Source organism: Bordetella genomosp. 12, assembly GCF_002261355.1.
Lineage (GTDB): Bacteria > Pseudomonadota > Gammaproteobacteria > Burkholderiales > Burkholderiaceae_B > Bordetella.
On the sequence record NZ_NEVU01000002.1, the window covers coordinates 453690 to 511360 of the forward strand.

The following is a 57671-nucleotide window of genomic DNA, read 5'->3' on the forward strand; positions in this document are numbered from 1 at the left end:
TGACCGGCCTGCTGGGCAATATCGGCTTTAAGAGCGAAGAGGGCGGCAGCTATCTGGGAGCACGCGATATCCGCTTTCATATTCACCCCGGCTCAAAACTGGCCAAGAAGGCCGGGCGCTGGATCGTGGCCGCCGAGCTGGTCGAAACGACCCGACTCTATGCGCGCTGCGTGGCCCGCATCGAGCCGGTCTGGATCGAGCGGGTGGCCGCGCACTTACTGCGGCGCAATTTTTCCGACCCGCGCTGGGAGAAGAAAGCCGGGCAGGTCGTGGCCAACGAGCGCGCCACCCTCTATGGGCTGGCGATCTATAGCGGACGCCGGGTGCAGTATGGCCGCATCAATCCCGGGCATGCGCGCGAGCTCTTTATCCGCCAGGCGCTGGTGCCGGGCGATATCGATACCCGGCTGGCCTTCGTCGCCCACAATCGCAAGCTCATCGCCGGCATCGAGAAGCTGGAGCACCAATCCCGGCGCCCCGACATTCTGGTCGACGACGAGCTGATCTACGCCTTCTATGACCGGCAGATTCCGGCGGGCATGTCGCAGACCGCCACGCTGGAGAAATGGGTTCAGGGGCTGGACAAGGAAGCCGCCGCCAAACTGCTGCTCACGCGCGACGAGTTGATGCGGCACGAAGCCGCGGGCGTGACCACCGACGTCTTCCCCAAGAAGGTGGAGTGGCAGGGGGTGAGCATGCCCCTGGACTACCATTTCGAGCCGGGCTCGCCGCGCGACGGCGTCACGCTTGCGGTGCCGCTGTTCGCCCTGAACCAGATCGATGCGCAACGCTGCGAGTGGCTGGTGCCTGGCATGCTCAAGGAAAAAGTGCATCTGCTGTTGAAGTCCTTGCCGCAAAAGCAGCGCCGCCATTGCGTGCCGCTGCCGGATTACGCCGCCGGCTTTTATGACCGCTGGTTCGAGCGCGCGGCCGATCCCGGCATGGGGCTGGTCGAGGCCGTGAGCGAAGATATGTGGAAACAGGTACAGGTGCGTCCGCTGGCCAGCGACTTCAAGCTCGAGACGCTGCCGGCGCACCTTTTCATGAATTTCAAAGTGGTCGACGAGCACGGCCGCATGCTGGCGGCCGGCCGTAATCTGGCTCAGCTCAAGGCAGAACTGGGCAAGCAGGCCCAGGCCACCTTCCAGCAACTGGCCGCGCGCGACAGCGATGTGGCCCAGGCGCTGGCCCATGAAAACCTCACCGGTTGGACCTTCGGGCCCTTGCCCGAGATCATGGAGATCCGCCGCGGGGGTCAGTCGGTGGTGGGCTACCCGGCCCTGGTGGACCGCGGCGCGCATTGTGACCTCGATGTCTTCGATGATCCCGAAGAGGCACGCCGCCATCACCGGGCCGGTTTGTTGCGGCTGTTTCGCATCGGGCTGCGTGAGCAGGTCAAGTTCCTGGAAAAGAACCTGACCGATCTCACCAAGATGAGCATGTTCTACATGACGCTGGGCACGCAGGATGAGCTGCGCGACCAGATCATCGATTGCGCGCTCGCGCAGGCCTGCCTGGGCGAGCCCTGGCCGGTCGATGCGCAGCAGTTCGAGGCGCGGCGGCAGGATGGCAAAGGACGCCTGGGCCTGCTGGCCCAGGAGGTCGCCCGGCTGGCGATGGCCATCCTCACCGAGTATGCCGCCGTGCAGCGCAAGCTGGCGCAGGCCAAGCCGCATGCGGCCGCCTACGCCGATCTGATGCAGCAGATCGGCGCCTTGATGCCCAAGTGGTTCGTGCGCGACATCCCTTACGCCCAACTGGCGCACTATCCGCGCTATCTGAAAGCCGCTGTCGCGCGGATCGATAAGCTGCGCGCCGATCCGGCCCGCGACGCGCGTCTGATCACGGAGATGGCGCCGCTGCTGACCCAATACCAGCGCGCCCGCGCCGCGCTCAAGGGCGCGCCGGACCCGAGGCTGGACGAGTTCCGATGGTTGCTGGAGGAGTTGCGGGTGGCGCTGTTCGCTCAGGAACTGCGCACGCCAATGCCGGTGTCGGTCAAGCGGCTGATGAAAACCTGGGAAAGCCTGCGGCGCTGAGGGCGCGCTGCCCCAAGCCTGGCAGGCAGGCTTGGGGCACGGCGTTTACCAGGCCAGAAAGGCCAGTACGACCAGAACGATCAAGCCCCACTTGGTGAGCTTATAGACGGTTTTGTTCCAGGCCTTGAACTGCTTGCGCTTCTGGTCGAGTTTCCAGTGCGCGTGGGTGAGCTTGTTGATGGCGCCCGTCTGGTCGCCGGCATCATTGGGTGAACTGGCCGCCGACATGACCTTGCGGCCAAACCAGCGGTTGAAGGCTTCCGCCCAGCCCCATTTCAGCGGGCGTTCGACGTCGCAGAACAGAATGATGCGGTTGGTCTCGCTCTTGTTGTGCGCTTCGTGGACGTAGGTTTCGTCGAAGACCACGCTTTCGCCATCACGCCAACTATAGGAGTCGCCGTCGACCACGATATAGCAGCGGTCGTCATTGGGCGTGGTCAGGCCGAGGTGGTAGCGCAAGGAGCCGGCGAACGGATCGCGGTGGGCGTTGAGCTTGCCGCCGGGCGGCAGCTCGGCGAACATGGCCGCCTTCACCTTGGGCAGCGTCTTGAGCAGTGCCACGGTGTTGGGGCAGAGTTCTTCGGCCGAAGGGTGACGCGCGTCATACCATTTCAGGTAGAAGCGTTTCCAGCCGTACTTGAAGAAAGAGTTAAAGCCGATGTCGTCATGGTTCTCGGCGGCGCGGATGCGCCGCAGCTCGGCCATTTTGAGGGCTTCGTCGCGGATGATCTGCCAGTTTTCGTCCAAGACCCGCAGTTCCGGAATCTCACGGCTGGTGAGATAGGGGGTAGTGGGCACGCGCGAGCACAGCACCATGAAGGCGTTGATCGGCGCCAGGATGACGGAGTGATCCAGAAACTGGCGCGACAGCGACAGGCGCACACGCCCACGGAAATGTGCGAAGAGGATGGAGGCCAGCCAGAGGCCAGGGATCAGCCATTTCATTTTGGGGACGGATAACCTAGCGGAGTGATGAACGGGATTGTCCCATATCCCGCCGGCCGGGTGTTTTGACAAATCTCCATTCCGCGCAAGCGCTCGCCCGCTTGGGTGTCGCGCGTGGCTGCCCGGGTACAATCCGGGCATGTCCGAAGCCGCAATAAACCCGCCCCCTTTTGTACATCTGCGCGTTCACTCCGAGTTTTCGGTCGTGGACGGGATCGTGCGCATTTCCGACCTGATCAAGCGTGTGGCCAAAATGGGCCAGCCCGCGGTCGCCCTGACCGATCTGTCGAACATTTTCGGCCTGATCAAGTTCTACAAAAGCGCCCGTGGCGCCGGCATCAAACCGATTGCCGGTTGCGACGTCTGGCTGAGCAACGACGAGGATCGTGACAAGCCGTTCCGCGCGCTGTTGCTGGTGCGGAATCACCAGGGCTACCTCAATCTGTGCGAACTGCTGTCGCAGTCGTTTCTGCTGAATCAGTACAAAGGCCGGGCCGAGCTGCGGCGTGAATGGTTGCAGGGGCAGGACGGCTTGATCGTGCTGTCGGGCGGCCGGGCCGGCGATATCGGCCAGGCGCTGGATGCGGGCAACACCGCTGGCGCCCTGAACCTCGCGCGGCAGTGGGCCGCGATGTTTCCCGACGCCTTCTATATCGAGCTGCAACGCGCCGGGATGGACGGCGACGAAGCCTATACCCAGGCCGCGATGCGGCTGGCCGCCGAGGCCGGCCTGCCGGTAGTGGCCACGCACCCGGTGCAGTTTCTGGATCGTGAGGAGTTCCAGGCCCATGAGGCGCGCGTGTGTATCTCCCAGGGCGAAATCCTGGCCGATCCGCGCCGGGTCAAGCGCTTCACCCCCCAGCAATACCTGCAAAGCTCGCAGGAGATGCAGGCGCGTTTTGCCGATGTGCCTTCGGCGCTGGCCAACACGGTGGAGATCGCCAAGCGCTGCAATCTGTCGCTGGTGCTGGGCAAGCCGCGGCTGCCCATCTTCCCGACGCCCGAAGGCGTGACGCTGGACGACTATCTGGTGCAGTTGTCCGAAGAGGGGCTGGAAAAGCGCTTGACCTTCCTGTTTCCTGAGCAGGCCGAACGCGACCGTCAGCGCGCCACCTATTACGAGCGGCTGCGCTGGGAATGCAAGACCATCATTCAGATGGGCTTTCCCGGTTACTTCCTGATCGTGCAGGACTTCATCAACTGGGGCAAAAACAATGGTGTGCCGGTCGGGCCGGGCCGGGGCTCGGGGGCCGGGTCGCTGGTGGCCTATGCGCTCGGGATCACGGATCTGGATCCCATCCGCTATGACTTGCTGTTCGAGCGCTTCCTGAATCCGGAGCGGGTATCCATGCCCGACTTCGATATCGACTTCTGCCAGGACAACCGCGAACGCGTCATCGAGTACGTCAAGACCAAGTATGGCCGCGCCGCCGTCAGCCAGATCGCCACTTTCGGCACGCTGGGCGCCAAGGCGGTGGTGCGCGACGCCGGCCGGGTGCTGGACATGCCCTATATGTTCTGCGATGGCCTGTCCAAGCTCATCCCGTTCAATCCCGCCGATCCCTGGTCGTTGGACCGCACGCTCAAGGACGAGCCTGCTTTCAAAGAGCGCTATGAGCAGGAAGAGGAAGTCCGCGCGCTGGTGGATCTGGCACGGCCGCTCGAAGGCCTGACGCGCAATATCGGCATGCACGCCGGCGGTGTGCTCATCGCCCCGGGCAAACTCACCGATTTCTGCCCGCTGTATTGCCAGCCTGGCCAGGAAAACAGTGCGGTGTCGCAGTTCGACAAGGATGACGTCGAAGCCGCGGGCCTGGTGAAATTCGACTTTCTGGGTCTGCGCAACCTGACCATCCTGGATTGGGCGGTGCGCTATGTGCGTCAGTTCAACGCCGAGAAGCGCGATTTCGACATCATGGCCCTGGCGCTGGATGACCCGGCGGCCTACAAAGTGCTGTGCGACGCCAACACCACCGCGGTGTTCCAGCTTGAATCGCGCGGCATGAAAGAGCTGCTCAAGAAGCTGCGGCCCAATACCTTCGAAGACATCATCGCCATGCTGGCCTTGTACCGGCCCGGCCCGCTCGAGTCCGGCATGGTGGACGACTTCGTCAATCGCAAGCACGGCCGCGCGGCGGTGGATTATTTCCACCCCGATCTGGAAGGCACGCTCAAGAGCACCTACGGCGTCATCGTCTACCAAGAACAGGTGATGCTGATTTCGCAGATCATCGGCGGCTACTCGCTGGGCGGCGCCGATCTGTTGCGCCGTGCCATGGGCAAGAAAAAGCCCGAGGAAATGGCCAAGCACCGCGAGCTTTTCCAGCAGGGCGCCCAAGAAAAAGGCCATGATCCGGACCTGGCGGTCAAGCTGTTTGACCTGATGGAGAAGTTCGCCGGCTACGGCTTTAACAAGTCGCACTCGGCCGCTTACGCCCTGATTGCCTACCAGACGGCCTGGCTCAAGGCCTACCATCCCGCCGAGTTTCTGGCCGCCACCTTGTCCTCCGATATGGATGACACCGACAAGGTGCAGATTTTCTGCCGCGATGCGCAGGACAACGGGGTGGAGGTCTTGCCTCCGGATGTCAACGCCTCCGGCTATCGTTTCGCGCCCGTCGAGGACGAGCACACCGCTCACGGCAAGCCGCCGCGCACGATGCGCTACGGCCTGGGGGCGGTCAAGGGCACGGGGCAGGGCGCGGTCGAAGAGATCCTGCGTGCCCGCCAGGAAGGCGGCCCGTTTGCCAATCTGTTCGATTTTTGCCGCCGGGTCAGCAAGCACGCCGTCAATCGCCGCACCATCGAAGCCCTGATCCGCGCGGGCGCCTTCGACACGATCGAGCCCAACCGTGCCGCCATGCTGGCCTCGGTGGGCACGGCGATGGAGGCTGCCGAACAGGCCACGCGCAGCGCCAATCAGGCCTCGCTGTTCGGCGATGACAGCGGTGATGTCGTCGCGGGCGAATTGGCCAAGGTCGCTGCCTGGAATCTGCACACGCGCCTGACCGAGGAAAAAGCCGCGCTGGGTTACTACTTCAGCGGCCATCTGTTTGACGCCTGGCGCGACGAAGTGCGCCGTATCGTGCCGATGCCGCTGGCGCGGATCGAGCCGCAGCGTGACCTGCAGTGGATGTGCGGCGTGCTGGCCGGCGTGCGCGTCATGATGACACGGCGCGGCAAAATGGTGTTCGCCGTGCTCGATGACGGCACCGCCCAGGTCGAGATCTCGGTCTTCAACGAACTGTTCGAAAAGCATCGCAACCGTCTGAAGGAAGACCAACTGCTCATCGTGCAGGGCAAGGTCAGCAATGACGAGTATTCGGGCGGCATGCGCATCGTGGCCGAGAACCTGTTCGATCTGCAACTGGCCCGCGAAGCGCGCGCCCGCGCCTTGCGCATCACCCTCAACGGCCAGGCTGACGCTGCCCGCTTGCGGCAATTGCTCAACCCGTTCCGGGCCGAGCCCGAAAATGGCATTCCGGGCGTGCCTGTCGACGTCATCTACCGCAAAGACAATTTCCTGTGCACCGTGCGGCTGGGCGAGCAGTGGCGCGTTCGCATGGCCGACACCTTGCTGGAGAATCTCGCGCTGTGGGCCAAGCCCGAAGGCGTGGAGGTCAGTTACTGATGCAGCCGCTGCGTATCATTCATTCCGAGGCCGCGACCAGTTTCGGCGGCCAGGAAGGCCGGATCTTCAAGGAAATGCAGGCCATGCGTGCCCGCGGCCACCAGATGGAGGCCATCGTTCAGCCGGATGCGCAACTGGGCGAGCGGCTGCGCGACGCGGGATTCACCGTGCATACGCTCTACATGGACGGCCCGGTGAATTACGTCAAAGGCGTCCTGGCCATCCGCGCCTTGCTCAAGCGGGGGCGTTATGACGTGCTCAACACCCACAGCCGGCGCGACACCGTGATCGCCGCGGCGGCCGCCCGCCTGGCGGGCACGCCGCTCATCGTGCGCACCCGCCATTTGTCCAATAAGGTGGGCTCGCTCTGGAGCTACACCGGCCTGCCGCATCGCGTCACCACCGTCAGCGACCACGTGCGCGACGGCTTGATTGCGCGCGGCGTTCCGGCCGAACACATCGCCACCCTGTACTCGCCCATCGTCCTGCCGCCTGCGGTCGAGCACTCGACGCTGCGCGGCGAACTGGGCCTGGCGCAAGACGATGTGGTCGTCGGCTGCGTGGCGGTGATGCGCGCCAGCAAAGGCCATAAAGACCTGATCGATGCCATGGTGCCCTTGCTGGCAGACCGGCCGCGCCTGCATCTGGTTTTCATCGGCGGGGGCTCGCCGGTGTTTGAGCAGACGCAAGCCTATATCGCCGAACTCGGGCTGCAATCGCGCGTGCATCTGATGGGCACGCGGCGTGATGTCCCGAATCTGCTGGCCGGCTGCGACATCTTTGCCTTGGCCACGCAGCAGGAGGCCTCGGGCACGGTCTACGTCGAAGCCGAGGCCAGCGGGCTGCCTGTTGTAGGCACGAACGTGGGCGGCGTGTCCGAAATGATGCGTGACGGCCAGACCGGCATTCTCGTGCCGCCCAAGGACGGGCCGGCCCTGACCGAAGCCCTGCGCCAACTGATCGATGATCCCGGCCTGCGCCAGCGCATGGGGCAGGCGGGGTGGCGCATGGTGCGCGAAGAGGGGGTGTTCTCGCCCGAGCGCCTGGCGGCCAATACCGAGGCGGTCTATCGCAAGTGGCTGACGGAACGCAGACAATGAAAAACGCGCCCAATGTCCCGGTGCTGATGTATCACCACATCACGCCGGCCGGTGGCATGATCGCTGCCACGCCGCAGGTGTTCGAGGCGCAGATCGCGGCACTGGCCCGCGCCGGCTACCAGTCCTTGTCGGCCGATCAGTTCGCCGCCTATCTGGCCGGCGCGCCGGTGCCCGAAAAATCCGTGCTGATCACCTTCGACGACGGCTACCTGAACAACTGGGTGCATGCGCACCCCATACTCGCGCGGCACGGGATGCGTGCGGTGATTTTTCTCATCACCGGCCTGATCGGCGACGGCCCGGCGCGGCCTTGTGCCGGCCAGGGCTTGCCGCTGCCGGCCGATGTGGATCACGATGCCTCCAAGCGCCTGATTGCCGAGGGCCGGGCCGACGCGGTGATGCTGCGCTGGAGCGAGGTCGATGCGATGCGGCAGGCCGGCACGTTCGAGTTCCACTCGCACACGCACACGCATACGCGCTGGGACAAGGTCTGCGGCACGGACATCCAGGCCAAGCGGCAGCATATTGCGCAAGAGCTGGCCGATTCGCGCGCCACGCTGATCGAGCGGCTGGGCGGCGTGAGCGACCACCTGTGTTGGCCGCAGGGTTATTTCGATGCCGATTATGTGCAGGCCGCGCATGCCGCGGGTTTCCGGCATCTCTACACCACCGATCCGCTGGGCCAGAACCGGCCGGGCACGGATCCGGCTCACATCTATCGATTCGCCGTGCGTAACCGCGCCGGCAATTGGCTCACGCGGCGGATCTGGCAGTCGCGCGATCCGTTGATCGGTCCGCTCTATCATGCCTGGAAGGGCTTCAAGAAGCGCCTCAGGAGGCGGGCATGACCCTGTCTGTCATCATCATCACCAAGAACGAAGCGGCCAATATCCTGGGCTGCCTGGAGTCCGTGGCTTTCGCGGACGAGTTCATTGTCGTGGACTCGGGCAGCACGGACAACACCGTGGCCTTGGCGCGCGACTTTGGCGCGCGGGTGGAAGTCACGCCGGATTGGCCGGGCTTCGGCCCGCAGAAAAACCGCGCGCTGGACCTGGCAACCGGCGATTGGGTGTTGTCCATCGACGCCGACGAGCGCGTCACGCCCGAACTGGCGCAAGCCATTCTCGACGCCATGCAACAAGCGGACTCGCAGGCCTGGGAGATGCCGCGGCTGTCGTGGTTCTGCGGCCGCTTCATCCGCCATAGCGGCTGGTGGCCCGACTACGTGCTGCGGCTCTGGAAGCGCGGCACGGCCCGCTTCACCGACGCGGCCGTGCACGAACGTGTGGTGCCCGGCGACGGGCGCAGCGCGCGGCTGGGGCCGCATCTGCTGCATTACCCGTACCCGGATTTCGATGCCCTGATCACCAAGATCAATCGCTATTCCTCCGACGCGGCCGCGATGATGCACGCCAAGGGACGCCGGGCCAATGTCTTTACCGCCCTGGGCCACGGCTTCTGGACCTTTGTGCGCATTTATCTCATCCGGCGCGGGTTTCTCGACGGCCGCCATGGCCTGGTGCTAGCGGTGAGCGCGGCGGCAGGCAGTTTTTTCCGTTATGCCAAGCTGATGCTCAAGTCAGAACCCGAGCCGCCGAAGTGAAGATCCTCTACACCAATTTCCATCCCCGCAACGGCGGCGGACACGTCACCTATATCGTCAATCTGGCGCGCGGGCTGGCCGCCGATCACGACATCGTGGTCGCGACGCCGCCGACCAGCCGGCTATACCGCTATGCCCAGAGCATAGGGCGGGTGCGCGTGGCACCCATGGACTTCACCACCCGGTTGTCCTCGTGGTTCGCCGGCCGGCACCGCCTCAAGCGCCTGATTGCCCAGGAAAAATTCGACGTCATTCATTGCAATGGCAGTGCCGACCACAAGCTGGTGATGCTGGCCACCCTGGGTATGCGCCGCCGGCCGCGCATCATTTTCACCAAACACAACGACCATCCGCTGTCCAGCATGGGCAACGCCGTGCGCGCGCGGTGGGCCACCGACCATGTGATCGCCGTCAGCGACTATGTCCGCGCGCTGGTGCAGGCCTCGCCCTATGGGCGCCTGCCCATCAGCACCATTCGCCACGGCGTGGATACGAATTTCTACGCGCCGCCGGCGCCGGGCAGCCAGGATAAGCTGCGCGCCTTGTTCTTTGGCGCCGACTGGCAGGGCAAGTTGTTGTTGGGCAGCGCCGGAGGCACCGACTTCGACAAAGGTTGGCTGGATCTGGTTGACGCGGCCGGCAGCCTGCCGCCGGAGCTACGCGCGCGGGTGCGCATTCTGGTGGCGGGTGATCCGCCCAATGAGGCCAAGCTGGCGCGGGTCAGGGCGGCCGGCATGCAGGACCAGATGGTGTTTCCGGGCTTGCTCGACGACGTCCGGGCCGCACTGGCTTCCTGCCACGTGGGCTTCGTGCTCTCCTACCGTGAGGCGCTGTCCTTTGCCTGCCGCGAAATGATGGCCATCGGCCGGCCCGTGCTGGCCAGCGACGCGGGCGGTTTGCCCGAGAACATCACGCCGGGGCGGGATGGCTGGATCGTGCCGGCCCGGGACGTCACGGCCATCGCGGCGGCATTGCGCGGCATGTTGGCCGATCCCGAAACCCTGCGCCGCATGGGGCTGGCCGCGCGCGAAAAGGCGGTCCGCGAGTTCAACTTGCAGGATTTCGCACGCGCGACTCTGGATGTCTATATTCAGACGCTGGCTGCGCGTTGATGTTTTTCCGCTTCGGTACCCCCCAAGCCGCCCTATAATTCCGGCCATGAAACCCATACCCATCCTCATGTACCACCAGATCGGCATACCCGCGCCTCGCGGCACGCCGTATCGCGGCCTGACGGTGCATCCGGCGAGCTTTCGGCGGCAGATGACGTGGATGAGCCGCTTGGGCTACCGTGGCCTGTCCATGCGTGATCTCATGCCCTATCTGCGCGGGCAGGCAAGCGGCAAGGTCTTTGGGGTGACTTTCGACGATGGCTATCGCAATGTGCTGGAGAACGCCGCGCCCGTGCTCGAGGCGCTCGGTTTCACCGGCACCAACTATTTCGTGGCGCATCAGCTCGACGGCAGCAATGTGTGGGATGCGGCCAAGGGCATCCCGTATTCGGGCCTGATGAGCGCCGACGAGATGCGCCAATGGCATGCCGCGGGCAATGAGGTAGGTTCGCACACGCTGGACCACGTGCATCTGCCGCAGTTGCCCGCCGAGGAGGCGCGCCGCCAGATCCGCCAGTCCAAGGAAGAGCTCGAGCAGATCCTGGGCGCGCCGGTGACTGCCTTTTGCTATCCCTATGGCGATCATGGCCCTGAGCACATGGCCATGGCGCGTGAGGCCGGCTATGAGAATGCCACGCTGACGGTGCGAGGTCTGGCCCGTAGTTCCGATGATCTCTTCGGTCTGCCGCGCGTGACCGTCTCGCGCTCGACGCACCTGCTGCGTTTCCTGCAAAAAACCCTGACCCCTTATGAAGACCGCCGCCGGCGCTGAGCGGCGCCTGCGCATCGCGTTGCTGGTGGACCGCTTCGGCAAAGGCTTTGGCGGCGCCGAAGCCTATGGCGTCGAACTCATGCGCGTCTTGTCAGAGCGTCATGACGTTACCGTGGTGGCCCGCGATTACGACAGCGACCTGCAACTGGCTTATCTGCCGGTGCGCGCCAGCCCGCGGCTGCCCAGTTGGGTGCGGGTGCTGTATTTCGCCTGGCGTGCCTGGCGGCTGACGCGCGGCGGCCGTTTCGACATCGTTCACTCCCACATGAATGGCTGGGCCGGTCAGGTGCAGGTCATGCACGTCACACCGGTACGTTACAACCGTACGCATGGCGTGCCGCGGCTGCGGCGCCTGGCTGCCTGGTTCAGTCCGCGTCTGGCGGCCTATCTCTGGCTGGAGCGAGCCCGTGTGGCGCAGGTCCCGGGCCGGCGCGTGGTGGCCGTCTCGCAGCTCATCGTCGATCAACTGCACGAGGCCTATGGGCCGCGTTTGCCGGTCTGCACCATCATGCCCGGCGTGCATGCGGCCGCACCGGCCGACGCGGCGCGGCGCGCGGCGACCCGCCTGGCGCTGGGCCTGGCGCCGCAGCACACCGTCTGTCTGCTGGTGGCGCGCAACCCCATGCGCAAGGGTCTGCCAGCCCTGTTGCGAGCCTTGCCCGCATTGCCGCCGGATTACCGTCTGCTGGTTGTCGGCGCCGACGAGGCTGCCTGGGGCGCCGTTCAGGCCAGCGGCCTGGCCGCGCGGGTGAGCCTGGTGGCGCCCACGCCGCAGGTCAATCGCTATTACGAGGCCGCCGACATCTATGTGCATCCCACCCTGAACGACAGTTTTGGCATGGCCCCGCTGGAGGCCATGGCGCACGGTCTGCCGGTGGTGATCAGCCCGCCGGCGTATTGCGGTTTTGCGCGTTACCTCGAAGACGGCGTGAACGCGCTCATCCTGGACGATCCGCATGATGGACCCGGGCTGGCGCGCGCCATCGCGCGGCTGGGTGAGGATGAGGCCCTGCGCGCGCGTCTGGTACGCAGCGGTCAGGCGCTTGCTCAGCAACAGAGCTGGCAAGCCGTGGCGGCGCGCTATGAAGCGCTCTACGCCGGGATATTGGCCGGGCAGCCGGCCGAGACCAGCCTCTAGCCCGGCGCGGTCAGGCGTTCAACCTGGGTCAGCCAGTGCAGCGCCTCGTGCCGCGTGTCGCCGCACATGTCGCGGGCAGGCGCCAACGATCCGCAGACCCGGGGACGCTCGGGGTGACCGAAGATCCGGCAGCGCATGGCTTCATCGAGCTGAATACAGGGCACGCCTGCCGGCTTGCCGTCGGGCATGCCCGGAATGGGGCTGGAGATCGAGGGCGCGATGCAACAGGCGGCACAGCCCGCACGGCATTCCATAACAGCAGCCTAGACCCAGCCGCGCAGCCAATACACCAGCAGGCCCGCATACTCCTTGATGATGGAGCGGCTGGCGTCGAGCGCGCGCGTATCCGGGATCCAGGGCGTGATGCCGCTGTCGGGGGGCAACACGATCTGCGGCGGCGCGGGGGCGGCGATGACTTCGACGCCTTGCTTGGAAAAGGCGGCCATGGCGCGGGGCATGTGCAGTGCCGAGGTCACCAGCAAGACCTTGTCGATGTGGTTGGCGCGCAGCGTGTCCTCGGTGAGGGCGGCGTTTTCGTAGGTATTGCGGCTGGCGTTCTCCAGCACCAGCGCCGATTCGGGAACGCCGCGCTGGCGCATGCGATGGGCCATGCCTTGCGCCTCGCTCACGCTGCCTTCGAGCGCGCCACCGGACAGCACCACCTTGGGCGCGCGGCCGGCCAGATAAAGATCGGTCGCGACGTCCACGCGCACTACCGCGGTTTCTTTTTCGTAGGGCAGAAACCAATTCGCGCGGCCGTTGGCGGTGTTGCCGCCCAGCACGACGATGGCGTCGGCGGTGGGGGCAGTCTGTGCCGCCAGATGGGGATAGCGTGTTTCCAGCGCACCGCCCAGCCAGAGCGAGGTGACAGGCAAAGACCAGGCAAATACCCAGATCAGCCCGGCCGCGATCAGCGTGGAGCCCGTCTTGCGCCAGCGGAACAGACAGAGCACCAGGCCCAGCACCACCAGGGTGAGGCAGAGATTCAGCGGAATGATGAGATTGGTCAGGTAACTATTGATCGTCATATCCAAACATTTGCTACGCGAGACGGCCGTGCCAGAGATCCAGCGCGGCGGCCTCGACTTCGGCCAGGGAGGGCCAGGCATCCTCGGCGCCCAGGCAGACCGCGCGCGCCGACCATGGGCCGGTCCGTTCGCGGCGGGTAACGCCAAACAGGGCCAGCTCGCGGGCACCGGCGGCCGCAGCGATGTGCGACACGCCCGAATCATTGCATATCACCAGGCGGGCGCGGGTCGTCAGGCAGGCAAAGGCGCCCAGCCCCAGCGGCGGCAACAGCATTGCCGTGGGCGCATTGCGCCGGGCCGCCTCGACTTCCGACGCAGGTGGGCACATTACCACGGTATGCCCCTGGGCCTGCAAGGCGCGGGTCAGACCGTCGAAGTGCGGCCAGACCTTGACCTTGCCGCGGTGCAGGCCCGTGGCCGTGGGGGCGATCAGCACGAAAGGCCGCGGGTTCAGGCCGGCGTCGGCCAGCGCGGCCTCGCATTCATTGCGATGCCGCTCGGTCAGCGGCAGGTCCAGCGCCGGGCCGGGCTCCGCAGGTCCCATGGGGAGGTTCCAGGCCTTGAGCGCGGCCCGCGTAAGGTAATACCAGGATTGAACCGCATGTAAGGCTTCGGTGGGCTTGTCCACGGGCCAACGGAGTAACAGACTGCGTCCGTCATCGCGGTAGCCGGCGCTGGGCACCCCAGCCAGACGGAACACGGCCGCGCTGGACAGGGAGTCGGGCAGCAGCAGGCCGGCTGCCGGGTCGCGCCGGTGGCGGGCCACCGTGGCGCGGTCCTTGCGCCATTTGCCCGTCATGGGCAGGAAATCCGCCTTGGGCAGCCCGTCGAGCAGGTCGCGCGCCCAGGGTCGGGCGCAGATGACCAGGGGCAGGCCGCTCTGCTGCAGCAAGCGCAGGCTGGGCAGGCTCATGCAGACATCGCCGACCCAGTTGGGCACGCGGACATAGAGGGTGGAGGGTGCGGGCATGGAAAACCGATCACCCAAATGGGTGGATATCATTCAAGAGAGCCGGTGGCGGCAGGTACAATCCCGGCATGATTGTATTAAAGCGAGTGCTTCCTTGACTTCTGGCGTACGTGACGCAACCGCCGGCAACGAACCGGTCAAAGCCGTGCTGTGGCAGCGCATCTACAGCCGGGTGGGCTCCTACTGGAAGGGGCTGCTGCTGGCCGTCCTGTTGATGGCCGGGGCGGCGGCAACGCAGCCGACGTTAGCCGTCATCATGAAGCCCCTGATCGATGGCGGCTTTGCCGGCGACAAACCACAATATATCTGGTCCGTGCCGCTGGCGGTGGTGGGCCTGATTTTTGTCCGCGGCGTTTGTAACTTTTTCAGCGACTACCTGCTGGCCTGGGTGGCCAACAATGTGTTGCTCGGCATCCGGCGCGAGATGTTCGACCGCCTGCTCGGGCTGCCCGACGCGGATTTCAAGCGCGGCGACACCGGCCGGCTGCTCAACCGCTTCACCATCGACGCCGGCAACGTGACAGGCTACGCCACGGATGTCATCACCGTGCTGGTGCGCGAGACCCTGGTGGTGATCTCGCTGGTCTGCGTGCTGCTGTATATGTCGTGGCTGCTGACGGTGATCATCCTGGTGGTGATGCCGATCTCGGTGTGGATCGCGCGCACCTTTGCCCGCCGTCTGCGCCGCATCAACCGCGAAACCGTCAACATGAATGCCGAGCTCACCCGGGTGGTCAGCGAAGGCATCGATGGGCAGCGCGTCATCAAGCTCTTCGACGGCTATGACGCCGAGCGTGGCCGCTTTGCCTACGTCAATGCGCGCTTGCGCCGTTTCGCCATGCGTACCGCCGTGGCCGATGCGGCCCTGACCCCCTTGACGCAGGTCTGCATCGCCGTCTCCGTGGGCGCCGTGATCGCGGTCGCGCTGGGGCAGGCCAACGCCGGCGCCCTGACCGCGGGCGCCTTCGCTGCCTTCATGAGCGCGCTGGCGCAGATTTTCGATCCCATCAAGCGCCTGACCAACCTCGCCAGCAAGATGCAGAAAATGCTGGTCTCGGCCGAAAGCGTATTCACGCTGGTCGATCAGATCCCCGAGGTCGATGACGGTCCGCGGCAATTGCCCGAACCGGTGCGCGGCAAGATCGAGTTCCGGCAGGTGGGGCACCGCTTTCCCGATGCCGACCGCGATACGCTGGCCGATGTGTCCTTCACGGTCGAGCCCGGCCAGACGGTCGCCCTGGTGGGGCGTTCCGGCAGTGGCAAGACGACCCTGGTCAACATGCTGCCCCGTTTCGTGCTGCCGACCGACGGCGGCATCCTGATCGATGATGTGCCCATCAACGAAGTCCAGTTGCGCAGCCTGCGGTCGCACCTGTCGCTGGTCAGCCAGGACGTGGTGCTGTTTGATGACACCATCGCGGCCAACGTGGGTTATGGCGCGCTGGGCCAGGCCGATGATCAGCGCGTGCGCGACGCGCTGGAGGCGGCCAACCTGAAAGCGTTCGTCGATGGTCTGCCCAAGGGCATGCACACGCAGGTTGGCGAGAATGCCGCGCGGCTCTCGGGCGGCCAGCGGCAACGCCTGGCCATCGCGCGTGCGCTCATCAAGAATGCTCCCATTCTCATCCTCGATGAAGCCACTTCGGCGCTGGACAATGAGTCCGAACGCCAGGTTCAGAGCTCACTGGAGCGCCTGATGCGCGGCCGTACCACGCTGGTGATCGCGCACCGTCTGTCCACCGTGCAGAACGCCGACCGCATCATCGTTCTCGATGCCGGACGTATCGTCGAGCAAGGGCCTCACACCGAACTCTTGGCCGCAGGCGGCTTGTACGCCACGCTCTACAACATGCAGTTTCGCGACGACTGAGCGCGATTGCTTACCGTCCTTCATGCCTGGTTGCATCAAGGACGGATAGACTGTTGTGGCAAAGAGAGTCCGCCGGCCTGCCGGCAAAACCGCCCGAAAGGGCGGTTTTTTTTGTCTTGCGCCGATGATCTGGTCTGACTCTTGCCAGGGGAGCCCGCGTTGCGGCACCGCGTCCGCACAATACGCGGTCTATCGGGAGGCATGAGTTCATGGCGGGTGTGCGCAGAGGCGTACGCGCAGGGTGTTGGGCGCTGGTCCTTTTGCTGGTCTTTCTGGCGGGGGCGGCCGCCGGTGTCTGGCTTGAACATCAGCTTGCGGTCGACGCCTGCCTGGATGGCGGCGGTCGCTGGCGGGCTGCGGGCTACTGCGAACGCCCCGCGCCGCCGGGCGGCAATGGCTGACGCGTTTGAGCCCCTGACGCGTTTCAGCCCGTATGCGCCGCCACCCGGTTGCGGCCCTGCTTTTTGGCCTCGTAGAGGGCCTGATCGGCATGGGCCAGCACCACTTGCGTGTCGATGCCATGGGCGGGCCACAGCGCCACGCCAATGGATACCGTGATATGGCCCACGCCGCCCGGCATTGCCGTGGCCTGCACGGCGCCGCGCAGGCGTTGCGCCAAGGCCAGCGCGTTCGGCAGGTCGGCCCCCGGCATCAGGACCAGGAACTCCTCGCCGCCGACGCGAAACGCGCTGTCTTCCTGCCTGATCGTGGCGCGCGTCACGCTGGCCAATGTCTTGAGCACGTCGTCTCCCGCGGCGTGGCCGTAGGTATCGTTGACGCGCTTGAAGTGATCCAGGTCCAGCGCCAGTGCGGCGAAAGGTTGCGCGCTTGCCTGCAGGCGGTCCATCTCTCGCGCCAGGCCGCGCCGGTTCAACAGCCCTGTCATCGGGTCGGCCAGGGTTTCGGCGTCCAATGACGACAGCCGTTGACGGTACTCGGCCAAGGTGACATCCACGGCTTCGCCCAATTGCTGTGCCTCGAAATACCAGTTGCGGGCCATATTGCCGGCCATCTGGGGCTTGGCCAGATCCGTTCGGCGCAGGGTGTTGGCCAGTTTGCCCAGGGGATGGGCGATCCAATAGGCCAGGGCGCATACCGCGATGATGGACATCAGTGCGATGGGCAGCGAGTACAAGGCGGCGCGGGCCAGCAAGGCGCGTTGCGGTTTGGTGAGGATCGCCTGCGGGCTTTGCACCACCACGCCCCATCCAGCCGTGGTGACCGGCGCGTAGCCCGCCAGATAGGGTTCTGCGCGGCTGTTGAGAATGGGCTGGGCACCCTGTTCCTTGCGTAACAGCGCTTGGACGGCGGCATTGTCACGTTCGCTGCTGCCCACTCGGGCGGGATCCCGATGCGCAATGACGACGCCAGCACCATCGACCACATAGGCGTAAAAGCCATCCGGGCGCGCATGATTGCCGACCAGGCGGCTGAGCAGGTTGTCATGGCGTACCGACGTCGACACGCCGACCAGGCCCAGATAGCTATCATCCGGGCCTAGGATGGGTTCGGTGAAAGCCACGGCCATTTTGTTCGATGCCGCCCGATAGGCGGCCGACACATTGTTCCGGCTGTGCCGGTCGCCGATTTCCAGGTCGGCCAGCGTGCCCGGATTCGAGTGCGCGTCAGGTGTGAGCGAGGCATAGGCCAAGACCTTGTCTTCGCTGTCGGCGATGGCGGCGACGGATTCCCCGTCGGATTGCTCGGCCAGCCTGAGCGCTTCGGCCTGCATGGCCTGCGGCTGGTCCATCAGCGCCGGCAGCCGTCGGGCGCTGGCCTCCAGTTGGCGCTGCACCGAGGCAACGTAGATATCAATGCCTTCGGCAAACTTGGCCGCATAAGCCTGATTGGCGGACAAGGCCTGCGCGACCAGATGTTCGCGTTGCACGGCGTAGGCCGAGCCCAGCGCCGCCACGAACGCCACGGTACCGCTCAACATCGCCAAAGCGACGATGAGATACAGCAATCGGATCTTCGATCGTCTCATTCATTTCCCCCTCCTGCCGGCCGTTGCTCGACCGGGTTGCCTATTAAGACCGTCCAGAGGGGGAAACATTCGCAGGCGAGCGCCGGATAGCGCCCCTGGATTTGATAAATATCAAATCAGGATGATGTCGTACTGCTCTTGAGAGTAGGCGCCTTCGACTTCCAGCGATATGGGCTTGCCGACGAAATCGCCCAGCATGGCCAGATGCTGGCTTTCCTCTTCCAGAAACAGGTCCACGACCCCTTGCGACGCCAGCACGCGGAACTCCTTGGGGTTGAACTGCCGGGCCTCGCGCAGAATTTCGCGCAGGATCTCATAGCAGACCGTGCGCGGCGTGCGGACATTGCCGCGTGCCTGGCACATCGGGCAGGGTTCGCAGAGTTGATGCGCCAGCGAATCGCGGGTGCGCTTGCGGGTCATCTCCACCAGCCCCAGCTGTGTAAAGCCATTGACCGTCATGCGGGTGCGGTCGCGCGACAGGGCTTTCTTCAGCTCGGCCAGAACGGTATCGCGGTGTTCGCTGTCCTCCATGTCGATGAAGTCGAGGATGACGATGCCGCCCAGATTCCGCAGCCGCAACTGCCGGGCGATGGCCTGGGCGGCTTCGAGATTGGTCTTAAAGATGGTGTCGTCGAAATTGCGTCCGCCGACAAAGCCGCCGGTATTGACGTCCACCGTCGTGAGCGCCTCGGTCTGGTCGACGATGAGGTAGCCGCCGGATTTCAGATCCACGCGGCGCGACAGCGCGCGCGCGATTTCCTCGTCCACGCTGGCGGTATCGAACAAGGGCCGCTCGCCGCTGTAATGACGGATGCGGGGAAGCACGGAGGGGGTGTAGACCTTGCCCCACTCCTGCAGGGCGGCCGTGGTGCTGCGCGAATCTACCTGGATGACGCCGGTGTGCGGGCCGACCATGTCGCGCAAGACCCGTTGCGCCAGCGTCAAATCCTGATGCAGGACGGTGGGGGCGGGCTGGCTGCGGGCCGCCGCCTGTACGCTGGCCCACAGCTTGCGCAAATACTCCAGATCGGCGCTGAGTTCCTCGTCGGTGGCACCTTCGGCCTGGGTGCGCACGATGAAGCCGCCTTTTTCCTCGGCCGGCACCAGGGCCTGGACGCGCTCGCGCAATTGCGTGCGTTCGGACTCCGAGTCGATCTTCTGGGAGATGCCGATATGCGGGTCATGGGGAAGATAGACCAGCATGCGGCCCGCGATGCTGATCTGGGTGGATAGCCGCGCGCCCTTGGTGCCCAAGGGATCCTTGATGACTTGCACCATCAAGGTCTGCCCTTCGAACAGCAGCTTCTCGATCGGTGTCGGGATCTGACCCTGGCTGCGCTCCTGGCGATTCTCTCTGAGATCCGCAATATGGATGAAGGCAGCGCGTTCCAGGCCGATATCAATGAAGGCGCTTTGCATACCTGGCAGGACGCGGACCACCCGGCCCAGGTAGATATTGCCGACGTGGCCACGTTGAATACTGCGTTCGACGTGCAATTCCTGCACCGCGCCCTGGGCAACGATGGCAACACGGGTCTCGAAAGGCGTGACGTTGATCAGAATATCTTCAGTCATTGTTGTCCGTGTCTTTATATAGGGATGCGCTAGGGTATCGTAAGTCTCGCGGGCGCAGGCATTTGGGCGGCAAGGGCGGGCAGACCGGGGGCGCCGGGCGCCCCTGCGGGCGGTGCCCGCGCCAGAAAAAACCCTTTTTTCCAGAAAAAGGTGTCAAAGCCGTGACACGCGATTTTTTTCTGTGCTATAGTTCGCCCCCTCGCAGCACAGACAGCAATGCAAACGCAACGCAGCCGGTGTAGCGAGGCCGAAGCGAGATGGTTTTTCGGGTTCCAAAGCGATTGCCGCATGAGCGGGGCGCAGGAAGCGAAAGCGGTCTCTGGCACGGGGAGGGTGGTTTAGGCGTAGCGCCGGCCGGGATTCCAGTGTTGCACGACGGTGTAGAAATAAAGCAGCTTCGGTTGCATGATCTGCAAAAGTTGTGTTATAGTTTCGGGCTTGGCAGTTAGCGAAACGTCAGGGTTAACCCTGATCTGCGGTGGCAAGAGCAAGACGCCTGACGCAGGATGCTTCGCTAGTTGCTAAGCACGGGTTGCCGAGAGGTGATCCGAGGGACGCGAGTCTCTGAAGAAGTGGTGAGTTGGCAAGGCAGGCGTGAGCAGAAGAAATTTTGCGAGCGGCGCGAAAAAAAGCGAAGCCGAGTTGACAAACTTAAAAAACTTCTTCATAATCTCGTTTCTCTGCTGCTGACAACGACGCAGCGACGACAGCAAGGCAAGACGCTGTAAGTTGCGCGAAGTTAAGTGGGTAGCGAGTTTAGTAAGTGCAGTTGGCAGTACCGCTCTTTAACAATTAAACAACCGATAAGTGTGGGCACTTGGTGTGAGTGCGCAACGACTGGGTTTCGGCCTGGTCGGGAAGCGAAACTATCAAGTGCTCATATATGAAGTAAGGTTTAGTTTTTCGAAACTATCACCTCACTTCCTTTGAGCAAGCGAAAGTCGTCATTGGGTAAAACTGATGGCGCAACACAGAGATTAAACTGAAGAGTTTGATCCTGGCTCAGATTGAACGCTGGCGGGATGCTTTACACATGCAAGTCGGACGGCAGCACGGACTTCGGTCTGGTGGCGAGTGGCGAACGGGTGAGTAATGTATCGGAACGTGCCCAGTAGCGGGGGATAACTACGCGAAAGCGTAGCTAATACCGCATACGCCCTACGGGGGAAAGCGGGGGACCTTCGGGCCTCGCACTATTGGAGCGGCCGATATCGGATTAGCTAGTTGGTGGGGTAACGGCTCACCAAGGCGACGATCCGTAGCTGGTTTGAGAGGACGACCAGCCACACTGGGACTGAGACACGGCCCAGACTCCTACGGGAGGCAGCAGTGGGGAATTTTGGACAATGGGGGAAACCCTGATCCAGCCATCCCGCGTGTGCGATGAAGGCCTTCGGGTTGTAAAGCACTTTTGGCAGGAAAGAAACGGCGCAGGCTAATAACTTGCGCAACTGACGGTACCTGCAGAATAAGCACCGGCTAACTACGTGCCAGCAGCCGCGGTAATACGTAGGGTGCAAGCGTTAATCGGAATTACTGGGCGTAAAGCGTGCGCAGGCGGTTCGGAAAGAAAGATGTGAAATCCCAGAGCTTAACTTTGGAACTGCATTTTTAACTACCGAGCTAGAGTGTGTCAGAGGGAGGTGGAATTCCGCGTGTAGCAGTGAAATGCGTAGATATGCGGAGGAACACCGATGGCGAAGGCAGCCTCCTGGGATAACACTGACGCTCATGCACGAAAGCGTGGGGAGCAAACAGGATTAGATACCCTGGTAGTCCACGCCCTAAACGATGTCAACTAGCTGTTGGGGCCTTCGGGCCTTGGTAGCGCAGCTAACGCGTGAAGTTGACCGCCTGGGGAGTACGGTCGCAAGATTAAAACTCAAAGGAATTGACGGGGACCCGCACAAGCGGTGGATGATGTGGATTAATTCGATGCAACGCGAAAAACCTTACCTACCCTTGACATGTCTGGAATCCCGAAGAGATTTGGGAGTGCTCGCAAGAGAACCGGAACACAGGTGCTGCATGGCTGTCGTCAGCTCGTGTCGTGAGATGTTGGGTTAAGTCCCGCAACGAGCGCAACCCTTGTCATTAGTTGCTACGAAAGGGCACTCTAATGAGACTGCCGGTGACAAACCGGAGGAAGGTGGGGATGACGTCAAGTCCTCATGGCCCTTATGGGTAGGGCTTCACACGTCATACAATGGTCGGGACAGAGGGTCGCCAACCCGCGAGGGGGAGCCAATCCCAGAAACCCGATCGTAGTCCGGATCGCAGTCTGCAACTCGACTGCGTGAAGTCGGAATCGCTAGTAATCGCGGATCAGCATGTCGCGGTGAATACGTTCCCGGGTCTTGTACACACCGCCCGTCACACCATGGGAGTGGGTTTTACCAGAAGTAGTTAGCCTAACCGTAAGGGGGGCGATTACCACGGTAGGATTCATGACTGGGGTGAAGTCGTAACAAGGTAGCCGTATCGGAAGGTGCGGCTGGATCACCTCCTTTAAGAGCTAAGTGCTCGCGTCAAGTGTCCACGCTTATCGGTTGTTAGAATATAGCTGCTGGAAGGATCGAACAGATCCGGGAAGATTTTGAAGGTCTAGGGTCTGTAGCTCAGTCGGTTAGAGCACCGTCTTGATAAGGCGGGGGTCGTTGGTTCGAATCCAACCAGACCCACCACGCATTACATGGGGGTGTAGCTCAGCTGGGAGAGCGCCTGCTTTGCAAGCAGGATGTCATCGGTTCGATCCCGTTCACCTCCACCACTGATTTGTGGTGATGCAGCCTGAGGGTAACGATTAGTACTGCGTGCAGTGTTAATCGTTAGGTTTAGGCCTGACAGCTATATTTGTTCTTTAACAATTTGGAAGAAGCACAACGTAAAGTGTTTATCGAGTAGTCAGGGGCAACTCTGATGAAGATAGATACGGGTTGTGATTGCATGATTTATGTTCCAAGTCTCAAGCTGATTGGTTTTTAACTGATCAGAGCTTTTGAACTTAAGAACGGCACAAACGCGAAATGTTCAGCGTCCTATAAGACTCAAGTGTTATAGGATCAAGCGACTAAGTGCATATGGTGGATGCCTTGGCGATCACAGGCGATGAAGGACGTGGTAGCCTGCGAAAAGCTACGGGGAGCTGGCAAACAAGCTTTGATCCGTAGATGTCCGAATGGGGAAACCCACTGCGTAAGCAGTATCCCTGACTGAATACATAGGTCAGTGGAAGCGAACCGGGTGAACTGAAACATCTCAGTAGCTCGAGGAAAAGAAATCAACCGAGATTCCGAAAGTAGTGGCGAGCGAAATCGGAACAGCCTTTACGATTTAGCTATTTGTATAGTCGAACAGTCTGGAAAGTCTGACCGTAGCAGGTGATAGTCCTGTAGACGAAATGCAGATAGTGGAACTAAGCGTAAGAGAAGTAGGGCGGGACACGTGAAATCCTGTTTGAAGATGGGGGGACCATCCTCCAAGGCTAAATACTCGTGATCGACCGATAGTGAACCAGTACCGTGAGGGAAAGGCGAAAAGAACCCCGGAAGGGGAGTGAAATAGATCCTGAAACCGTATGCATACAAACAGTCGGAGCCTCCTTGTGGGGTGACGGCGTACCTTTTGTATAATGGGTCAGCGACTTACATTCAGTGGCAAGCTTAACCGAATAGGGAAGGCGTAGCGAAAGCGAGTCCGAATAGGGCGTTCAGTCGCTGGGTGTAGACCCGAAACCAGATGATCTACCCATGGCCAGGTTGAAGGCACGGTAACACGTGCTGGAGGACCGAACCCACTAGTGTTGAAAAACTAGGGGATGAGCTGTGGATAGGGGTGAAAGGCTAAACAAATCTGGAAATAGCTGGTTCTCTCCGAAAACTATTTAGGTAGTGCCTCAAGTATTACTGCGGGGGGTAGAGCACTGTTATGGCTAGGGGGTCATGGCGACTTACCAAACCATGGCAAACTCCGAATACCCGCAAGTACAGCTTGGGAGACAGAGCACCGGGTGCTAACGTCCGGACTCAAGAGGGAAACAACCCAGACCGCCAGCTAAGGTCCCAAATTATCGCTAAGTGGGAAACGAAGTGGGAAGGCATAGACAGTCAGGAGGTTGGCTTAGAAGCAGCCACCCTTTAAAGAAAGCGTAATAGCTCACTGATCGAGTCGTCCTGCGCGGAAGATGTAACGGGGCTAAGCGATAAACCGAAGCTGCGGGTGTGTACTTTGTACACGCGGTAGGAGAGCGTTCTGTAAGCCTGCGAAGGTGGCTTGTGAAGGCTGCTGGAGGTATCAGAAGTGCGAATGCTGACATGAGTAGCGATAAAGGGGGTGAAAAGCCCCCTCGCCGTAAGTCCAAGGTTTCCTGCGCAACGTTCATCGGCGCAGGGTGAGTCGGCCCCTAAGGCGAGGCAGAGATGCGTAGCTGATGGGAAGCTGGTTAATATTCCAGCACCGTCGTACAGTGCGATGGGGGGACGGATCGCGGAAGATCATCAGGGTGTTGGATGTCCCTGTTGCTGCATTGAAGATGGCGCTTAGGCAAATCCGGGCGCGAGAATCAAGGGTGTGGCTCGAGCGAGCATGTCTCGCGAAGTGATTGGAAGTGGTTCCAAGAAAAGCCTCTAAGCTTCAGCTGTACGAGACCGTACCGCAAACCGACACAGGTGGACGGGATGAATATTCCAAGGCGCTTGAGAGAACTCGGGAGAAGGAACTCGGCAAATTGATACCGTAACTTCGGGAGAAGGTATGCCCCGGTAGTGTGAAGCGCCTGCGCGCTGAGCATGATGGGGTCGCAGAGAATCGGTGGCTGCGACTGTTTATTAAAAACACAGCACTCTGCAAAGACGAAAGTCGACGTATAGGGTGTGACGCCTGCCCGGTGCCGGAAGGTTAAGTGATGGGGTGCAAGCTCTTGATCGAAGCCCCGGTAAACGGCGGCCGTAACTATAACGGTCCTAAGGTAGCGAAATTCCTTGTCGGGTAAGTTCCGACCTGCACGAATGGCGTAACGATGGCCACACTGTCTCCTCCCGAGACTCAGCGAAGTTGAAGTGTTTGTGATGATGCAATCTACCCGCGGCTAGACGGAAAGACCCCATGAACCTTTACTGTAGCTTTGCATTGGACTGTGAACCGGCCTGTGTAGGATAGGTGGGAGGCGCAGAACTCGAGTCGCTAGATTCGAGGGAGCCGACCTTGAAATACCACCCTGGTTTGTTTGCGGTTCTAACCTTGGTCCGTTATCCGGATCGGGGACAGTGCATGGTGGGCAGTTTGACTGGGGCGGTCTCCTCCCAAAGTGTAACGGAGGAGCTCGAAGGTACGCTAGGTACGGTCGGAAATCGTGCTGATAGTGCAATGGCATAAGCGTGCTTGACTGTGAGACTGACAAGTCGAACAGGTGCGAAAGCAGGACATAGTGATCCGGTGGTTCTGAATGGAAGGGCCATCGCTCAACGGATAAAAGGTACTCTGGGGATAACAGGCTGATACCGCCCAAGAGTTCATATCGACGGCGGTGTTTGGCACCTCGATGTCGGCTCATCTCATCCTGGGGCTGTAGCCGGTCCCAAGGGTATGGCTGTTCGCCATTTAAAGAGGTACGTGAGCTGGGTTTAAAACGTCGTGAGACAGTTTGGTCCCTATCTGCCGTGGGCGTTGGATACTTGACGGAGCCTGCTCCTAGTACGAGAGGACCGGAGTGGACGTACCTCTGGTGTACCGGTTGTCATGCCAATGGCATTGCCGGGTAGCTAAGTACGGAAGAGATAACCGCTGAAGGCATCTAAGCGGGAAACTCGTCTGAAGATTAGGTATCCCGGGGACTAGATCCCCCTAAAGGGTCGTTCAAGACCAGGACGTTGATAGGTCGGGTGTGGAAGCGCAGTAATGCGTTAAGCTAACCGATACTAATTGCCCGTGCGGCTTGATCCTATAACTCTTTAGTCTTACATATACGATTGCTGGCCATATCGCGCCAGTGCCGTCTGAACATACATCAACGCAACTCAGTTGCTGCTTCTTCCAAATTCAAGCCGTTGACAATGCGTCAACCGCTTAGCCGGTTACGCCTGACGACCATAGCAAGGTGGCCCCACTCCTTCCCATCCCGAACAGGACAGTGAAACGCCTTCGCGCCGATGATAGTGGACGTACGTCTGTGAAAGTAGGTCATCGTCAGGCTTTTATTCCTCAAAACCCCGTAAGCTATCCGCTTACGGGGTTTTGTTTTGCGCGTTTTGTTTGTGCGGCGCGCGCAACGTGCGTGACCGCCTCTGGCCCTCGTGCTGCCGACCGCGCCTTGCCGCGCAGCCGCTCCACGCGCTTACCGTGCCCGCGTCTCTCGTGGCACGTGCTCCCCGAAACGCGTAAACCCCTCACTGCTCACTGTTTACGGGGTTTTGTGCTTGTGGGGTTTTGTTTTTGCGGGGCGCATCATGCGTGACCGCTCCTGGCCCTCGCGCTGCTGATCGCGCCTTGCCGCGCAGCCGCTCCCACCGCTTACCGCAGCTGTGTCTCTCGCAGTGTGCGCTCCAGAAACGCCGTAACCCCCCCTGCACCGCTCACTGTTTACGGGGTTTTGTGCTTGCGGGTTTTGTTTTTTCGGGGCGCATCATGCGTGACCGTCCCTGGCCCTCTTGCGCCCGACCATGGCGTGCTGCGCAGCCGCGCCAAGCGCTTACAGCGCCCGAGTCTCTAGCGGCGTGCGCTCCAGAAAACGCTCAAACGAGGTGACGAACGCCTGTTCGGCGCCGCTTAGCTTGCGCTCCTTGTGCCAGGCCAGGAAAACGTCGATTTCGGCGATATTGGTTTCAGGGGGCAGGCGCTTGAGGTCGCCGGCCAGGACGTCCTGGCTGATCAGGTGTTCGGGCAGGCAGCTCAAGCCCATGCCGGCGATCACCATCCGACGGATCTCTTCGACGTACGGCGAGGTGCCGACAATGCGGCCGGTAAAGCCCGCCTGATCGCGAAAGATCGTCAGCGGCGATAGGGTGTTGCCGAGGTGGTCGCTGGCAAAACAGACGAAGCTCTGTTCCCGCAATTCGTCCAACTGCACATTCCGGCGTGAGAAGAGGGGATGGTTGCGCCCGCACACCAGTACGTAGCGATGGCGCAGAAACAGCCGGCGCTCCAGGCTTTCGATCTCTTTGCGGCACAGGCACAGGCCCAGCGCGGGCTGACGCTTGGCCAGGGCATCGAGGATGGCGGCACTCTGCATCACGTCGACGTGGAATTCGACCTTGGGGTAGCGGCGGTGAAACTGGCACAGAAAATCGTCGTAGGCCGTGCTCTGGATCTTGCTCATGAGCAGTAGCCGCAGCGGCCCGGCGACTTCATCCTGCTCCTGCGCGGCGGCGTCGTCGATGCGCGCCACCATGCCGTACATCTCACGCGCCAATTGATAGATTTCTTCGCCCAGGCCAGTGAGACGGAATTCGCCGTTGCGGCGGTAGAGCAGCAAGCCGCCGACGGCTTGCTCCAGGCGTTTGAGTGCCTGGCTGACCGCTGGCTGGCTCAGATGCAGCGCTGTCGCGGCGCGGCTGACGCCGCGCTCTTGCACGACGAACATAAAGGTACGCAGCAGATTCCAGTCCATGCGTTCTGGAGCCAATGGCGAATGAGTTGTCTTGCGTACGGTGGACATGGCGGATCGTGAGCAATAAAAAAAGGCGGCCTGAGCCGCCTTTCTGCCTTGATGAGGACTGCCCTCAGGCGCGGGCTAAGCCCGTGAAGAAACGCTCGGCGTTGTTTTCGAGACCTTCGATATAGTAGCCGCCTTCCTGCACGACCAAGGTCGGCAGCCCGAACGCGCCGATGGCCTGGCCCAGCCGGTCGAAACCGTCGGCACTGACCGCCACCATGGCCTGCGGATCTTTCTCGAAGACATCGAAGCCCAGCGACAGCACGAGGGCATCGGGCTGGAAGAGTTCGATGGCGCGGCGCGCCTGATCCAGCCGGTCGAAGAAGACGGCTTCGGGCGAGCCGTGAGGCATGGGCAGGTTGATGTTGTAGCCCAGGCCTTCGCCGGCACCGCGCTCATCTTCATAGCCGGCCACGACGGGGTAGAAGTTTTCGGGATCGCCGTGGATCGACACGTAGAGCACATCGCTGCGCTCGTAGAAGATGTCCTGGATGCCTTGGCCGTGGTGCATGTCGGTATCGAGGATGGCCACGCGTTTGTACTTCTGCGTCAGCATCTGGGCGGCGATCGCCGCGTTATTGAGATAGCAGAAGCCGCCGGCGGCATCGCGGCGGGCGTGATGGCCGGGCGGGCGGCACAGGGCGTAGGCCTGGCGATCGCCGTCCAGCAGCGCCTGCGCGCCGCCGATGGCGCATTGCGCGGCCCAGTAGGCCGAGCGCCAGGTGTTGGGACCGACCGGGCAACTGCCGTCTGCCAGGTAGCGCGCTGCCTGCGCAAGCACGCCGCGCAAGGCGTTGGGCTCGCGCACGAAGACGTTGGAGACGACTTCGTTGCCCCAATCGTCCGGCAATTGCTTCCAGCGGGCATGAGCTTCCTGCAGAAAGCGCAGGTAATCCAGGCTGTGAACGGCGCTGATGGCGCCCGCGCCGGCGTCGGCGGGCTCGATCACATCGAACTTGAGTTTGCGCACGCCTTCGACGAGCGCGTCCAGGCGGGAGGGAACCTCCTGCGGGGTACGCATCATGCCGCGCGAGAAATAGGTCTGCGGATGATGGAGTTTCTGGTCGGGGTGATAGAAGGCTTTCATGGTGTACTCCGGTACGGCTTAGACCGCCGCGCTGTGGCGGCGGTTGGCAAGGAAGACCACCGACAACATCGACAGCAGCGAGATGGCGGAAAACAGCAGGGCCAGCGGCCACCAGTGGCCCTGGAACTTCTGAGCCAGAATCGTTCCCAGGATGGGCGTGAGGCCGCCGAAGATGGCGCCCGAGAGCTGGTAGGCCATGGAGATGCCGGTGTAGCGGATGCGGGTGGGGAAGCTGTCGCTGACGTAACCGGCAATCACGGCGTAGTAGGCGCCCATGAAGAGCACGGCCGTCCCGACGCCGAAGGTCAGCGAGGTACGCGTGCCCATGTCGACCAGGTTGAACATCACGTAAGGCGTCAGGATGGACAGGAAGGACGTGATCAGCAGGAAGCGGCGGTTGCCGATACGGCTGGCGATGTACGCGGACAGCGGCGTAATGAAGAACTGCATGATGGACACCAGCAGCAGCGAGTCCAGGATGACCGCGCGCGACAGGCCGACGTACTGCGTCGTATAGGCCAGCATGAAGGTGTTGGTGAAGTAGAAGCCGGCGATGCCCAGCACGTTGGCGCCGACTGCCAGCACGAGCAGACCGGGCGCGCCGCGCAGCACTTCCATCAGCGGGGTCTTTTCTTCGGCCGGCTTGCTGGCGGCCAGCTTGGCTTTACGCTCCTGCTCGGCCAGGAAGTCCGGCGATTCGTTGACGCTCATGCGGATGGCAAAGCCCACGATCAGCAGGGCGGCGCTGAACAAGAAGGGCACGCGCCAGCCCCAGCTCATGAAGGCCGCGTCGTCCATCGAGGTGACGAGCTTGAACATCAGCATGGACAGAATGAGGCCGGCCGGGCTGCCCAGTTGGGCGAAAGAGGCAAAGAAGGTCCGCTTGCTCTGGTCGGGCGAGTGTTCGCCGGCCATCAGCACGGCGCCGCCCCATTCGCCGCCGACGGCGATGCCCTGGATGAATCGCAGGATGACCAGCAGAACCGGCGCCCAAATGCCGATCTGGGCATAGGTGGGCAGCAGGCCGATCAGCACCGTGACCGAACCCATCATCAGCAGGGTGATCACCAGGGATTTTTTACGGCCGATGCGGTCGCCGATGTGACCAAAGACCGCGCCGCCCAAGGGACGGGCAAAGAAACCCACGGCGAAGGTGCCGAAGGCGGCCAGCGTGCCGTAAAAACCATCAACAGAGGGGAAAAACAGCTTACCGAAGACCAGCGCGGCCGCGGTAGCGTAGATGTAGAAGTCGTACCACTCGATCATGGTTCCGACGAATGCGGCGGTAGACGCGCGCACCGGCTGGTGGCCGGCCGTATGGGAATTCCCCTTCATTTTTTCTCTCAAAGGCAGACAGGCTGGCGGGATTGCTGCATGGCCGCCGCCTTTATACGTCTGCCCCTGGATATAAGAAAAATTCTATTTATTTATTCTTCATATTTGTGCTGATTATGGGCCGCGCCGCTGGCATTCCGCCAGGCCTGTCCGCAGGCTCAAGTGTCGAGAGAAAAAGTACGTATTATCAATGGCTTGTCGGCCTGCGGCCGGATGGCTCAGCCGGCTGTGCCGGCGGCCGGCCGCGCTGCGTCGGCGGTGCCCGGCTGCCGCGGTATTAGTGAAACCCCGGGGGTCAGATCAGATCCAGTGTCCGCATCAAGGGCAGGCGCTGGGCCTGGAAATGTTCGGCCAGGCTGCGCAATTCGGCCAGATTGCTGGCTTCATCGGGCAGGGCGTTGCCGTCTTTCATGAGCCGGCGGCCGCTGGCGTCGAGGCGCCGCCAGGCGTGTGCGACCCAGGCATCGAGGTCGCCACCGGCCTGGACGGCTTCGAGCATGAGGCGGCTGACATGGTCGAGGGCGATGCCGCCACCCGTGACCGGGCTGGCCAGATACTGAAGCAGATCGCCGCTTTGGGCCAATACGTGGCGGTTGAGATTGCGGCAGAAGCGGCGGGTGGTGGCGGTGCTGTCCTGGACCGGATGCACATGACCGCTGCCCGCCAGCACCAGCAAGGCCTCCAGGGTTTGCGAGGCGGCGATATCTTGCGCTTGCAGGCGGGATTGCAGTTCGCCGATGCTGATCGGGCCGTGCTGCTCGAGCAGATCCAGCAAGGGCTCGTGGACGCTCTCTTTCATCGTGGCTTCACGGGTGGCACCGCGTACGGTCATGGAGATGGCGCTGCGCGGCGTGCACAGGACCACCCGCTGCTGTGCGATATCGTGTTGCCGCTCTTCGGGGGATAGCTGGCGCGCGCCTTTGATCCAGCAGTCTTTGCGAAAACTCCGGCCAACCATGATGTCGCGGGCGTCCTCGCGCAACACCGGGTCGGCCAGGCCGGCGAGCACGGCCTGCTGCTCGGTGGTCGTGTGGAGGGTCTCGACGTGATCGAAAGGGTCCGCGCTGCAGGCGAAGTCCAACTTGGCCCGGGCCAGCGAATCGGCCACGTTGGAGAAGGTCTGCGGCTCCCATTGTTTGTTGAAGTATTCGTGCAGCAAGTATTCCATGGGGTGTTCGCGCAAGGCGGGCACCCGCTCCTTGATCAACGGGGCAAGTTGCTGATAGAGGGGTTCGGCCGCGAGCAGGCGGTCGCAGAAATCCAGCGCCTGCTGCGCACGGGCGATCAGGGGGCCGCCTGTGCTGCGGGCGTGGAGGGCTAGCAGGTGGCGGATGGGCAGCATGGGCGCCCAGCCGGGCAAGGCGTTGTAGCTCACATAGACAACGCCGCCGACCTTGAGCTTGCGATGGATGAGATCCAGGATGGCCTGGCGGCTGTGGTCGGGTATCCAGGACCAGATGCCGTGCAGCGCGATGAAGTCAAAGTCGGGCAGGTCGGCGCGCCGGGCGAATGCTTCGAAGGCGTCGTCACGCAGGCAGGCGGTGTGCCCGGCCGTGCGAGCCAGTTCTTGCGCGAAGGCCGCTTGGGCCGGATTGAAGTCGGTGCCGTGCCAGTCCCATCCCGAGGCGCTGGCGTGAATATTGACGCTCAGCCCCTGGCCGAAGCCCAGTTCGCAGGCATGGCCCGTGGCGGGGAAACGATAACCGGCCAGACCCATGACGAATGTGAGCCAGAGGGGGTTGAGCTCGCGGTAGTAGCCGTAGGTGTAGGGGACTTCAGTGATGTATCCGGCATTCCAGGCTTGCATGTTCGGCCACCCCAAAAATGACAAATCATGCGGCGCACCGCGCAGGCCAACCCGGGCGGGGAGTGATAATTCAGGCATATCTTAGGGAGCAGGACGGCATGCAGCACGCGCAGGAGCAGACGAAGTACTGGCTGGAACAGGCACGCGCGATGGCGCGTGCATCGATGCACGCGGATCCGGCGCATGACCTGAAACACCTGGATCGGGTCTGGGCGACGGCCTGCGATCTGATGGCCGCGTATCCCGAGGCCGACGAGGTCGTGGTGGGAGTGGCGTGTTATCTGCACGACCTGGTCAACCTGCCTAAGAACGATCCCCGCCGCGCGCAGGCCTCGCGGCTGTCGGCCGATAAAGCCGGCGTTTTACTCGCGCCGGCCGGGTTGGACGCGGTTCGGATCGCGGCCGTGCAGCATGCCATCGAGGCGCACAGCCATGCGGCGGCCGTCGCGCCGCGCACCATCGAGGCCCGCATCGTCCAGGATGCCGATCGTCTGGATGCCTTGGGCGCCGTCGGCCTGGCACGCATGTTTACCGTTGGCGGCGCCCTCGGGCGCGCGCTGGCCCATCCCGAGGATCCGCTGGCGCGGGACAGGGCGCCGGACGATGGGCGCTACACGCTGGACCATATCGAGGTCAAGCTGGCGGGATTGCCGCAGACGATGTGTACGGCGCAGGGCCGCCGCCTGGGCGCCGAACGGCTGGCTTGGATGCGCGGATTCTGCGCGCGTTTCGCGCAGGAATGGGTTTAGCGCTGGCGCGGCTCGAACATGGCGTCGAGCAGGCTGTCGGCCGTTTGCCGCAAACGCGTTTTGTCCTGATAGAGGCGCTCGATCACGACCAGGCCGCGCGTGGCCGTGATGAAGAGCCGCGCGGCCTGGGCGGGAGGCAGGCGCAGTTCGGCTGCGGCCGTCGCCAGGCGTTGGGCAAACAGGGCCTCGAGGGCATCGAGCAGGCCGGTCAGCGCGCCGCGGATGACCGGATCCTCGATGTCGGGCCCCATCGCCGTTTTGGTCGACATGCAACTGCGCGCTGGCGTTTCGTTGGTCAGCGAGCCGATCAGCAGGGCGAGAAAACCGTCGAGGGCCTGGCGCGCGTCGGGCACCGCCAGGAGCTGGCGCGTGGTGTCGACCCAATAGGCGCGGTAACGCTCGAAGACGCGCAGAAACAGTGTCTCTTTGTCGCCATAGGCGTTGTAGAGCGAGCCGCGTTGTACGCCCGTGGCCGCGGCCAGTTGCTGCATGGTCGTATCGGAATAGCCGTGCTGCCAGAACACGGCCAGGGCCTGATCGAGCAGGAGGTCTTCATCGAACTGGCGTACACCTGCCATCGTGTCCTCATATTGTCTGTGTCTCCGTAGGGGTATTAAACGTCATTCTTGTCACTAGTGTCAAATTTGACTAGAGTGTCAAAAATGCCGGACGTCCCGGCGCTTTCTGTGGTGCCGAGTCATGTCTTTCCCCCGCGTTTCGCGCGAAATCCGTTTTGTGTGCTGTCTCGTCTTTGCGGGATTTTGCGCCAGCTTGATCAGCATCGGGCTGGCCCGCTTTGTCTATACCCCGTTGCTGCCGGCCCTGATCGAGGCGCATTGGTTCTCCGCGGCGGATGCCGTCTATCTGGGCGCAGCCAATCTGGCCGGGTATCTGGTGGGCGCGCTCGGTGGCCGCGCGCTGGCCCGGCGCTGGGCGGATGTGCATGTGCTGCGCCTGATGCTGGTGCTGGTGGCGGCTTCCTTTGTGGGCTGCGCCTTTCCTTTGTCGCTGAGCTGGTTTTTCGCCTGGAGGCTGATATCGGGTATTGCCGGCGGCGTCGTGATGGTGCTGATCGCCTCGACCTTGCTGCCGCATGTGCCCGTGGCGCGGCGCGGCGTGGCCAGTGGGGTGATCTTCGTGGGCGCGGGCCTGGGCGTGGTGGTCTCCGGCACATTGGTGCCCTGGTTGATGCAATGGGACCTGCGCGTCACCTGGCTGGGCCTGGCAGCTTTCACTGCCTTGCTCACCCTGGCAAGCTGGAGAGCCTGGCCGCCGGCAGCCCCGCGCGGCGGCCCGGGCAGGGCGTCCTCCCCGCCGTCCGCGGCGGGCGGGAGCGCGGTGGCCGCGTTGCTGTATATCCAGTACGCGTTAATGGCGGCCGCCTTCGTGCCGGTCATGGTGTTTCTGGTGGACTACATCGCGCGCGGGCGGCACTTGGGCGCCAGCGAGGGCGCCTATTTCTGGGTGTTGTATGGCCTGGGCGCCATGGTGGGTCCGGCGCTCTACGGGCTCCTGATAGACCGGTTCGGCGCGACGTTCACCTTGCGTCTGATGCTGCTGTCGCAGATGGCCGCGATGCTGGCGCTGGCACGGGTCGAGCACCACGCCGCACTTGCCGGCCTGACGCTGATTCTCGGGACGTTTCCCTCGGGCATTGCCCCGACCATGCTGGCGCGTATTCATCAGTGGCTGCCGGGCGTGGGCCAGCAAGCCGCGGCCTGGAGCCGGGCGACGACGGCATTTGCCGTGCTACAGGCCGCCAGCGCCTATGGCTATTCGGCGATTTTCAATCAGTCGGGGGGGGATTATGGGCTGTTGTTCGCCCTGGGGGCAGCCTTTATGGGGCTGACCTTTGTCATGGATTTCGGCTTCGCGCGGCTGCGTCCGGTACGGGCGTTGGCTTGACAAAAAGTCTAAAAATAGACAAATATTCTATATGCCAACATCGCCCCGCACGGCCGAGCAGCAGGCCCTGCTCGACCAATTGCAACATATCGCCTGCGGCCTGAGTCAGACTTTCGCGCCGTTTTGCGAAGTGGTCGTGCACGACTTGCGTGAGCCCGAGCAGTCCATTCTTGCCATCCACAACAATCTGTCGGGACGGCAGGTTGGCGACCCGACGACGGCGCTGGGGCTGGCGCGCATCGCCGATGCCGCGTTTCCACAGGTGGTCGCCAATTACGCCAATCAGTTCGCCGACGGCCGGCAGGCCAAGAGCACCTCGATCGGGGTCAAGGACAGCGGCGGCCGCTACGTGGCCGCCCTGTGTTTGAACGTGGACCTCACCCTGTTTCGCAGCATGCAGAGCATGTTGGGCCAGTTCAGTGCCACCGATGATGGTGCCGGCGCGCTCGAGACGCTGGATCCGCCCGGGGCGCAGGCGCTGCGGGCCCGCATCGATCAGTTTGCGGCGCGCCTGGCCAGCACGCCGCGCTCGCTCAAACCCGAGGAGCGCCGCCAATTGCTGCGCGAACTCAAGGACGAGGGCTTTCTGGATGTGCGGCGCGCGGTCGAGATCGTGGCCCAGCATCTGGGTGTATCGCGCGCCACGGTGTATAGCGATGGCAAATGATTGCCGCAGCCCGGCGTGCGCCGGGGCGGATTCCCTTTAATTGATGCAGACCTTCCGATGACTTCCACCATGCCAAACCTGCCCACTTATGCCGATGTTGCCGCCGCCGCCGAGCGTCTGCGCGGCCATGCCCATCGCACGCCCGTGGCGACCTCCCGCCGTTTGAACCAGGAATTGGGCCTGGAGCTGTTCATCAAGTGCGAGAACCTGCAGCGCATGGGCGCCTTCAAGTTCCGGGGCGGCTTCAACGCGCTGTCGCAATTGAGCGAAGCTCAGCGCCGCGCCGGGGTGGTGGCGTTTTCGTCTGGCAATCACGCCCAGGCCGTGGCGCTGTCGGCCTCTTTGCTGGGGATTCCGGCCACCATCATCATGCCCGAGGATGCGCCGGCAGCCAAAGTCGCCGCCACCCAAGGCTATGGCGGCAATGTCGTGTTCTATAACCGCTATACCGAAGACCGCGAGGCCATCAGCCGCAAGTTTTCCGAAGAGCAGGGCTTGACCCAGATCCCCCCTTACGATCATCCGGATGTGATCGCCGGCCAGGGCACCGCCGCCAAGGAGTTGTTCGAAGAGGTCGGCGAACTCGACGCCTTGTTCGTGAACCTGGGCGGTGGCGGCCTGCTTTCGGGCTCGCTGCTGTCGGCCAAGGCCTTGTCGCCGGCGTGCCAGGTCTATGGCGTAGAGCCCGAGGCCGGCAACGATGGCCAGCAGTCGCTGCGCTCGGGCAAGATCGTGCATATCGACACGCCCAAGACGATCGCGGATGGCGCGCAAACCCAGCATCTGGGACAGTACACCTTTGAGATCATCCGCCGCGACGTCACCGATATCGTGACAGTCAATGATGCGCAGCTGGTGGCCGAGATGCGTTATCTGGCGCAGTTTCTGAAGCTCGTCGCCGAGCCCACGGGCTGCCTGGGGCTGGCTGCCGTGCGGCAGGCACGCGAGCAGCTCGCGGGCAAACGCGTGGGCGTGATCATCAGCGGCGGCAATGTGGACATGGCGCGTTTTTGCGAGCTACTGAGCGTCTGAGTCTGTCTGGGCATAGGCCTGCCGGTCGATGCCATGCCGCTGCAGCTTGTCGTAGAAGGTCTTGCGCGGCAGGCCGAGCGCGGCCAGGGTCGCTTTGACTTCACCCTGATGCGCGGCCAGCGTTTCGCGGATGATGTCGGCCTCGTACTGCTCCATGCGCTGCGGCAAGGTCAGGCTGGGGCGTGCCTGCGCCGCCGCGGGCGCCGGGTGGAGTACGCCCAGTACGAAACGCTCGGCAAAGTGCGCCAGCTCGCGGATGTTGCCCGGCCACGGATGCGTTGCCAGATGATGGCGGATGGCTTCGGTCATCGGAGGCGTGTCGCAACGGAAACGCCTGGCCGCCTGGCCGATGAAATGCGCGAACAGCAAGGGGATGTCCTCCCGGCGCTCGCGCAGCGGCGGCAGATGCAATGTGACCACATTCAGGCGATAAAAAAGATCCTCGCGGAAACTGGCCCGCATCGCCGCGGCACTGAGGTCGGCCTTGGTGGCGGCCACCACGCGCAGGTCGACAGCGCGAACCTCATTGGTGCCCAAGGGCGTGACCTCGCGGCCTTCCAGAACCCGCAGAAGCTTGACCTGCAAGGCCAGGGGCATGCTTTCGATCTCGTCGAGAAACAGCGTGCCGCCGCTGGCATACTCGATGCGGCCGATGCGTTTTTTCTGGGCGCCGGTGAACGCGCCGGGCTCATGGCCGAACAGCTCTGATTCGATGACGGTTTCTGGCAGCGCCCCGCAGTTAATGGCCACCAGGGGGTGGTCGCGCCGGCGTGACAGACGGTGCAATACCGTGGCCACGACCTCTTTGCCGGTGCCGGTTTCACCTTCGATGAGCACATCGACGTCCGCGTCGGCGATCTGACGCAGGGTGTGCTTGATGCGTTGCATGGCTGGCGTGACCCCAATGAAAGGAATCTCTTCGTCCATGGCTTGCGCGGCGGCTTCCCGCAGTTGCCGGTTGCTCAGCACCAGCCGGCGCTTCTCGGCCGCCCGGTCGATGGCCGCCAACAGCAGGTCGGCGGGATAGGGCTTGGAGAGAAAGTCGTAGGCGCCATCGCGCATGGCCTGGACCGCCATGGCGATATCGCCGTGACCGGTCACCAGGATGACGGGGATGTCCGGGTCGATGTCGCGCAACCGCAGAAAGAACGAGATCCCGTCCATGCCAGGCATGCGGACATCGGTGACCACCACGCCGCCAAAGCCGCGGTCGATGTGCGGCAGGGCGAGTTGAGCCGAACGGAAGCCGCGCGCATGTAAGCCCTGCAATTGCAGGGTTTGCAGACAGGCGCGCAGGGTGTCTGCGTCATCATCGACGACGATGACCTGGCAGGGCGGGGCGCCATCGAGGGCGGGAGCGGTGGTTAGGGTCATGGGCAGGCGTGGAGGTCGTCGGGGGCGCGGCGCAGCCGGATCTCGAACTCGGCGCCGCCGTGCGCGCCATTGCGCGCGGTCAGCGTGCCGCCGCATTCGGTGAGAATGTCTTGGCAAATGACCAGGCCCAGGCCGAGGCCTTCGGGCTTGGTGGTCTGAAACGGGATGAAGAGTTTTTGCAGGACTTCAGGCGCGATGCCGGGTCCGTTGTCGGCCAGGCTGAGCGTCACGCCGGCGTCGTCGGCGCGCACGCGCAGCTTGAGATGCGGCGCGATGGCCGCCGCATCCAACGCGTTTTGCAGCAGATTGACCAGGACCTGCTCCAGGCGCGAGCGGTCGGCACGGACACACAGGGAGGGCGCGGGCGGCGTGTACTCAAGCACGGCCTGCTGCCTGTGCAAGCGTGGACCCATGAGCAGCAGCGCGCCATCGATGGCCTGATGCAAGGGCAAGTCGGTGAGGCTGGCGCTGGCCTTGCGCGAGAAGGCCCGCAGCTCGCCGGTGATGTGGCCGATGCGGTCGGTCAGCGCCGCGATGGTGCGCAGGTTCTCGTCCGTGTTGGACGTGTCGCCGCGTTGCAGGAAGGCCTGCGCGTTGTCGGCGTAAGCCCGGATGGCCGACAGGGGCTGGTTGATCTCGTGCGCGACGCCGGCGGCGATCTGCCCCAACAGCGCGAGCTTGTTGGCTTGCACCAGCTCATCCTGCATTTCGTGCAGGCGGGTTTCGGCGCGTTGCCGCTCGTCGATCTGCGCCAGCAACTGCTCATTGCTCTGGCGCAATTGGCGCGTGCGCATGCGCACGCGTCTTTCCAGCCGGGTCTTGGCGTTGATCTGCGCGCGCACCCTTTCGCGCAGCAGCCGGCGGCGGTAGTACAGCAGGCCGCCGCCGGCATAGGCAACGGCCATGATCAACACCACGGTGAGCTGAATGTTGGAGACGGCGCGCCGGATGCTGGCCTGCACCGGAATCAGCGTATGCAGGGTCCAGTTGGGCGAGGCGGGAACGGCGCGGGCGCTGTGCATGAGCAGGGTGCCGGCCGCCAGTTTCAAGGCCGGGTCGGTGAGGCGCGTGAGCGCATGCGGGGAGGCGGCGGCCAGACTGGGAGCCAGCGGCAGTTCGGCAACGGCCCGGTCGCCGAACTGCAGGCTGTCGCGCAGCCGCTCGGTCTGAGCCGCCGGCAGCGGGCTCATGGAGCGAAACTGCCACCCGGGGATATTGCCAATGAGCACCACGCCTTGTTCATCGGTGACAAAGAGGGGGTCGGGCAGCGCCTGCCAATCGGCCTCCTGCTGCTGGAAGTCCATTTTGAGCACGGTCACGCCCACCGGCTGGCCGTCGGCGCCATCGATGCGGCGCGACAGGTACAACCCGGCTTCGTGGCTGATCGTACCCAGGGCGAAGTACTCCGCCTGCCCCTTGGCCATGGCAAGCTGAAAATACGGGCGGAATCGATAATCCACGCCGACGAACGTGGCGGGCTCGCGCCAATTGCTTGCGGCAATGGCGACGCCCTGGCGGTCCAGAACATAGATGGCCGAGGCGCCGACCCCCCGGCTCAACTCGGCCAGTTTGATGTCGAGCGCTTCGATCGTGGCCGGCTCGCGCCTGGACAAGGCCTGGCGTACCTCGGCATCGCGCGCCAGGACTTCCGGCACGGCGCGGAATTTCTCCAGGCTGCTGCGCAGCGCCACGGTGTTCAATTGCGTGGAAGCGTCGGCGCGCGCGGCGATTTCGGCCAATGCGCGGCTCTCCGCCCAGCGCGTGGCCAGCACCAGGATCAGCAGCAGCAAGGCCAGGGCCGCCAGCAGCCAGGCGGCCGCGCCCGACCAGCGGCGTCGTTGCGCCGCAGCATTTTTAACGGGGGCCACGAAAGCGGGCGAGGAGGGTTCGGAGGCGTTCACGATAGGGGTTGTGCGGAATTCCGCACATTTTATCGCAGCCCTGTGCGGGGAGCCGCCAGCAGGCTGTATGACCGAATGTCGAGGTCAAAAAAAATGACGTCAGATCAACTGCTTGCATACCGAATTTTGGTACCCTGAATTGGCATGGAACTTGCATTTATCAGGGTAGGGCCGCGCAGGGTGCGCGGCTGAACCATTGCAAAAACAAGCGTATCGAACCATGCTGCGCCGCAGCAGGCGATACGGAAACTGGTGGGGACAATCCCGATGATCGAAATCGATCAAAGCGCTGGCTTGCCTGCGCGCAAACAGAAGTTCTATCAAATCCTGTATGTGCAGGTGATTTTCGCCATTGTCATCGGTATTTTGCTGGGCTATTTCCGTCCAGATCTGGCCGATGCCATGAAGCCTCTGGGCGATGGCTTCATCAAGCTGGTGAAGATGATCATCGCGCCGGTGATCTTCCTCACGGTGAGCACGGGGATCGCCGCCATGAGCGATCTCAAGAAAGTGGGCCGGGTGGCTGGCAAGGCCATGCTCTACTTTCTGGTGTTTTCCACGCTGGCGCTCATCCTGGGCCTGGTGGTGAGCCATATCGTGCAGCCTGGCGCCGGTCTGCATATCGACCCGACCACGCTGGACCAGAAAGCCGTCGCGGATTATGTGACCAAGGCCCATGACTCGACGATCACCGGCTTTCTGCTCAACATCATCCCGACCACGATTTTCAGCCCCTTCGTGACCGGCGACATTCTGCAGGTGTTGTTCGTTGCCGTGCTGTTCGGGGTGGCGCTGGCTCTGGTCGGCCAGCGCGCCAAGCCGGTGACGGACTTCCTGACCGTGCTGTCGTTTCCGATCTTCAAGCTGGTCGCGCTGCTGATGAAGGCCGCTCCCATTGGCGCTTTCGGCGCCATGGCCTTCACCATCGGCAAGTACGGCATCAAGTCCGTGGTCAATCTGGCCATGCTTGTGGGCACCTTTTATGTCACGTCCATCCTGTTCGTGGTGGTGGTCCTGGGATTGGTGGCGCGCTATAACGGGTTCTCGATCCTGAAGCTGGTGCGCTATATCCGTGAAGAACTCCTGCTGGTGCTGGGTACGAGCTCATCGGAGGCGGCACTGCCCACCCTGATGCAGAAGATGGAGCGCGCGGGGTGTTCGAAGTCGGTGGTGGGTCTGGTCGTGCCGACCGGCTACTCCTTCAATCTGGACGGCACCAACATCTACATGACGATGGCCGCGCTGTTCATCGCGCAGGCTTGCGACATCCCGTTGACGCTGGGCGACCAGATCCTGCTGTTGCTGGTGGCGATGCTCAGCTCCAAGGGCGCCGCGGGTGTGACCGGAGCAGGCTTCATCACCTTGGCGGCCACGCTGTCGGTGGTGCCCACCGTGCCGGTGGCCGGCATGGCGCTGATCCTGGGTGTTGATCGCTTCATGTCGGAGTGCCGCGCGCTGACCAACCTCGTGGGCAATGCCACGGCTTCCATCGTGGTGGCCCGTTGGGAAGGCGAGCTGGACAAGGACGCCCTGGACGCGGCGCTTGACGGTGCGAGCACGACGGCGGCGGGCAGTCAGGCCAAACAGATCAGTTGAGCCCGCAAGCACGATAGAAAACGGCCCTGAGCGCGTGCTCAGGGCCGTTTTTTTTGCGTCAGGGTAAAGCGATGCCGGCGCGCCGCAACAGCTCGGCCGTCTCGAACAGGGGCAGGCCCATCACGCCGGTGTAGCTGCCGCTGATATGGCGGATGAAACTGCCTGCCAGACCCTGGATACCGTAGGAGCCGGCCTTGCCGAAGGGTTCGCCGCTATCGCAGTAGCGCTCGCACTCGGCGCTCGACAGCGCACGCATACTGACCTGGGTGATGGAGACGGCTTCATGCAGATCCTGGCCATCGGCCAGAACGACCGCAGTGTGGACTTCATGCGTGGTGCCGGACAAGCAGGCCAACATGCGCAAGGCATCGGCGCGGTCGGCGGGTTTGCCCAGCACCTGGCCAGCGAGCATGACGGTCGTATCCGCCGCCAGCAAAGGCAGTACGGCCAGGCCCTGCTCGCGCATCCAGATCCGGCCGCGCTCGGCCTTCTCGCGCGCGGTGCGCCGCACGTAATCGGCGGGAGCTTCGCCCGGGAGTTGGGGTTCGTCTTCGCCGGCGGGCGCCGGGACGGCAAGCACGATGTGCTCCAGGCCGATCTGGGTGAGCAGTTCGCGGCGCCTCGGGCTGGCCGAAGCGAGATAGAGGCGGGCGGGGCGATCCATGGCGGCTCAGGCGCGGTGATAGGGGTGGTTGGTCATGATGGCCCAGGCGCGGTAGAGCTGTTCGGCCAGCAGCACGCGCACCATGGGATGCGGCAAGGTCAGCGAAGACAAACGGATGAGCCCCTCGGCGGAGGCCTTGAGGCTGGCATCCAGCCCATCGGGGCCGCCGACCAGAAAGGCGACATCCCGCCCGCCGCCACGCCATTTTTCCAGTTGCTGCGACAGCGCCATGGTGGTCAGATCCCGGCCGCGCTCATCGAGCGCGATGCGCAGGCAGCCCGCCGGTAGCGCGGTCTCGATGCGGCGCGCTTCGGCGGCCATCATCTGCACGGGGGTTTTGCCGCTGGTGCGCGGCTCGGGCTTGATTTCGCGCAGCTCCAGCGCGCAATCGGCCGGCAGGCGCTTGGCGTAGTCGTCCCAGGCGGTCTGGACCCAATCCGGCATGCGGGTCCCGACCGCCGCGACGATCAGCTTCATGCGAGGTCTTCGTCGTCGCCGACCGCGTCGTAGCTGCCGGCGCTGGGAACGGCGCGGGTGGACTCGGGCAGCAGTTTGACTCGCACGGGCCTGCCGCCCCAGATCTCTTCGAGGTTGTAGTACTGCCGGATGGCCGGCTGCATGAGATGCACGACGATGTCGCCCAGGTCAACGACGACCCATTCGCCGGTGTCCTCGCCTTCGACGGTGATGCCGGTGAGGTTGAGCTCCCGGCCGCGGTCCGCGACGCTGGAGGCCAGCGCGCGGGTCTGGCGATTGGAGGTCGCGCTGGCAATGACGACGCGGTCAAACAGGCTGGTCAGGTGGGTCGTGTTGTAGACCTTGATGTCCTGGGCCTTGACGTCTTCCAGGGCGTCGATGACGGCGCGTTGTAGTTTTTGAATATCCATGGCTGAAATAATAACCCGCGAGGGTGAAAAGAAAGATCGCCGCTCAAGCGGCAAGGTAGAGGCCGTGTTCGGCGATATACCGCGACACGGCCGCGGGCAGCAGGCCTTCGGGGGATTGGCCGTTTGCCAGGCGTTGGCGGATGTCGGAGGCCGATATCGCCATGGGCGTAAAGGGCAGTTCGCGCAGGGATTTGCCGTGCTGTGCCAAGAGGTCGGCCAGCGCCGGGGGCGTTTGCAGCGGTGTGCCCGGGCGGGTGGCCACGGCCAGCGCGACGCGCCCGGCAATGTCCTGCCATTCGCGCCAGGTGCAGAAATTGGCCAGTTGGTCGGCGCCCAGGATCCAGGTGAACGCGGCATCGCCGGGCAGGGCGCGGATGGTGTCTATCGTGTAGGTGGCGCCGCCGCGTTCGATTTCACCCGGGTTGACCGTCAGGCCTGGTTGGCCGGCAATGGCGGCCTGGATCATGGCCAGGCGGTCTGCCGGGCTGGCGGCCAGGGGGGGGCGCTGCCAGGGATTGGCCGCCGGGATGAGTTGTACTTCGTCCAGACCCAGATGGGCCATCGCGCTGTGCGCCAGGGCCAGATGCGCCAGATGGATGGGGTCAAAGCTGCCCCCCAGAAGGCCGATCTGTTTCACACCCAGTCCCGGGGTTTGAGAAAGTCCGCCAGCGCGGCCTCGGGCGTGCCGGCCTCGGGCTGCCAGTCGTAGCGCCAGTGCGCCACCGGCGGCATGGACAGCAAAATGGATTCGGTGCGCCCGCCCGATTGCAGTCCGAAGAGCGTGCCCCGGTCAAAGACCAGATTGAACTCGACGTAGCGGCCGCGCCGGTAGGCCTGGAAGTCGCGTTCGCGTTCGCCGTAGCTCATGGCCTGGCGGCGCTCGACGATGGGCAGATAGGCACCCAGAAAACTGTCGCCTACCGAGCGGGTCAGGGCAAAGCTGGCCGCGAAACCGGGCTCATTCAGGTCGTCGAAGAAGATGCCGCCCACGCCGCGGGTTTCCTGCCGGTGCTTGAGATAGAAATACTCATCGCACCAGCGTTTATAACGCGGATAGTAGTCCGGCCCGTGGGGAGCCAGCGCATCGCGGCAGGCGCCGTGAAAGTGGCGCGCGTCGTCCTCGAAGGCATAGTAGGGCGTCAGGTCCAGCCCGCCGCCAAACCAGAAGACGTCCTGTTCGTCATGGCCGGGCCGGGCCTTGGCCACGAACATGCGCACGTTCATGTGCGTGGTGGGCACATAAGGATTGCGCGGATGCAGGACCATGGACACGCCCATGGCCTCCCAGGAGCGGCCCGCCAGTTCAGGCCGGTGCGCGCTGGCCGACGGCGGCAGGCGCGACCCGGTGACGTGGCTAAACAGCACGCCGCCGCGCTCGAGCAGCCGCCCGCCTTCGATCAGGCGCGACAGGCCGCCTCCGCCTTCGGGGCGTTCCCAGTGGTCGCTGCGCAGGGGGTCGCCGCCCGCGGCTTCAAGCGCCGAGACGATGCGGTCCTGCAGACCGAGCAGGTAGTGCTTGACGGCGGCGGTGTCGACGGCGCTCATGCAGCGATCAGGCCTTGGCTTTTTGCTGGGAGGGCTTGAGCGCGCGCCAGCCGATATCGCTACGGTACTGGCGGCCGTCGAAGTGGATGGCGTTGACCGTTTCATAGACGCGCTCGCGCGCGATACGCACCGAGTCGCCCAGCGCGGTGACGCACAGGACGCGGCCGCCGGTGGTCTTGACCTGATCGCCATCGCGCTCGGTGGCCGCGTGGAAGACCATGCAGTCATCGGTGGCGGCCGGCAGGCCCTTGATCACGTCGCCGGTGCGCGGGGTACCCGGATAGTTGTGCGAGGCCAGCACCACGCCCAGCGCGGTACGGCGATCCCAGATGATGTCGGCCTGGTCGAGCGTGCCGTCCACGGCATGTTCCAGCGCGTCGAGCAGGTCGCTCTTGACGCGCATCATGATGGGCTGGGTTTCCGGATCGCCCATGCGGCAATTGAATTCCAGCGTCTTGATCGGGCGGTCGGGGTCATCGCCGGGGGCGATCATCAGGCCGGCGTACAGAAAGCCGGTATAGGGAATGCCATCGCGCGCCATGCCCTGCACCGTGGGCAGGATGATTTCACGCATGATGCGGTGATGCAGTTCGGGCGTGACGATGGGGGCGGGCGAATACGCGCCCATGCCGCCGGTGTTGGGGCCCTGGTCGCCATCCTGCAGACGCTTGTGGTCCTGGCTGGTTGCCAGGGCCAGCACATTGCGGCCGTCGACCATGACGATGAAGCTGGCTTCTTCGCCGATCAGGCATTCTTCGATCACCACGCGCGCGCCAGCGTTGCCCAGCGAGCCGTCGCCCAGCATGGCGTCGATGGCGGCGTGGGCTTCGTCGAGGGAGGCGGCGACCACCACGCCCTTGCCGGCGGCCAGGCCGTCAGCCTTGATGACGATGGGTGCGCCTTCCTGCTCGACGTAGGCGTGAGCTTGGGCCGGATCGGTAAAGGTTTGATAGCGCGCCGTGGGGATGTTGTGGCGCACCATGAAAGCCTTGGCGAAATCCTTGGAGCTTTCCAGCTGGGCGGCAGCCTTGGTCGGGCCGAAGATCTTCAGGCCGCGGGCGCGGAACACGTCCACCACGCCGGCGGCCAGGGGCGCCTCGGGACCGACCACGGTCAGCGACACGCCTTCGCGCTGCACGAAGTCGGCCAGCTCCTCGGGCTGGGTGATCGCGATGTTTTCCAGCTGGTCGCCCGTCTGCGTGCCGCCGTTGCCCGGCGCCACATAGACTTTATGCACGCGCGGCGAGCGGGCCAGACGCCATGCAAGGGCATGTTCGCGGCCGCCCGAGCCGATTACCAGGAGTTTCATGTTGCGGAGAATCTGAAAGGTGTTGCCGCCCGGCGAGGGCGCGGGAGCCAGCCGGTCCCGTCGGAATTAAGCACCCGCCACGGCTTGCGCCATGACGGGCGGTGTCACTACTGTGCTTCGTCGAAAACGACGTTGGTGTAGACCTCTTGGACGTCGTCCAGGCCCTCGAGGACATCGAGCAGTTTCTGCATCTTGAGGGCGTCGTCACCGGTCAGCTCGGTTTCGCTCAGGGCCTTCATGATGATGCCGTCGACCTCGGCCTTCAGGCCCGCGGCGTCGAAGGCCTGGCGCAGCGCGGCGAAATCCGCCGGGGCGCACACGACCTCGATACCGCCTTCGTCGTCGGTGGAGACATCCTCGGCGCCGGCTTCCAGAGCCACTTCCATGACCTTGTCTTCGGAGTTGCCGGGGGCGAAGAGGAACTGGCCGCAATGCTTGAACATAAAGGCCACCGAGCCTTCCTGGCCCAGGTTGCCGCCGTTTTTGGCAAAGGCGTGACGGACTTCGGCCACCGTACGGGTCCGGTTGTCGGTCATGCAATCGACGATGACGGCCGCGCCGCCCACGCCATAGCCCTCGTAGCGCACTTCTTCGTAGTTGTCGCCGTCCGCGCCGCCCGCGCCGCGCTGAATGGCGCGCTGGATGTTGTCCTTGGGCATGTTGGCGTCCGTGGCCTTGTCCCAGGCCAGTCGCAGACGCGGATTGCTGTCGGGATCCGCGCCGCCGGCTCGCGCCGCGACGGTGATCTCGCGAATGATTTTGGTCCAGAGCTTACCCCGCTTGGCGTCTTGGCGGCCCTTGCGGTGCTGGATATTGGCCCATTTACTATGTCCGGCCATGGCTTCCCGATGAAAGATCTACAAACGAGTATTTTACCGTGCCCGGCGCAGGCCCGCCGGGGCGTTACGCTTCTGTGTCTCTGCCGCCACGTCCGCGGGGGGCTCGCAGGCTCTAAACTTGACGCTCTTTCAGGGAAATCCGGAGCCCCGCCATGCCTGATCCTATCGTCATCGCCAAAACCGCCACGACCGAACTTGCCCTGCTGCCAGGCATGGCCAACCGGCACGGGTGCATCACCGGCGCCACGGGGACGGGTAAGACCGTCACCTTGCAAGTGTTGGCCGAGTCGTTCTCGCGGATGGGCACGCCGGTCTTTCTGGCCGACGTCAAGGGCGATCTGACGGGGATTTCGCAGCCTGGGGCGCCATCGCCCAAGCTCCAGGAGCGCCTGGCCAACCTGGGCTTGCCCGAGCCGGTGTTCGGCGCCAGCCCGGTGGCGCTGTGGGACGTATTCGGGGAGCAGGGCGCGCCGGTGCGCGCCACGGTATCCGATATGGGGCCGCTTCTGCTGGCCCGCATGCTCGAGCTCAATCCGACCCAGGAGGGCGTGCTGGCGCTGGTGTTCAAGGTGGCCGATGACGAGGGGCAACTGCTGCTGGACATGAAGGACCTGCGGGCCATGCTGCAGAATGTCGCCGATCGCGCGGCCGAGCTGAAGGTACGCTATGGCAATGTTTCGGCCGCCTCGGTGGGAGCCATCCAGCGGGCCTTGCTGCAACTGGAGTCGCAGGGGGCGGATCGTTTCTTTGGCGAACCCATGCTGGATGTGGCCGATCTGATGCGTACCGATGCCCAGGGCCGGGGCGTGGTCAATATCCTCGCCGCCGACAAGCTGATGCAGGCGCCGCGGCTCTACGGCGTGTTTCTGCTCTGGCTGTTAGCCGATCTGTACGAAAAATTGCCGGAGATCGGCGACCCCGAGCAGCCCAAACTGGTGTTTTTCTTCGACGAGGCGCATTTGCTGTTCAGCGACGCGCCCGCCGCGCTGCTGAGCAAGATCGAGCAAGTGGTGCGCCTGGTCCGCTCCAAGGGAGTGGGGGTCTATTTCGTGACGCAGAATCCCCTCGATATCCCGGACAGCGTGTTGGGGCAGTTGGGCAATCGGGTGCAGCACGCGCTGCGCGCCTTCACGCCGCGCGATCAGAAAGCGGTCAAAACCGCAGCCCAGACCATGCGGCCGCAGCCCGGCCTGGATATCGAGGCAGCGATCACCGAGTTGGGGGTGGGCGAAGCCTTGGTGTCATTGCTCGACGCCAAGGGCCGGCCAGCCCCGACCGAACGGGCCTGGATTCTGTCGCCGGGCAGCCGCATCGGCCCGGCCACCGACAGCGAGCGCGCGGCGCTGCGCCGCGAGATGCCGCTGGCCGCCAAGTACGAGCAGGCCATCGACCGCGAGTCGGCCTATGAAAAACTCAATGCCCGGGCCGGTACGGCCGCCGCGCCGGCGTCACCCGCCACGCCGCCGCCTGACACCGCCGCCCAAGACAGCCTGACTGGCGGGCTGCTCAAAGGGCTGAACGAGGCCCTGTTCGGCTCTACCGGGCCGCGTGGCGGCAAGCGTGACGGCGCGGTGCAAACGGCAGCCAAGACGGCCGTGCGCCAGGCCACGCGGGATCTGGTGCGCGGTGTGCTGGGTTCGCTGCTGGGCTCGCGCCGGCGCTGAGAGGCCGGATAAGCTGTGTTCCGTTTGTCAGGGATTCTCACCAGATCCCTGACAGGCTGTGACAGCACGGGGGCAGTCGTTTCGACGCATTTCAGGTGTGCTTGCGCGGCGGCGCAGGCAGCGCATGATGGGCTCACCGGTGTGTGCCGGATTGGAGCAGATCATGAAGATGCTGATGCGCGCCGCAGCCGCTGCGGCGCTGTTGGGAGTGCTGGGCGGATGCATCGTGGTGCCCGCCGGGCACGGGCATGGCCCGGGCGGGCCGTATCGCTATGGCCCGCCTCAGTACTATTACCCCGCCTATCCGGCGCCGTATTACCGCTGACGCCCGAGATGGGCCGCGGTGTCGTCCAGCACGCGGGCAAAGCGCGCCACCATGTCGCGCACCTGCGCGGCTGTAATGATGAGCGGCGGGCAGAAGGCCACCGTGTCCTGAATGCCGCGCACGATCAGCCCGTGCTCATGCGCGCGCTCGTAGGCATAGCCGCCCGCGCTGCCCAAGGGATCGAAGGGGGTGCGCGCGGCTTTGTCGGCCACCAGCTCGACGCCAGCGATCAGGCCCACGCTGCGGATCTCGCCGACCAGGGGATGATCGGCCAGGCCCTTCAGCTCCTGGCGCAGGATATCCCCCATTTCGGCGGCGTGAGCGATCAGGCCGCGCTCATCGATGATGCGCAGGTTCTCCAGCGCCACGGCCGTGGCCACGGGATGGCCGCTGGCGGTGTAGCCGTGGCCGAATGTCCCCAGACGGCCGCTGTATTCCTGGATGACCTCGGCCACCTTGGCGTTGAGCAGCACCGCGCCCAGGGGTTGATAGGATGAGGTGATCTGCTTGGACAGCACCATCATGTCGGGCTCGATGCCGAAGACCTCGCTGCCGAAACGCTTGCCGAGGCGGCCAAAGCCGGTGATCACTTCATCGGCGATGATCAGGATGTCGTACTTGCGGCAAACGGCCTGGATTTTCTGCCAATAGCCGCGGGGCGGCACGATGACGCCGCCTGCGCCCATGATGGGCTCGCCGATGAACGCCGCCACGGTGTCGGCCCCTTCGCGCAGAATGAGCGCCTCGAGATCGTCGGCCATGCGGGTCGCGAAATCGTCTTCGGTTTCGCCGGGCAGGCCGTGGCGGTAGTAATGCGGGCAGGAGGTGTGCAGGATCTGCGGCAGGGGCAGGTCAAAGCCTTTGTGATTGCCCGGCAGGCCGGTCATGCTGGCGGACGCGACCGTCACACCATGGTAGGCACGTTGGCGCGCGATGATTTTCTTTTTGTTCTGGCGCCCGAGCGCATTGTTGTAATACCAGACCAGCTTGACGACCGTGTCGTTGGCCTCGGACCCTGAGTTGGTGAAAAAGGCTTGCGCCATCCGGCCTTCGGTGTAACCGATGAGGCGTTCCGACAGTTCGATCACGCTCGGGTGCGATTTGTGCGTGAAGGTGTGGTAGTAGGGCAGCTCTTGCAATTGACGTGTCGCGGCATCGACCAGGCGCGGCTCGCCAAACCCGACGGCCACGCTCCACAGGCCAGCCATCCCCTCGAGATAGCGATTGCCCTGGTCGTCGTAGACATAGATGCCCTCGCCGCGCGTGATGATGCGCGGCCCCACCTGGGCATGCTTGATCGCGTTGGTGTAGGAGTGCAGCTGATACTGCACGTCCTGTTGCTGAGCCTGGCTGAAATTGGACATGAGAGGTTTCCGGAAGGACCGCTGCGGACGGCCCGTAACGTGGCTTTCGGCCTGTTATATGATCGGAGCATTATCCAACAAACCCACGCATCGCAGCGCGCAGAGCCCACCGTGAAAATCATTTTCTCATCCAGCCACGACATCGAACCCTCTGAATGGCTGGAGCCGCTGGCTCGTGCCGTGCCGGGCGCTGAGGTGGTGATGTGGCACGAGGATCTGCCGCCGCAGGACGCGGAAATTGCCGTGGTGTGGGGGCCGCCGGCCGGTCTGTTCGAGCGCGAGCGCAAGCTGCGGGTGGCCTTCAATCTTGGCGCCGGCGTCGATGCCTTGTTCCGCTTGCCCACGTTGCCGGCCGATCTGCCCATCGTGCGGCTGGAAGATGCCGGCATGGCGGTGCAAATGGCCGAGTACGCCGCCCATGCCCTGGTGCGCGCGAGCCGGCAGTTCGATCAGTACGAGGCGTTGCAAGGCGAGGGCCGCTGGCAGCCCCTGCCCGAACTGGACCGCAGCCTGTGGCCGGTCGGGGTGCTGGGCATGGGCGTGATGGGCGCGCGCGTGGCCAGCAGCCTGGCGGGCCTGGATTATCCGGTGGCGGGCTGGTCGCGCAGCGGCAAGGCCCCGCAGGGCGTGCAGGCTTTCGGGGGGCGGGACGCGCTTGGCGCCTTTCTGGGCCGCACGCGGGTGCTGATCAACACGCTGCCCTTGACCGACGACACGCGCGACCTGCTGTGCCGCGATACCTTATCCCAGCTGATGCCCGAGGCCTATCTCATCAATATGGGGCGAGGCGCGCATCTTGTCGAAGAGGACTTGCTCGCGCTGCTGGACAGCGGCCACGTGGCGGGCGCCACGCTGGACGTTTTCCGCACCGAGCCGCTGCCGCCCGGCCATCCGTTCTGGACGCATCCCCGCGTGACCGTCACGCCGCATGTGGCCGCGCTCAGCTTGCGGCGCGAAACGATCGCCCAGGTTGCAGCCAAGATCCAGGCGTTCATGCGCGGCGAGCCGCTGTCGGGCACCGTCTCGCGCGATCGCGGCTATTGAGAACGGCGCAGGCGCGGGGGGAGCGCCCGCGCGCCTGGCCTGATCAGAGCTTGATCCAGGTGGACTTGATCGCGGTGTACTTGTCCAAGGCGTGCAAAGACTTGTCGCGCCCGAAGCCCGACTGCTTGACGCCGCCAAAGGGCACGCTGACATCGCCATCGAAGTAGCAGTTCACCCAGACCAGACCGGCGCGCAACTGGCGCGAGATCCGGTGGGCGCGTGAGAGGTCGGCCGTCCACAGGCCGGAGCCCAGCCCGTACTCGGAGCCGTTGGCCAGCGCCAGCACTTCCTCTTCGGTCTCGAACGGGGTCACGGCCAGCACGGGGCCGAAAATCTCTTCCTTGATGATGGTCAGATCGGGCGTGGCGCATTCGAAGATGGTGGGCTCGAAGTAATAGCCGCCCGACTCCGTGCGGGCACGCTGTCCGCCCACGCGCAGATGCGCGCCTTCGCGGCTGCCCGAGTCCACGTAGTGCATGACGCGGGAGAGCTGCCGATCGTCGACGATGGCTCCCATCATCGACGCCGGGTCGAGGGGGTCGCCCGGCTGCATCTTGGCGGCCCAGGCTTCGAGCTTTTCCATGAAGGGCTCATAGATGGCTTTGTGAACGTACAGCCGCGAGCCGGCGATGCAGACCTCCCCCTGGTTATTGAAAATGCCGATGGCAGCGGCCAGGGCGGCGCGGTCCAGGTCGGGGCAGTCGTCGAAGATGATATGCGGCGACTTGCCGCCGCACTCCAGCCAGACCTGCTTGAGGTTGGATTGCCCGGAGTACTCCATGAAGCGCTTGCCCGTGGCCGTCGAGCCGGTGAACGCCAGGCAGTCGACATCCATGTGCAGGCCCAGGGCGCGCCCGGCCACCGCGCCCGTGCCCGGGGTGACGTTGAACACGCCTGGCGGAATGCCGGCGGCCTCGGCCAGCTCGGCCAGCTTCAAGGCCGTCAGGCAGGACTGTTCGGCCGGCTTGAGGATGACACTGTTGCCGGCGGCTAGCGCCGGCGCGACCTTCCAGCTGGCCATCAGCAGGGGATAGTTCCAGGGGACGACGGCAGCCACCACGCCGAGGGGTTCGCGCGTGATGGTGGCCAATGCGTCGCCGTCGGTGGGCGCAATTTCGTCGTAGATCTTGTCGATCGCCTCGGCGTACCACGCGTAGGTCGTGGCGGCCTCGGGGATGTCATAGGCCAGGGTGTCGGAGATGGGCTTGCCCATATCCAGCGTCTCGATGAGGGCCAGTTCTTCGCTGTGGTCGCGGATGAGTTGCGCCAGCTTGAGGAGGATGGCCTTGCGCTGCCGGCGCGGCATCGCCGACCAGACACCGGCTTCGAACGCCCGCCGGGCCGCCGCCACGGCACGGTCGATGTCGGCCGCCGAGCAACTGGCTACCTGGGTCAGGCGCTCGCCCGTGGCGGGGTTGATGGCGTCGATGGGCGTTTCCGCGCCGTCGACCCACTGGCCGTCGATGTAGGCGCGGTGTTGCAGGCGCAGCGATTGGGCGCGCGCCTGCCAATGGGCGAGGGTCGTCATGCAGATCTCCTGGGCGCGTTGCGCCGGGTCACGAGAAAAATACCGGCACCCACGATGAGTGCCATGCCGGCGACGGCCAGGCCGTCGGGCGGTCGGTCGAACAGAAAGGTGCTAAAGCCCATGGCCATGAGCAGATGGCAGTAATTCAGCGGCGCCAGGGTCGAGGCCTCGACGCGCTGGAAGGCCGCGATCAGCAGGATCTGGGCAATGCCATTGCCCACGCCCATGGCCAGGATCGCCAGCCAGTCGGCCGCCTCGGGCCAGGGGTCGGGCAGGAAGAAAGGCGCGGGCAGGGCTGTCATCAACAGGCAGAGGAAGGCGGTATAGGCGTACTGCACATGGCTGTCGACCTTGCCGGCCAGCTTGCGGGTCAGCACTTGAAAAAGGGCGTAGGCCACTGCCGAGATCGCCATCAAGGCCGTGCCCAGCGCCGGCAGATCACCGCCCGGGCGCACGATGAGCAGCATGCCCGCAAAGCCCGCGCCCACGGCCAGCCATTGCGGCAGCCCGACGCGTTCGCCCAGCAACCAGGGCGACAGCGCCACCAGAATGAGCGGCGAGGTGAAGTAAATCGCCGTGGCTTCGGACAAGGGCATCCAGATCAGCGCGGTCATGAAACAGGTGCCCACGGTGCCCAGCGCCAGGCCGCGCGCCAGCAGCAGCGGCTTGTAGGGCTGGCGCGACCAGCGCGGCGCACCGCGGCTGGCCAGCAGAAACAGCGCGATGGTGCTCACCGCGCCGTACCGCATCACGTTCAGAAACGGCGCGGGATAGAACGCCAGCATATGCTTGGAAGCCGCGTCGAAGCTGGCCAGGGCGACCAGCGCGGCCAGAAAGCAGAGTATCCCGGCGGCGCGCGAAGGCGCCGCCTTGGCGATGATCATGACCGTGCGATTCCCGCATGACTGAGCATGGCGCCCAGAAGCACGTTGGCGCCGGCCTCCAGATGCTCCGGCTTGGCGTCTTCGATCTCGTTGTGGCTGATGCCGTCCTTGCACGGCACGAAGATCATGGCGGTGGGCGTGACCGATGCGACGTAGACGGCATCGTGACCCGCGCCGGTGACGATATCCATCTCCGACAGGCCGCGGGCGCGCGCCTGTTGGCGCACCGCGTCGATGAGCTCGGGCGCGAACGGCGTGGGCGGGAAATGCTGGACGTCTTGCAGATCCACCTGCACGGGGTAACCCGCCATCTCGCCGCTGGCCAGCGCCTGGCAGGCCCGCCGCAGGCGCGCGTCCATGTCGGCCAGCTTGGCCGGGTCCTGGTGGCGCAGATCAGCCGTGAAGGTGACCTTGCCCGGAATCACGTTGCGCGAAGCCGGGTAGACCTGGGCCACGCCCACGGTGCCGCGTCCCTGCGGTGCATAGTCCAGCGCGATACGCACCACTTCCTGCATCAAATGGGTGGCGGCGTACAGCGCGTCGCGGCGCAAAGGCATGGGCGTGGGGCCGGCATGCGCTTCCATGCCGGTGACGGTGATGTCGTACCAACGCAGACCCAGCGAGCCGGTCACCACGCCGATGACCTTGTCCTCGGCCTCCAGGATGGGGCCTTGTTCGATATGCGCCTCGAAGTACTTGCCCAATTGGCGCTGGCCGACGGGCTGGTCGCCGGCGTAGCCGATGCGAGCCAGCTCATCGCGCACGGACTTGCCGTCGAGGTCGCGCGCCGACAGGGCGGTCTCGAGCGGAAAGATATTGCAGAACACGCCCGATCCCATCATGACCGGCACGAAACGGGTGCCTTCTTCGTTGGTCCAGATGATCAGTTCCAGGGGGGCTTCGGTCTCGATACCGCGTTCTTGCAGCGTGCGCATGACTTCCAGCCCGGCCATGACGCCGAAGCAGCCGTCGAATTTGCCGCCGGTGGGTTGGGTGTCGATGTGGCTGCCGGTGGCCACCGACAGCCGCGACGCGTCCGCGCCGGGGCGGCGGCCGAAAATATTGCCGACCTGATCCACGGTGACCTCCAGGCCGGCTTCGCGCATCCAGCCCACGACGAGGTCCCGACCCTGGCCGTCCAGTTCGGTCAGGGCGAGACGGCAGTTACCGCCTTTTTCGGTGGCGCCGATGCGGGCCAGCTCCATGAGCGATTGCCACAGGCGCTCGCCATTGATGGAAATATCGGAAATGCTGTTCATGAGGTTCTCCTGGGTCAGGCGGCCGAGGGCGCCAGACCATGTAAAAAAGCGTCGAGCGCGGCACCGATGCTCTCGACCATATAACCGCCTTCCTGGACGACGACGGTGGGCAGCGCCAGCGATTGGATACGCTCGCCGATATGGCGGTAGGCGTCCAGGTCGAGCTTGAGCACGCTGATGGGGTCGTCTTTATAAGTGTCAAAGCCCAGCGCCAACACCAGCGCCTGCGGGCGGTAGTCGCGCAAGGCGATCAGCGCGCTGTCCAGCGTCTGCAGAAAGACGGCATTGTTGGCGCCGTGCGGCAATGGGAAATTGAGGTTGTAGCCGTGTCCGTTGCCATAACCGCGTTCATGGGCATAGCCGGTGTAAAACGGGTAGTAGCCGGTCGGATCGGCGTGCAGGGACAGCGTCATCACGTCGGAGCGCTGATAGAAGATGTTCTGCGTGCCGTCGCCATGGTGCGCGTCCACATCCAGCACGGCCACGCGTTTCCAGGTCTGGGTCAGGCGCTGGGCGGCCGCCGCGCTGCTGTTCAGGTAGCAGAATCCGCCGGCGCGGTCGCGATGCGCGTGGTGACCGGAGGGCCGGCACAGGGCATAGGCCGTCCCCTGGTGCTCGCGCACCCAGTCGGCGGCCGCCACCGCGTTATGCGTGGAGCGCAAGGCGGCGCGCCAGGTGTGCGGACCGATGGGGCAGGACAGGTCGCTCAGGTAATAGCCGGTCTGGGCCACGATGGAGGTCGACGGGCAGGGCGGCCGGGCCGGAAGCTCATGCCGGCCGCTGTAGTACGGCGAGAGATTGGGCAGCACCTCGGGCCCGGGGTCCAGGCCTTGATCGCGCAAGCCCTGCCAGCGCTCGTAGGCGTGTTCCAGGTAATCCAGATACGCCTCGCTATGCACACCGGCCAGGGGCTCGCGCCCGAAGTCGGGCGGTGATTCCACGCGGATGCCGCGCGCCTGCAGTTGGCTGCGCAGCGTCTCGGCGCGGGCCGGCACGTCGGTCGGGGCACTGATGCGGCCCAATCGCATGAATTGTTGCGGCAGATGCTGCAGCTGGTCTTCCGAAAAAAAAGCCTTCATGGCTGTCCTCACAGGCGCTATCAGGCCTTTTTGATTTCGATCTCGACGAACACGAACTCCGTGTCGTTGGGGTTGATGACGTTGTGCTCGACGCCGACCGGGCGCGTGTAGGCCACGCCGGTGGTCAGTTGGCTTTCGCGCGTGCCCTCCGGGGTCTCCAGCAGGAGCTTGCCGGTGGTTTGCGGCACTACGACGTAGCGCATGCCGTGGCGATGCCAGCCGGTTTCTCCGCCCGGCGGGAAGCGCCATTCGGTCACGCAGACGTAATCGTCGTCGATCTGCACGGTGGGGATGGCCGCGGGGCGGTTCATAGGGTCTCCTTGTTCTGTCTCAGAGGGCGGGCTGGCCGCGCAGGGCCTGGCTCAGGATATCCAGCGCTTCGTCCATCAGGGCGTCGGTGATGGTGAGCGGAAAGAGAAAGCGGATCACATTGCCTTCGGCGCCACAGGTCAGCAGCAGCAGGCCGCTCTCGAGCGCCAAGGCCTGTACGCGCCGGGCAAAGGCCGGGCTTGGGGCATGGGATCCCGGCTCGTTGAACTCGGCGCCCACCATCGCGCCCAGGGCCCGCACGTCGGCCAGTTCGGGCACTTCGGGGGCGAGTTGCCGCAATCTGGCGGCCAGGCGCTCGCCGAGCTGGCGTCCGCGCGACAGCAGGTCTTCCTCGTCCATGACCTGCAGCACTTCCAGGGCGGCGGCCACAGCCAGCGGATGGCCGGCATAGGTGCCGCCCAGGCCACCGGGAGCCGGCGCATCCATGATCTCGGCGCGTCCGCACACGGCCGACAGCGGAAAACCGCCGGCGAGGCTTTTGGCCATGGCGATCAGGTCGGGGGCCACAGCGTAGTGCTCCATGGCGAAAATGCGGCCGCTGCGGCCAAAGCCGGTCTGCACCTCATCGGCGATCAGCAGGATGCCGTAGTCGTCGCAGAGCGCGCGCAGGGCGCGCATGAATTCGGGCGGGCAGATATTGAATCCGCCTTCGCCCTGCACGGGCTCGATGATAAAGGCGGCCACGCTGTGCGGATCGACGGCGGTTTTGAACAGTGCCCTGATCCCGGCCAGGGCATCCTCGCTGGTGATGCCGCGCAAGGCGTTGGGATAGGGAGCATGGTAGACGTCGGCCGGAAAGGGGCCGAAGCCCACCTTGTAGGGCACGACCTTGCCGGTCAGCGCCATGCCCAGCAGGGTTCTGCCGTGGAAGGCCGAGCCGAAAGCGATGATGGCCGGCCGCCGGGTCGCGGAACGGGCGATTTTCACCGCGTTTTCGACCGCCTCGGCGCCCGTGGTGAACAAGGCGGTCTTTTTGCGGAAGTCGCCGGGCGCCCGTGCATTGATCTGCTCGGCCAGTTCGACATAACTGGTGTAGGGCACGATCTGGTAGGCCGTATGCGTGAAGCGCGCCATCTGGGCCTGCACCGCCTCCATGATTCTGGGATGCCGATGGCCGGTATTCAGCACGCCGATGCCGCCGGCGAAATCGATATAGCGCCGGCCCTGGAGGTCCCAGATCTCGGCGTTGTCGGCGCGGTCCGCATAGAAGCGGCACATCACGCCCACGCCCCGGGGGGTGGCCGCTTCCCGGCGGGCATTCCAATCCGCGTGTTGGTCGTCAGGCTCGTTCATGTTCAGGCCGTCCGTGCTTGCGTCGGATCCCAGTGCTGGCCAGGTACCGCGGCGATGAGCTGCTGGGTATAGGGGTTCTGGGGGCGGTCGAAGATCTGCGCGGGGCTGCCGTGTTCGACGACCTTGCCGCGGTGCATCACCAGCACCGAATTGCAGATCTGAGCGGCCACGCGCAGGTCATGGGTGATGAAGATCAGGGCGATGCGCAGCTTCTGCTGCAAGTCGGCCAGCAATTGCAGCACCTGGGCCTGCACCGACACATCCAGCGCGGAGACCGACTCATCGGCCACCAGCACCTGCGGCTCGAGCGCCAGCGCCCGGGCAATGCCGATGCGCTGCCGCTGGCCGCCCGAGAACTGGTTCGGGTAGCGGTCAAAGGCCGAGGCGTCCAGGCCCACCAGGCCGAGCAGTTCTCGCGTGCGTTGATCGGCTTGGGCGCGCGACCGGCCATTGGCCACGGGGCCGTCGCTGATGATGCGGCCCACGGTCTGGCGCGGATTGAGCGAGGCGAAGGGATCCTGGAAGATCATCTGGATATCCTTGCGCAGGGGGCGGAACTGGCTTTCGCTCAGGCCGGCAATGTCGCGGCCATCGAAAAGCAGTTCGCCGCCATCGATGCCGATCAGCTTGAGCAGGCATTTGCCGATGGTCGATTTACCCGAACCGGATTCGCCCACGATACCCAGCGTCTCGCCGCGCCGCACATCGAAACTGACTTCATCGACGGCATGAACCACACGCTTGCGGCCGAACAGGCCGCTGTGACCGGTGACGTAGGTCTTCTTG

The 57671-nt window shown here is 64.1% G+C and carries 45 protein-coding genes, 2 tRNA genes and 3 rRNA genes (2 of these 50 cut by a window edge); 22 read left to right on the forward strand and 28 right to left on the reverse strand.

Going from position 1 to position 57671, the window contains the following annotated elements:
* A protein-coding gene (gene hrpA / locus CAL22_RS07475) for an ATP-dependent RNA helicase HrpA (RefSeq protein WP_094811881.1) crosses the window boundary here: on the forward strand, positions 1–2039 show its 3' portion. Its footprint begins 1822 nt before the window's first position; only the last 2039 of its 3861 coding nucleotides appear in the window; its start codon lies off the left edge, out of view; the stop codon is at positions 2037–2039.
* A gap of 45 nt (positions 2040–2084) precedes the next feature.
* On the opposite strand, the gene lpxO is transcribed toward hrpA, so the two are convergent.
* Entirely contained in the window at positions 2085–2984 is a 900-nt protein-coding gene (gene lpxO / locus CAL22_RS07480; protein ID WP_094811882.1) for a lipid A hydroxylase LpxO, read from the reverse strand.
* A gap of 139 nt (positions 2985–3123) precedes the next feature.
* Between lpxO and dnaE the strand changes: the two genes are divergently transcribed.
* Genes dnaE through CAL22_RS07515 form a run of 7 tightly spaced genes read left to right on the forward strand, consistent with a single transcriptional unit; the run spans position 3124 to position 12340 of the window.
* Positions 3124–6615 carry a DNA polymerase III subunit alpha gene (dnaE, locus tag CAL22_RS07485; protein WP_094811883.1) on the forward strand — a complete coding sequence of 1164 codons (3492 nt, stop codon included), beginning with the start codon at positions 3124–3126 and terminating at the stop codon, positions 6613–6615.
* Positions 6615–7715 (forward strand): glycosyltransferase family 4 protein, encoded by a 1101-nt coding sequence (locus tag CAL22_RS07490; RefSeq protein ID WP_094811884.1) that lies wholly within the window; start codon positions 6615–6617, stop codon positions 7713–7715. The genes dnaE and CAL22_RS07490 overlap by 1 nt, the downstream gene beginning before the upstream one ends.
* On the forward strand, positions 7712–8563 hold the full coding sequence (locus tag CAL22_RS07495; protein ID WP_094811885.1) for a polysaccharide deacetylase family protein: 852 nt from the start codon (positions 7712–7714) through the stop codon (positions 8561–8563). Before CAL22_RS07490 ends, CAL22_RS07495 begins: the two co-directional genes overlap by 4 nt.
* Positions 8560–9318 carry a glycosyltransferase family 2 protein gene (locus CAL22_RS07500; protein WP_094811886.1) on the forward strand — a complete coding sequence of 253 codons (759 nt, stop codon included), beginning with the start codon at positions 8560–8562 and terminating at the stop codon, positions 9316–9318. The genes CAL22_RS07495 and CAL22_RS07500 overlap by 4 nt, the downstream gene beginning before the upstream one ends.
* Positions 9315–10430, forward strand: coding sequence for a glycosyltransferase family 4 protein (locus CAL22_RS07505; protein WP_094811887.1), 1116 nt, complete (start codon positions 9315–9317; stop codon positions 10428–10430). Before CAL22_RS07500 ends, CAL22_RS07505 begins: the two co-directional genes overlap by 4 nt.
* 46 nt (positions 10431–10476) lie before the next feature.
* On the forward strand, positions 10477–11202 hold the full coding sequence (locus tag CAL22_RS07510) for a polysaccharide deacetylase family protein (RefSeq protein WP_094811888.1): 726 nt from the start codon (positions 10477–10479) through the stop codon (positions 11200–11202).
* Positions 11180–12340, forward strand: coding sequence for a glycosyltransferase family 4 protein (locus CAL22_RS07515; protein ID WP_094811889.1), 1161 nt, complete (start codon positions 11180–11182; stop codon positions 12338–12340). The genes CAL22_RS07510 and CAL22_RS07515 overlap by 23 nt, the downstream gene beginning before the upstream one ends.
* On the opposite strand, the gene CAL22_RS07520 is transcribed toward CAL22_RS07515, so the two are convergent.
* Genes CAL22_RS07520 through CAL22_RS07530 form a run of 3 tightly spaced genes read right to left on the reverse strand, consistent with a single transcriptional unit; the run spans position 12337 to position 14338 of the window.
* A complete protein-coding gene (locus CAL22_RS07520; RefSeq protein WP_094811890.1) occupies positions 12337–12594 on the reverse strand; it encodes a YkgJ family cysteine cluster protein in 258 nt (85 codons plus the stop codon). The genes CAL22_RS07515 and CAL22_RS07520 overlap by 4 nt on opposite strands.
* Before the next feature lie 9 nt (positions 12595–12603).
* Positions 12604–13368, reverse strand: coding sequence for a YdcF family protein (locus CAL22_RS07525; protein ID WP_094811891.1), 765 nt, complete (start codon positions 13366–13368; stop codon positions 12604–12606).
* A gap of 13 nt (positions 13369–13381) precedes the next feature.
* On the reverse strand, positions 13382–14338 hold the full coding sequence (locus tag CAL22_RS07530) for a glycosyltransferase family 9 protein (RefSeq protein ID WP_244193807.1): 957 nt from the start codon (positions 14336–14338) through the stop codon (positions 13382–13384).
* Positions 14339–14432: 94 nt separating this feature from the next.
* Here CAL22_RS07530 and msbA point away from each other — a divergent pair, with 94 nt between their 5' ends.
* A complete protein-coding gene (gene msbA, locus CAL22_RS07535) occupies positions 14433–16208 on the forward strand; it encodes a lipid A export permease/ATP-binding protein MsbA (RefSeq protein WP_094811893.1) in 1776 nt (591 codons plus the stop codon).
* Positions 16209–16632: 424 nt separating this feature from the next.
* On the opposite strand, the gene CAL22_RS07540 is transcribed toward msbA, so the two are convergent.
* Together CAL22_RS07540 and rng are read right to left on the reverse strand one after the other, a co-directional pair.
* The gene (locus CAL22_RS07540; protein ID WP_244193808.1) at positions 16633–18195 is read right to left on the reverse strand and encodes a GGDEF domain-containing protein; all 1563 of its coding nucleotides are present in this window, start codon (positions 18193–18195) and stop codon (positions 16633–16635) included.
* 111 nt (positions 18196–18306) lie between these two features.
* Positions 18307–19770: a ribonuclease G gene (gene rng / locus CAL22_RS07545; RefSeq protein WP_094811895.1), complete on the reverse strand. Its 1464-nt coding sequence runs from the start codon at positions 19768–19770 to the stop codon at positions 18307–18309.
* A 979-nt stretch (positions 19771–20749) separates the two neighbouring features.
* Here rng and CAL22_RS07550 point away from each other — a divergent pair.
* The 5 genes from CAL22_RS07550 (at position 20750) to rrf (ending at position 25959) form a co-directional block, all read left to right on the forward strand.
* Positions 20750–22280, forward strand: a 16S ribosomal RNA gene (locus CAL22_RS07550).
* 97 nt (positions 22281–22377) lie between these two features.
* A tRNA-Ile gene (locus CAL22_RS07555) sits at positions 22378–22454 on the forward strand.
* Positions 22455–22464: 10 nt separating this feature from the next.
* Positions 22465–22540, forward strand: a tRNA-Ala gene (locus tag CAL22_RS07560).
* Between the two features lie 290 nt (positions 22541–22830).
* A 23S ribosomal RNA gene (locus CAL22_RS07565) occupies positions 22831–25710 on the forward strand.
* 136 nt (positions 25711–25846) lie between these two features.
* A 5S ribosomal RNA gene (gene rrf, locus CAL22_RS07570) occupies positions 25847–25959 on the forward strand.
* The 16S, 23S and 5S rRNA genes sit together here with 2 tRNA genes alongside, the layout of an rRNA operon.
* Before the next feature lie 496 nt (positions 25960–26455).
* Here rrf and CAL22_RS07575 read toward each other — a convergent pair.
* The 4 genes from CAL22_RS07575 to CAL22_RS07590 form a co-directional block, all read right to left on the reverse strand.
* The gene (locus CAL22_RS07575) at positions 26456–27373 is read right to left on the reverse strand and encodes a LysR family transcriptional regulator (protein ID WP_244193809.1); all 918 of its coding nucleotides are present in this window, start codon (positions 27371–27373) and stop codon (positions 26456–26458) included.
* 112 nt (positions 27374–27485) lie between these two features.
* Positions 27486–28505 carry a histone deacetylase family protein gene (locus CAL22_RS07580; protein ID WP_094811897.1) on the reverse strand — a complete coding sequence of 340 codons (1020 nt, stop codon included), beginning with the start codon at positions 28503–28505 and terminating at the stop codon, positions 27486–27488.
* Positions 28506–28523: 18 nt separating this feature from the next.
* Positions 28524–29840 (reverse strand): MFS transporter, encoded by a 1317-nt coding sequence (locus tag CAL22_RS07585; RefSeq protein ID WP_094811898.1) that lies wholly within the window; start codon positions 29838–29840, stop codon positions 28524–28526.
* 295 nt (positions 29841–30135) lie between these two features.
* A complete protein-coding gene (locus CAL22_RS07590; protein WP_244193810.1) occupies positions 30136–31647 on the reverse strand; it encodes a class I SAM-dependent methyltransferase in 1512 nt (503 codons plus the stop codon).
* Positions 31648–31745: 98 nt separating this feature from the next.
* Here CAL22_RS07590 and CAL22_RS07595 point away from each other — a divergent pair, with 98 nt between their 5' ends.
* Positions 31746–32396 carry an HD domain-containing protein gene (locus CAL22_RS07595; RefSeq protein WP_094811900.1) on the forward strand — a complete coding sequence of 217 codons (651 nt, stop codon included), beginning with the start codon at positions 31746–31748 and terminating at the stop codon, positions 32394–32396.
* On the opposite strand, the gene CAL22_RS07600 is transcribed toward CAL22_RS07595, so the two are convergent.
* Positions 32393–32974, reverse strand: coding sequence for a TetR/AcrR family transcriptional regulator (locus tag CAL22_RS07600; RefSeq protein ID WP_094811901.1), 582 nt, complete (start codon positions 32972–32974; stop codon positions 32393–32395). The genes CAL22_RS07595 and CAL22_RS07600 overlap by 4 nt on opposite strands.
* Before the next feature lie 121 nt (positions 32975–33095).
* Between CAL22_RS07600 and CAL22_RS07605 the strand changes: the two genes are divergently transcribed.
* The 3 genes from CAL22_RS07605 (at position 33096) to CAL22_RS07615 (ending at position 36000) form a co-directional block, all read left to right on the forward strand.
* A complete protein-coding gene (locus tag CAL22_RS07605) occupies positions 33096–34301 on the forward strand; it encodes a YbfB/YjiJ family MFS transporter (protein WP_094811902.1) in 1206 nt (401 codons plus the stop codon).
* A 31-nt stretch (positions 34302–34332) separates the two neighbouring features.
* Positions 34333–34968 carry a helix-turn-helix transcriptional regulator gene (locus tag CAL22_RS07610; protein WP_094811903.1) on the forward strand — a complete coding sequence of 212 codons (636 nt, stop codon included), beginning with the start codon at positions 34333–34335 and terminating at the stop codon, positions 34966–34968.
* A 69-nt stretch (positions 34969–35037) separates the two neighbouring features.
* Entirely contained in the window at positions 35038–36000 is a 963-nt protein-coding gene (locus CAL22_RS07615; protein ID WP_094813503.1) for a threo-3-hydroxy-L-aspartate ammonia-lyase, read from the forward strand.
* On the opposite strand, the gene CAL22_RS07620 is transcribed toward CAL22_RS07615, so the two are convergent.
* Together CAL22_RS07620 and CAL22_RS07625 are read right to left on the reverse strand one after the other, a co-directional pair.
* Entirely contained in the window at positions 35986–37374 is a 1389-nt protein-coding gene (locus tag CAL22_RS07620) for a sigma-54-dependent transcriptional regulator (RefSeq protein WP_094811904.1), read from the reverse strand. The genes CAL22_RS07615 and CAL22_RS07620 overlap by 15 nt on opposite strands.
* Entirely contained in the window at positions 37371–39275 is a 1905-nt protein-coding gene (locus tag CAL22_RS07625) for a sensor histidine kinase (protein WP_244193811.1), read from the reverse strand. Before CAL22_RS07625 ends, CAL22_RS07620 begins: the two co-directional genes overlap by 4 nt.
* 267 nt (positions 39276–39542) lie before the next feature.
* Here CAL22_RS07625 and CAL22_RS07630 point away from each other — a divergent pair, with 267 nt between their 5' ends.
* Complete coding sequence (locus CAL22_RS07630) at positions 39543–40871, forward strand: dicarboxylate/amino acid:cation symporter (protein ID WP_094811905.1); 1329 nt, start codon at positions 39543–39545, stop codon at positions 40869–40871.
* A 58-nt stretch (positions 40872–40929) separates the two neighbouring features.
* On the opposite strand, the gene CAL22_RS07635 is transcribed toward CAL22_RS07630, so the two are convergent.
* From CAL22_RS07635 to CAL22_RS07665, 7 genes are all read right to left on the reverse strand, one after another.
* Positions 40930–41535, reverse strand: coding sequence for a Maf family protein (locus CAL22_RS07635; RefSeq protein ID WP_094811906.1), 606 nt, complete (start codon positions 41533–41535; stop codon positions 40930–40932).
* Between the two features lie 6 nt (positions 41536–41541).
* Positions 41542–42012 (reverse strand): 23S rRNA (pseudouridine(1915)-N(3))-methyltransferase RlmH, encoded by a 471-nt coding sequence (gene rlmH, locus CAL22_RS07640; protein WP_094811907.1) that lies wholly within the window; start codon positions 42010–42012, stop codon positions 41542–41544.
* On the reverse strand, positions 42009–42422 hold the full coding sequence (gene rsfS / locus CAL22_RS07645; RefSeq protein ID WP_094811908.1) for a ribosome silencing factor: 414 nt from the start codon (positions 42420–42422) through the stop codon (positions 42009–42011). The genes rlmH and rsfS overlap by 4 nt, the downstream gene beginning before the upstream one ends.
* Before the next feature lie 43 nt (positions 42423–42465).
* On the reverse strand, positions 42466–43059 hold the full coding sequence (gene nadD, locus CAL22_RS07650; RefSeq protein WP_094811910.1) for a nicotinate (nicotinamide) nucleotide adenylyltransferase: 594 nt from the start codon (positions 43057–43059) through the stop codon (positions 42466–42468).
* Positions 43056–43967 (reverse strand): oxygen-dependent coproporphyrinogen oxidase, encoded by a 912-nt coding sequence (gene hemF, locus CAL22_RS07655; RefSeq protein ID WP_094811912.1) that lies wholly within the window; start codon positions 43965–43967, stop codon positions 43056–43058. Before hemF ends, nadD begins: the two co-directional genes overlap by 4 nt.
* Before the next feature lie 7 nt (positions 43968–43974).
* Positions 43975–45276: a phosphoribosylamine--glycine ligase gene (purD, locus tag CAL22_RS07660; protein WP_167383574.1), complete on the reverse strand. Its 1302-nt coding sequence runs from the start codon at positions 45274–45276 to the stop codon at positions 43975–43977.
* 107 nt (positions 45277–45383) lie between these two features.
* Positions 45384–46115, reverse strand: coding sequence for a YebC/PmpR family DNA-binding transcriptional regulator (locus tag CAL22_RS07665; RefSeq protein WP_094811914.1), 732 nt, complete (start codon positions 46113–46115; stop codon positions 45384–45386).
* Positions 46116–46267: 152 nt separating this feature from the next.
* On the opposite strand from CAL22_RS07665, the gene CAL22_RS07670 reads away from it, so the two are divergent.
* Both CAL22_RS07670 and CAL22_RS21110 read left to right on the forward strand, forming a co-directional pair.
* Positions 46268–47779 (forward strand): helicase HerA-like domain-containing protein, encoded by a 1512-nt coding sequence (locus tag CAL22_RS07670; RefSeq protein ID WP_094811916.1) that lies wholly within the window; start codon positions 46268–46270, stop codon positions 47777–47779.
* Between the two features lie 163 nt (positions 47780–47942).
* The gene (locus CAL22_RS21110) at positions 47943–48104 is read left to right on the forward strand and encodes a hypothetical protein (protein ID WP_167383575.1); all 162 of its coding nucleotides are present in this window, start codon (positions 47943–47945) and stop codon (positions 48102–48104) included.
* On the opposite strand, the gene CAL22_RS07675 is transcribed toward CAL22_RS21110, so the two are convergent.
* Complete coding sequence (locus tag CAL22_RS07675; RefSeq protein WP_094811918.1) at positions 48095–49468, reverse strand: aspartate aminotransferase family protein; 1374 nt, start codon at positions 49466–49468, stop codon at positions 48095–48097. The genes CAL22_RS21110 and CAL22_RS07675 overlap by 10 nt on opposite strands.
* Positions 49469–49579: 111 nt before the next feature.
* Between CAL22_RS07675 and CAL22_RS07680 the strand changes: the two genes are divergently transcribed.
* Complete coding sequence (locus CAL22_RS07680) at positions 49580–50512, forward strand: 2-hydroxyacid dehydrogenase (protein WP_094813507.1); 933 nt, start codon at positions 49580–49582, stop codon at positions 50510–50512.
* A gap of 43 nt (positions 50513–50555) precedes the next feature.
* Here the strand turns inward: CAL22_RS07680 and CAL22_RS07685 are convergent, their stop codons facing one another.
* The 7 genes in view from CAL22_RS07685 to CAL22_RS07715 are tightly spaced (at most 20 nt apart) and all read right to left on the reverse strand, a layout consistent with a single transcriptional unit that may run on beyond the window.
* Positions 50556–52040, reverse strand: a complete 1485-nt coding sequence (locus CAL22_RS07685; RefSeq protein WP_094811920.1) for an aldehyde dehydrogenase — start codon at positions 52038–52040, stop codon at positions 50556–50558.
* Positions 52037–52924 (reverse strand): DMT family transporter, encoded by an 888-nt coding sequence (locus CAL22_RS07690; protein WP_094811922.1) that lies wholly within the window; start codon positions 52922–52924, stop codon positions 52037–52039. The genes CAL22_RS07685 and CAL22_RS07690 overlap by 4 nt, the downstream gene beginning before the upstream one ends.
* Complete coding sequence (locus CAL22_RS07695; RefSeq protein WP_094811924.1) at positions 52921–54183, reverse strand: Zn-dependent hydrolase; 1263 nt, start codon at positions 54181–54183, stop codon at positions 52921–52923. The genes CAL22_RS07690 and CAL22_RS07695 overlap by 4 nt, the downstream gene beginning before the upstream one ends.
* 14 nt (positions 54184–54197) lie before the next feature.
* Entirely contained in the window at positions 54198–55262 is a 1065-nt protein-coding gene (locus CAL22_RS07700; protein ID WP_094811926.1) for a histone deacetylase family protein, read from the reverse strand.
* A gap of 20 nt (positions 55263–55282) precedes the next feature.
* On the reverse strand, positions 55283–55573 hold the full coding sequence (locus CAL22_RS07705) for a cupin domain-containing protein (RefSeq protein ID WP_094811928.1): 291 nt from the start codon (positions 55571–55573) through the stop codon (positions 55283–55285).
* Between the two features lie 19 nt (positions 55574–55592).
* Positions 55593–56885, reverse strand: coding sequence for a 4-aminobutyrate--2-oxoglutarate transaminase (gene gabT, locus CAL22_RS07710; protein WP_094811930.1), 1293 nt, complete (start codon positions 56883–56885; stop codon positions 55593–55595).
* Between the two features lie 2 nt (positions 56886–56887).
* On the reverse strand, positions 56888–57671 hold the 3' portion of the coding sequence (locus CAL22_RS07715; protein WP_094811932.1) for an ABC transporter ATP-binding protein. It continues 857 nt past the right edge of the window; the window shows 784 of its 1641 coding nt (coding positions 858–1641); its start codon lies off the right edge, out of view — the gene reads right to left on this strand; it ends in the stop codon at positions 56888–56890.

Bases quoted from the DNA above. Each gene is read 5' to 3' on its own strand.
- CAL22_RS07540 (WP_244193808.1), bottom strand. From the start codon at position 18,195: ATGAGACGATCGAAGATCCGATTGCTGTATCTCATCGTCGCTTTGGCG.
- CAL22_RS07500 (WP_094811886.1), top strand. From the start codon at position 8,560: ATGACCCTGTCTGTCATCATCATCACCAAGAACGAAGCGGCCAATATC.
- CAL22_RS07695 (WP_094811924.1), bottom strand. From the start codon at position 54,183: ATGAACAGCATTTCCGATATTTCCATCAATGGCGAGCGCCTGTGGCAA.
- CAL22_RS07635 (WP_094811906.1), bottom strand. From the start codon at position 41,535: ATGGATCGCCCCGCCCGCCTCTATCTCGCTTCGGCCAGCCCGAGGCGC.
- CAL22_RS07525 (WP_094811891.1), bottom strand. From the start codon at position 13,368: ATGACGATCAATAGTTACCTGACCAATCTCATCATTCCGCTGAATCTC.
- CAL22_RS07490 (WP_094811884.1), top strand. From the start codon at position 6,615: ATGCAGCCGCTGCGTATCATTCATTCCGAGGCCGCGACCAGTTTCGGC.
- CAL22_RS07700 (WP_094811926.1), bottom strand. From the start codon at position 55,262: ATGAAGGCTTTTTTTTCGGAAGACCAGCTGCAGCATCTGCCGCAACAA.
- CAL22_RS07600 (WP_094811901.1), bottom strand. From the start codon at position 32,974: ATGGCAGGTGTACGCCAGTTCGATGAAGACCTCCTGCTCGATCAGGCC.
- CAL22_RS07510 (WP_094811888.1), top strand. From the start codon at position 10,477: ATGAAACCCATACCCATCCTCATGTACCACCAGATCGGCATACCCGCG.
- CAL22_RS07620 (WP_094811904.1), bottom strand. From the start codon at position 37,374: ATGACCCTAACCACCGCTCCCGCCCTCGATGGCGCCCCGCCCTGCCAG.
- CAL22_RS07685 (WP_094811920.1), bottom strand. From the start codon at position 52,040: ATGACGACCCTCGCCCATTGGCAGGCGCGCGCCCAATCGCTGCGCCTG.
- CAL22_RS07610 (WP_094811903.1), top strand. From the start codon at position 34,333: ATGCCAACATCGCCCCGCACGGCCGAGCAGCAGGCCCTGCTCGACCAA.
- rng (WP_094811895.1), bottom strand. From the start codon at position 19,770: ATGACTGAAGATATTCTGATCAACGTCACGCCTTTCGAGACCCGTGTT.
- CAL22_RS07515 (WP_094811889.1), top strand. From the start codon at position 11,180: ATGAAGACCGCCGCCGGCGCTGAGCGGCGCCTGCGCATCGCGTTGCTG.
- CAL22_RS07575 (WP_244193809.1), bottom strand. From the start codon at position 27,373: ATGGACTGGAATCTGCTGCGTACCTTTATGTTCGTCGTGCAAGAGCGC.
- CAL22_RS07665 (WP_094811914.1), bottom strand. From the start codon at position 46,115: ATGGCCGGACATAGTAAATGGGCCAATATCCAGCACCGCAAGGGCCGC.
- CAL22_RS07595 (WP_094811900.1), top strand. From the start codon at position 31,746: ATGCAGCACGCGCAGGAGCAGACGAAGTACTGGCTGGAACAGGCACGC.
- CAL22_RS07675 (WP_094811918.1), bottom strand. From the start codon at position 49,468: ATGTCCAATTTCAGCCAGGCTCAGCAACAGGACGTGCAGTATCAGCTG.
- purD (WP_167383574.1), bottom strand. From the start codon at position 45,276: ATGAAACTCCTGGTAATCGGCTCGGGCGGCCGCGAACATGCCCTTGCA.
- CAL22_RS07670 (WP_094811916.1), top strand. From the start codon at position 46,268: ATGCCTGATCCTATCGTCATCGCCAAAACCGCCACGACCGAACTTGCC.
- CAL22_RS07530 (WP_244193807.1), bottom strand. From the start codon at position 14,338: ATGCCCGCACCCTCCACCCTCTATGTCCGCGTGCCCAACTGGGTCGGC.
- gabT (WP_094811930.1), bottom strand. From the start codon at position 56,885: ATGAACGAGCCTGACGACCAACACGCGGATTGGAATGCCCGCCGGGAA.
- CAL22_RS07495 (WP_094811885.1), top strand. From the start codon at position 7,712: ATGAAAAACGCGCCCAATGTCCCGGTGCTGATGTATCACCACATCACG.
- hemF (WP_094811912.1), bottom strand. From the start codon at position 43,967: ATGAGCGCCGTCGACACCGCCGCCGTCAAGCACTACCTGCTCGGTCTG.
- CAL22_RS07605 (WP_094811902.1), top strand. From the start codon at position 33,096: ATGTCTTTCCCCCGCGTTTCGCGCGAAATCCGTTTTGTGTGCTGTCTC.
- CAL22_RS21110 (WP_167383575.1), top strand. From the start codon at position 47,943: ATGAAGATGCTGATGCGCGCCGCAGCCGCTGCGGCGCTGTTGGGAGTG.
- lpxO (WP_094811882.1), bottom strand. From the start codon at position 2,984: ATGAAATGGCTGATCCCTGGCCTCTGGCTGGCCTCCATCCTCTTCGCA.
- CAL22_RS07580 (WP_094811897.1), bottom strand. From the start codon at position 28,505: ATGAAAGCCTTCTATCACCCCGACCAGAAACTCCATCATCCGCAGACC.
- CAL22_RS07590 (WP_244193810.1), bottom strand. From the start codon at position 31,647: ATGCAAGCCTGGAATGCCGGATACATCACTGAAGTCCCCTACACCTAC.
- rlmH (WP_094811907.1), bottom strand. From the start codon at position 42,012: ATGAAGCTGATCGTCGCGGCGGTCGGGACCCGCATGCCGGATTGGGTC.
- CAL22_RS07690 (WP_094811922.1), bottom strand. From the start codon at position 52,924: ATGATCATCGCCAAGGCGGCGCCTTCGCGCGCCGCCGGGATACTCTGC.
- dnaE (WP_094811883.1), top strand. From the start codon at position 3,124: ATGTCCGAAGCCGCAATAAACCCGCCCCCTTTTGTACATCTGCGCGTT.
- rsfS (WP_094811908.1), bottom strand. From the start codon at position 42,422: ATGGATATTCAAAAACTACAACGCGCCGTCATCGACGCCCTGGAAGAC.
- CAL22_RS07630 (WP_094811905.1), top strand. From the start codon at position 39,543: ATGATCGAAATCGATCAAAGCGCTGGCTTGCCTGCGCGCAAACAGAAG.
- CAL22_RS07705 (WP_094811928.1), bottom strand. From the start codon at position 55,573: ATGAACCGCCCCGCGGCCATCCCCACCGTGCAGATCGACGACGATTAC.
- CAL22_RS07520 (WP_094811890.1), bottom strand. From the start codon at position 12,594: ATGGAATGCCGTGCGGGCTGTGCCGCCTGTTGCATCGCGCCCTCGATC.
- CAL22_RS07615 (WP_094813503.1), top strand. From the start codon at position 35,038: ATGCCAAACCTGCCCACTTATGCCGATGTTGCCGCCGCCGCCGAGCGT.
- CAL22_RS07585 (WP_094811898.1), bottom strand. From the start codon at position 29,840: ATGAAGGGGAATTCCCATACGGCCGGCCACCAGCCGGTGCGCGCGTCT.